This is a genomic window from Clostridium sp. LS3, from assembly GCF_055330225.1.
In genome coordinates this window covers 809,901-867,571 of record NZ_CM143921.1, presented here as the reverse complement: position 1 = coordinate 867,571, position 57,671 = coordinate 809,901, and the positions used below count along the sequence as shown (strand labels likewise).

Below are 57,671 nucleotides of genomic sequence, written 5' to 3'. Positions count from 1 at the left end.
AATTAGAGATACAGTGTATAAGGGGGTGCTTTTTTTGCTGCAAGTTTAAACTCTCGTCTAATGCCCTTATACCAATTTGCATTTCGTATCCTCTCTTACATCCTGAACTTAAATTTTAAAGATGTAATTATATTTATACTACATCTCTATATGTTATTCGACTTTATTTTTATATGTTACATATTTATTTCTATATAAATAGTTTTATTATATATATTTTTTAGTATATAATTAAATTTAATATGTATTAATATACTTAATCTATATATAGTTTTATTATTCTAATATTTATACAACATATAGTTATATATCAATAACTACTTATACATTCTAATTAGAATATACATTAAACTTAATTTATAATTTTAAGGAGTAACTTATGAATTGGATAAAAGAAATCAAAGAATATACGCCATACAATGATCAAGAAGCTACTGATAAAGAGGCTATTCTATATTCTATAGATAATTTTAATAATCTTTTAACTAGAGAAAATCCATTAGCTCATATAACTAGCTCTGGATATATAGTAAATAAAGATAAAACTAAAGTCCTTATGATTTATCATAATATATATAATTCCTGGTCATGGACAGGTGGACATGCAGACGGTGATGATGATTTACTTTATGTAGCTATTAAAGAAGCAAAAGAGGAAACTGGAGTAAAGAATATAAAAGCATTAGATTCTAAAATTTTCTCATTAGATGTATTGCCTGTACCAGCTCACATAAAAAGAGGAAAATTTGTATCCTCACATTTACATTTGTCAGTTGCATATTTACTAGAAGCTGATGAAAATGATGAGCTTATAATAAAGGAAGATGAAAATAGCGGTGTAAAGTGGATTTCAATAGATGAAGTTGGAATTTACTCAACAGAGCCAGATATGATAAAACTTTATGAGAAATTTAATCAAAAAATAAAAGAAATTTATAATTTTTAAATTTACTATAGAGTAAAAAGTGGACATATGTAAATTTACTTATTCCGTTGCTCCGCTCTAAGTCAACGCAAACTTACATATGTCCAATTACAAACTGACGGTAAGGAAAATCTTTTTTTATAATTTGCTATACTTCAAAAATCCATCTTCTAAAATTATTTCTATTTTTTTAGTCTCATTTAAATACTCTATATATGATTTTAACATTCTTTCAATAACAATGTATTTTCTAATATTCCTTATTCCCATTTTCCATTCTTTAACTATTTTCTTGATTACATCTTCTTTTGTCATAGGCATATCTATTAATTCACATATCTTATTTGCTCTATCCTTATAAAAGTTTATATTATCTTCTATAAGTTCTGTTATATTATCATATATTCCTTTATGAGCTACTATGTATTTTATGCCCTTTAAACTATGCAATTTTTCTTTACTTTTTAAATCTTCCTTTAAAATAAAAGCATATGGCATTTTTGCTCCTTTCATAACTTCATAACTAATAAGGGTGTCACCAAGATATGAAACATCATCAGGAGTTGTAATACATATATGTGCTGCACTATGACCTGGCGTATGAAGAATTTTAAAATTACTTCCAGCTATATTTACAATATAATCATTTTCTTTTATTACAATATCTACTTTACAAACCATATGGCCAAAATACTCTTCTATTTCATCTAAGCTTTGATCACAATAATACATCTTAAGATTAATTATACTACTACAAATAAAAGCTTCTGTTTCAGACATAGCAACTTGACATTTATACTTTTCTTTAAAATAAGATGCATTACCTATATGATCTATATGAGCATGGCTACATATAATTCCAACTATATTAAATGAATTTTCTTCTAATAATCTATCTAATTTCCCTCTTTCACCTTTAGCCAAACCGGTATCAATCATTACTATATTATTTTCACTAACCCTATAAAAAGGTATATATGTCATTCCTGTATCAATGCAAAATGTATTTTCTCTTACTTGTATAATCTGCATTTAATTCCTCCTATATAAATGAACTTATAATGTGTTTTAAACTATATAACTCTTCGCCATCCAATGTTTATATAAATACATTTCTTATTATACTATTAATTTAAAATTAATAGTATAATTGCACATAAATTTAGAGGGTGACTTTACTCACCCTCTAAATAATAGTTTACTATATTTTAAATTCTATAGTTTTATAGTATTTCCACTTTCATTCATAAGCTCTATTATTTGATACATATTGCCTATTTCTCCAACCTTAAGATCCTCTTTTAAATTATAGAAATCAAGACAAGCCCCGCAACTTATTATGTTAACACCTTTTTCCCTCATTGAATTTAAACTATCTAAAACATCAGAGCCTGTACAAGTTAATTTCACTCCTCCATTTATAAACATTAAGTTTTCTGGAAGCATTTCTGCTTCTGCTAAAGTATTTATATATACTTTCATCAAAGTCTCACCTAGCTTATCATCTCCCCCTCCAAGCAAGTTTGATGAAACTAAAATCGTTGGTGCCTTTTTATAAGTTAATTCACTTTTTATTTTACTTGCTTCATTAGAATCTAACCCCTCACCAATTTCTGTAACTTCAGATCTTGATAATTGTATTTTGTATATTCCGTTTTCCTCTATAAAGCTGCTATATAATTTTAACCCTTTTGCTAATCTTAAAATATTATTTTTAGCTACCTCATTGTCTACAATTACTAATGTTTCTTTTGAATTTTCTAAATCAAAATATTTTTTTGTTTTTATAACAGGCATAGGGCATGCTAGTCCTTTGCAATCTATAGTATTCATAATAACACTCCTCTATTTTTGCTTATACTATTTTCTACTTATTTGATTCATATTTTTTTCTACACAGTGTTTATTATAAGGCTTATTATATATTAAAACTTTTAACATATTTTCTAAATCTTCATCATATATGCCTTCTCTAATTAATTTCTTTATACTAACTGGAGAATTAAAAAACAGACACTGCTTTATAATTCCATCTGCTGTTATTTTAATCCTATTACAATCTTTGCAATCTAAATGATTAAATGGACTAGTGAATCCTATTTTTCCAGTTGAATTTTCACTTGTTTTAATAAAATTCATTATATCATTATATTCCTTTAAATTTATAGAATTTATTTTTACTTCTATCCCCTTTTCTAGAGCCTTATTAATTCCTTTAAGTACACCTGTTAAATTGCAATTTCTTATTTCATTACAGGTATTACATTTTAACGTCTCTAGTTTTATGTTAATTCCATCTAATCCTACTTCTGCTAAAGAATCTAATTTTTCATAAAGGAAAGCACCCTTGGTATTTATACAAACTTGTTTAATATCTTTAACATTCTTTATTCTGTATATTAAGTCTTCAATTTCTTCTACTAAAAGTGGTTCTTCTCCTGTAATTCCTATCTTAGTAATTCCCAAATTCGAAGATATTTGAACAATTTTAACTATTTCATCTACAGTTAATAGTTCATCTTTTTTTGTATAACTTATATCTTCCTTTGGAACGCAATGTATACAATTTAGATTACATCTATCATTTATGGATATTTTTAAATAATCTATATTTCTTCCCCATTTATCAAGCATTGTACTCACCTCCAAAGATTTTATGAACTAAACCTTATACTCTTTTGAATTATAATATCCTATTTTAACTTAATATATATTATTTGCGTATTCATTAGTAATGCATAAGCCTCCATGGCTATAAGCTACTATATCACTCTTAGTAAGCTTTTCTCCTGCCAATATCCTTGGTAAAAGAACATCAAAAGTAGTGCTCTTTGAGAATATAACACCTCCAGGAAGACCTAGTATTGGCATATCTCCTTTGTAAGAAATCAAGAACATAGCCCCTGGGAAAATAGGAGTTCCGTAAGATATAATTTCAGCTCCTACTTCTTTAATTGCTTTAGGAGTTAAATCATCAGCATCTACAGACATACCACCTGTACACAAAATCATTTCCGCTCCATTGTTAATCCAATATTCAATAGATTCTTTTATCTTTTCTGTGTCATCTGGCAATATAGATTGTCCAATAATCTCACAATTGTATGGATATAGTTTTTTCTCAATAACTTCTTTAAAAGCATCCTTTATTCTTCCATAATAAACTTCATTTCCTGTGGTCACTATTGCAACTTTCTTAGATTTTATTGGATAAATATTTATTATTTTTTCCTTTATTAAATTTGCTGCTTCAATTAATTTTTCTTTCTTTATTGCTAATGGAATAACCTTAGTTGCGGCAATTTTATCTCCTTTTTTAACAACTTTGTTATTATTTATAGTAGACAATATAATTTCATCTATAGAATTTAATTTTATAAGTGAATCTAAGTCTATTTTTAGTAACCCATCTATATCTGCAAAAAATTCTATCTTTCCTTCTTTAACTTCTGAAAAGCTTAGTCCACATCCTGCTGATATTTCCTTAAGAATTTCTGCTGCCTCATTTTCATGAACCAAGTCTTCTTCATCATTCCATATATAGATATGATCCTTTCCTACTGATAAAAGTTCTTCTATATCCTCTTCTTTAATTATGTGACCTTTTTTAAACAATCTTCCTTTAAATTCACCTGGAACTATTTTTGTAATATCATGACATAATTTTTGACCAACAGCATCTCTTACATTTATAACCCTCATATGTTCCTCCTTGTCTTATAGAATACGTATTTCCTCTATAAGTACTATAATAACCCTACGTCTAAACTTTATTTTTACTTAATCCCAAATTTTTTTTGTATCATTTTTATGATTTAATGAGCCTTTATTTTTTATAAGAATTATCTCACTTAATATCCCTAAAGCAATTTCTTCTGGTAAACTTGATGCTATGTCTAATCCAGTTGGAGCATATACCTCTTTAAGTCTTTTTTCAGGAATACCTTCATCTATAAGCTCATTCATTATATGCTTAATCTTTTTTACACTTCCTATCATTCCTATATAAGCAGCATCTCTTGTAACAACACTTTTTAAAGCCTCTTTATCAGTTTGATGTCCTCTTGTAACTATAACAACATAATCCTCTTTGTTTATATTGTAGCATCCTAATGATTCTTCTATGTTTCCAGTTATTATTTCATCTGCTTCTTTAAGTCTTTCATCATTTTTATACTCTTCTCTATCATCAAAAACTACTGTATAAAAATTCAAAATCTTAGCTATGCTATTAAGTTTTTCTCCTATATGTCCTCCACCAACTATTATAAGTCTTTTTTTAGGCATAAATACTTTTATATATCCTTTAACGCTTCCGCCACATTGCATTCCTAAGTCACTTTCATTTAAACTATATTGAAAGCTTGTACTTTCTCCTTTCTCTATAGCTTCTTTAGCCTTATTAATTATAGCAAGTTCAACTTTTCCACCACCTACAGATCCCAAAGTTTCTCCATTACTAAACACTGCCATTGAAGATCCATGTTTTCTAGGTGATGAACCTATATCTTCCGTTAATATCGCTAATGCAACACTTTCGCCCTTTTTAAGTCTTCCATAAATCTCAATCAATAGTTCTTCATCCATAATTAACCCTCCTATAAACCTTTTATTTTTTTTGTTATTAGTATGGCCTCTAGCACTCCCCCCCCAATATTTCTTGCTTTATCAGATATTGTGGTATAATTTTCTACCTCTTTTAATCTTGGATCTATATCCCCTATTTTTAGTCCTAAATGAACGTTAGTACCATCTTTAATTAGACCTCTAAGTAAACCATCTATAGGTGCTAATACTTCCTTTTCATTTATTGTTGCTAATACTTCACCTTTTTTTACTATGTCACCTATAAACTTCAAATTTCTTATAATACCCTCACATTCACTATATATTACTCTTTCTTTAGAATATCCACCAATTTCTCCCGGGATTCCAGTATTCTCTTTAGCATACCCTTCAAAGATTAATCTTCCTAAATTATGTCCTCTCATTGTTTCAATTACTATGTCTACATCTACACCTGCATTAAAGCCTGGTCCTAATGCTATTGTTATTGGTGCCATATTTTTATTAGTTCCAATATTTTTTTTAGCTAATATTGCATCAACAACTGCTAATGGCTTAATTTTTTCTATAAATTCTCCTTTGCTATCTACTATTATAGGAATAATATTATTTTTAAATGCTTCATTTACTTCATCTAAATTCTTAACACGTATAGCTCTTATCCCTTCAACTATAGTTTCTCCATTATAAATAGCATCACTAAATGAAACATTTCTCCTTATAGCTGTTGGTTTTTCTGTTTCTAAAACTAATACTTTAAACCCACTCCTATAAAGTTTTTGTATAGCTCCAGAAGCTATATCGCCTCCACCTCTTACTACTATTTTCCCTAATTCCATAGTTTAAAAACCTCATCTTTCTTATATTTCGCTTTAGAACTCAATATATCTATAGAGCTCATTTTTCAAACTTCCAAATATTATTTTATCCAAAAGCTTGTACTTATTATTATTTTTCTTAATCTCCTCAAGGAGATCTTTAAGAATATCTGTATCAACTCCTTCTTCTATTCTATTTAAGAATAGTACTTTTTCCCCCTTAGAATTTTTAAATAACCCATTTTCTCCGAATATAACTCGTATAAAATGCCTTATACCTATTATTTCTCCTAAATAGCTATCTGTAAGTTTATTAAATTCAGTTACTCTATGAACGTTCTCATCATTTATTATCATTCCTAGTGATTTAAAGCTCATTATACCTATAGTTATATCAGTTTTATCACAAATTACTGGTTCTTTTTCATTCCATCCTTTTATGGATTTTTTCTTAGATCCATCAGCTTCTACTATTATATATGGAAAATCATTTATGCATATATTTAAATCTTCTTTGCTTATGCCTATAAGCTTATTTTCATCATTTATGCATGTTCCATATGCATATATTCCATTAGAATTTAACTCCTTAATATTATTATAATTATCTTTTCCTATAGCCATATAATCTACTTCTTCTTTATTTGGAGCATATATCCTTGTTGTAGTTGAAACTAATACTTTATTATTTGATTTAAGTTCATTTGCTAACAAATACATTAATGTAGTTTTACCACCAGAACCTACTATTGAAACTAAAGAATTTCTTTTTAAATTTAAAATTTCACTTAAGTTCAATTGATTCTATCTCCTTTATATTTAAGTTAATAACTAGATATTTTATATAGCTTTTCTTCTTACATATTCTACATAATATAATTATATAATAAATAGTATATTTGTTATATAATTCATATGTAAATATTTACTTAAGATTTACTGAAGATACTTAAAAATTAAAATAAGTGAAGCTATACAACTTCACCTGCTCTAATTATGATATAGTAATTATATTTTTATTAGTTTCTTTTTTAACCACTTTTCCTATTATTTTAGCTTTTATCTCACTTCTATCATTTATATTTTTTAATAATTCTCCAGCCTTGCTTTCTTCAACTGAAATTAATAATCCCCCTGATGTTTGAGGATCAAAAAGAGATAACCTTACTTGCTCTGAAATCTCATCATGGAAGTCCACCCATTTTTCAAAATATTTTTCATTAGAATATGCTCCACTTGGAAGGCAATATTCCTTTATTAAATCTATTACTTTATTCATTACTGGAACTTCTTTGCTATCTATCTCTAACTGAACATCACTACCATTTGCCATTTCGTAAGCATGTCCAATAAACCCAAAACCTGTTATGTCTGTACAGGAATGAACTCCTATCTTTTGCATTTCTTCTGAAGCTATCTTATTCAGTGTTGACATTACTTTTGCAGCTTCTAAAAATTCTTCATCAGTAATAAATTCTATTTTTAAAGCTGTAGTTAAGACCCCTGACCCTATTGGCTTAGTTAATATAAGCACATCTCCATCTTTAGCCCCTGAATTTGTTATTACTTTTTTTGGGTCAACTATTCCTGTAACTGATACTCCATATTTTATTTCTTCATCTGTAATAGTATGGCCTCCTGCTATAGTTGCTCCTGCTTCTCTTATTTTGTCTGCTCCACCCTTTAATATTTCAGCTAATATTTCTGGTCCTATAGTTGCTGAAAAGCAAGCTAAGTTTAATGCAGTTAATGGCTTTCCGCCCATTGCATAAACATCACTTAAAGCATTAGTTGCAGCAATTTGCCCAAAGGTATAAGGATCATTTGCAACTGGTGTAAAAAAATCTACTGTTTGTACTAACGCTAAATCTTCTGATAATTTATAGACACCAGCATCATCTGATTTATCAAATCCAACGATTAAATTTGGATCCCTATCTTCTTCCTTTGCTTCTATATGACACAAAACCTTTGCTAATCCATCTGGGGTAAATTTACCTCCACATCCGCATCGTGTTGATAATTGTGTAAGTTTTTTATCATTTATTTCCATATAAACACCTCATATATATTATTTAAAAGTACCATTTTTAATTATAATTTACTTAATAATTAAATTATAACACTAAATTTATATAAAAAAGTGGACATATGTAAATTTACTTATTCCGTCGCTCCGCTCCAAATCAACGCAAACTTACATATGTCCACTTAGATGCTGAAGGTAAGAAAAGAATAGATAGGATTTCCTATCTATTTTCCACGTTCTTCTTCAGTTATATTTCTTATTGATTCTAATTCTGTACACTCTGTCTCACAATTTGAACCTCTATGCTCAAGTCCATTTCCAAAATTAAATGTAACAAACATTAATTCGACTTCTTTGTCTCGAAGTATCTTCAATATTTTAATATTTATCTCTTCTTTAAGTTTTTCATAACAAGTGTAGTTTAATTCATTTGTATAAAAATAAACAAAAATCCCAAAACCATAAGTAGATAATTCATTAAAGCTCACTATAATTAAATCCTTATCTATTTTTTCATGTTCTTTAAGCAAATTTTCTATTTCATTTATAATGCCTTCAATTTTTTCTACTTCTGTATCAAATTTTATTGTGAATTTAAAATGTATTCTTCTTAATTTTCTTTGTGTCCAATTTATAATATTTTCATTTGCTAATTTAGAATTAGGTACAGTTGCAACTGCCATAGAAAATGTTCTAATTTTTGTACTTCTAAAGGTTATATCTTCTACTATTCCTTCAACTTGAGAGGTTTGTATCCAATCACCTATTGCAAAAGGTCTATCTAATACTATTATCATTCCTCCAAATAAATTAGAAAAAGCGTCTTGTGCCATTAAAGCAAAGGCTATACCGCTAATTCCAAGCCCTGCTATAAATCCTGTAAATCCAAATTCTCTAGCTATGCAGCTTATTCCAATAACAACGATAATTAATCTTATTATTATAGAAATAAAAGGGAAGACTATAGTATTTCCTCCATCACCTCTATGCATTCTTGTATATAAAAGCGAATTTTCTAATGTTAAGTTATATAAAAAATAACAGGCAACTATAACTACAAATACCATTTTTAATCTATCACTTGTAACTGTATTTACATTTAATCCATCAAAATCTATAATTCTCAAAGATAAATATAAAGAATATAGTATTATATATAGTTTAGTTGGCTTTTCTAAAGCCCTAACAAGGCTATCATCAGCAAAATTTTTAGTCTTTTTTGCTAGTCTAATAATATGGGTAAATATATTATCTACTATATATTTATTTATAGTTATTGCTAAAACTATAACTATAACTGCAATTAAATATTTGCTTATACTTATTTGAAATAATACTTTAATAATATCTTCTAATTCTTTCATAGTTCCTCCTAAAAGGATTTCTACAAAATGTTAACTATAAACTTAATAACACCTGTATTTTATTTGATATCAAGTATTATTTTTACCTATATATTTTGTTCTTATCCAATTAATTTAGAAGTGGACTATTTTAATTCATTATCTGCAAATAATTTTTAACGATAAAAAGATAGAGAAAGTATAAGTTTCTCTATCTTTTTATTAATTCTTTTATAATGAATTATTTTATTCATTATCTAATTTCAATTCTAAATTATCAAGTTTAATTACTATCTTAATTCAAAAGAATTGCAATCTGTGCATTGTACTTGAGTCGGATTCTTTTCATGTGTTCCAACTTCAATCATTGTTAATGTACAATAACTTTCATTTGTATTATTGTACTTACATTGTCCTACTGTGCACTTTATGTTTGGATTCTTATCCATTTAAATCACCACCTTACAAAGTTATTATTTACTTTTAAATTTATACTATTCATAGCTTGAATATAATTTATGGTGATGATTTTAATTTATATTATTTAATCTTAATATTTCTTATTAATTCTAAAATTCTTTTGCTATTTCTTTTGCTTCTGAAATTGTATCTGAAAGTATCTTTTCAACATCCATTCCATATACATCAAGACTTTCAGCAGCAAGGCTCTTAATATCTTTTATTCCAAAGAAAGCTAAAATTGTTCTTAAATATCTTTCTCCCATTTCAAATTGTGAAGTTACTGAATTTGTATAATCTCCACCTCTTCCTGAAACTATAAGAGCCTTATCAGCCTTACATATTCCAACTGGACCTTCTGCAGTGTATTTAAAAGTTATTCCTGTTACACTTACATAATCAAAATAAGCTTTAACTATAGCTGGTGCTCCTAAATTCCACATAGGAGCTGCTATAATAACTTTGTCAGCCTCAGCCATTTGATATGCATATTTTAATATTGGATGATTTTTGCTTTCTTCAGTTTTTTCTCCAAATACTGCTTGTAAATCTTCTGGTCTTAAGAAATCAATTTTTTCCTTATATAAATCTAATACTGTAATTTCATCATTTGGATTATTTTTTTTATATTCCTCAATAAAACTATCTGAAACTTTAAATGTTCTTGATTCACCTTCTGGTTTTATATTTGCTTTTATATATAGTATTTTACTCATTTTTTTCCTCCTATTATAATTACCATTTGTAATATATATCTTTTTTGTTATAATATAAATATTAGATTATATGATATATTTTTTCAAGTAGGTACTTTTTTTATATATAGTATATAAAAAGATACTATATATTAATATTCAATGTATTTATTATGTTTCAATTTTAATAAATATATGTTATAAGTAAGGAGACATTTTATGGAAAAGTTTTCAATAAATCATACAGACTGTTATGTAAATGAAAATACAAATTCTCACGAAATATGCCCAATGATTTTAGTTCACAAACTAATTTCAGGAAAATGGAAAATACTAATACTTTGGTATTTATGTAATGGCTCACTTAGATTTAGTGATATTAAAAGAAAACTTCCTAACGTTACTCAAAAAATGTTAACAAACCAGCTTAGAAGTTTAGAAGAAGATAATTTGATTTATAGAAAGGTTTATCCTGTGGTTCCTCCTAAGGTTGAATATGGATTAACTGAGATTGGTACAAAAATTATACCTGTTTTAAAATCTATGCATAACTATGGAAAAGAATATATAGATATGCTTAATGGTGAAATTTTATAAATTGCCAATATAAAGGCTACGATAAATAGATATGTTCCATAAACATATTCTATTTATCTTCGCCAACTTATATTTCTCCACTTAAAATTATTAGATGAATATTTAACCTCATTAAAGTATAAAACAAGTTTAATTATTTTCTCCAAAAGCCTTTTTCTTTAAGGCTAATCCAGCTTTTGTTATAGCCACTCCTCCAAGTCCTGTTTCCCTTAATGATGAAGGTAAACTTCGTCCTACCTTATACATTGCAGATAAAGCATCATCAAAAGGTATTTTAGATTCTACACCTGCCATAACTAAATCTGCTGTGCATAAAGCACTTATTGCTCCAGAAGAATTTCTTTTAGCACAAGGTATTTCCACTAAACCTGCAACTGGATCGCAAACTAATCCTAATATATTTTTAAACACTATCGCAGCTGAATCTAATGACATTTTAGGTGTTCCACCCATCATTTCTACAACTGCTGCTGATGCCATTGCTGCTGCTGAGCCACATTCAGCTTGACACCCACCTTCTGCTCCTGCAAATGTTGCATTTCTTCCAATAATCATTCCAACTGCTGCTGATGCAAATAAAGCCTTCATAAGCTCTTCATCATTTTTACCAAGTTTTTCTCCAGCTGTTAGTATTACTGCTGGCAGAATTCCACAAGATCCAGCTGTTGGACAAGCAACTATTTTCCCCATAGAAGCATTAACTTCTGAAGATGAAAGAGCCATAGCCATAGCCAATATCATTGTATCTCCTGTTAATGATTTTCCCTTTTTTAAATATTCTTGTAACTTATAGGCATCTCCACCAATTAATCCACTAACAGAATATATCTCTTTTTCTCTAGCTTCAGCTGCTCCAACTCTCATAACCTCTAAAGTTTTTTTCATTTTTAAGAAAACTTCTTCTCTTGAAATATCTCTATCTTCCATTTCTCTTATAATTGCATATTCACTTAATGAAATTGAATTTTCTTCGCATATATGTACAAGTTCTTCTCCAGACTTTGCTATATCCAAACTATTCACCCTCCTCAACTTTATTAATAAGGATTACTTTTTCTATTCCTTCAACTTTTTTAATTTCTTCTATTAATTCACTTGGAATTTTACTATCAACTTCAAATGTCATAGTAGCATTTTTACCTCTTTGGTTTCTACCTAAATTTAAAAATGCAATATTAACTTTATTATCATATAAAATATTTGTAACCTTTGCTACAGTTCCAGGTATATCTCTATGTGAAGTTATTATAGTTGCATAAGCACCTGTAAATTTAACTTTATTTCCGTTTATTTCAACAATTTCAATATTTCCTCCGCCTATTGAACTGCCTATGACATCACATTCCTTGCCATTTTTACATTTCATTAAAAATCTAACAGTGTTAGGATGATAATCTCCTAAATCTTCATCCTTAAATGCTATTTTTATTTCCTTTTCTTTTGCAATTTCAAGAGAATCTCTAAGCCTTTCATCTGATGGATCCATTCCCATTATTCCAGCTACTAAGGCTCTATCTGTTCCATGTCCCTTGTAGGTTTTTCCAAAGGATCCATGTAATAAAAAAGTAACCTCAACTACTTCATCTCCAGCTATTGTACGAGCAACCTTTCCAAGCCTTGCTGCTCCTGCTGTATGTGATGAAGATGGCCCTACCATTATAGGTCCTAATATATCAAAAACACCCATGCCACTCATGCTTTTTTCTCCTTTAGTTATAAATTTAATTTAACTATTTATTATTATATATATGAACCTAATAATTATCTATAATTTATTAATTTAAATCTCAATAATTATTAGTCACTATTATACATTGGTAAAACTCATTTATTATATAGTTTTTTACAATCTACATTTTCTCTAATAAACATTTTATACTTGCTCTTTTTATAAACAATTTCTACTATGCTACCCAAATTAATTTCTTTAATCTTTATATATTCTACATCTTTTCTTTTTATTTTAATAACTTTATCATTTTTTAATACTTCAAATTCTTCCTTGTCTAAATTATAAAATGTACCTACATATTTCTTTTTCTCTATTATATATGTACATATAAGTACTGATAAAATTATAATCCAGGTTAAACATATATAACTATTACTATATCGTGGTATAAAAAATAGCAGCCAATATAGTCCAGTATTTCCTATATACCTCTTATCAATATTAAAAAGCATATTTTCTTTATTTAATTCACTATATAGGTACTCTAACTTCTTTCTTTCACTAAATAAAAGAGAATTCATATTTAGTGAATGTACTTTGCCATTATAACAAAGTATAGCTAAGATATTCTCATCATAATATAAACTTCTAATATCACATTTTTTTATAACACGTTTTTTATATATAATCTCTTCTTCATTTACCTCTAAAATTACCCTACCATAGTCACTTAATAATACCAATAAAATTCCCCCCAAAAATAGTATAAAATAACAGACAATTAATCATATGTTAACTGTCTATTATTTTTCACTAGAAAAATCCCTTATTAATATTTATAAAAAACACTTCCACCAATGAATTCTCTTAAAATACTATTTGTAGGAACATAATCCTTATCTATTTCTTTAAAGAAACCTAGAAATGATTTTAATCTACTTACTTCTAAATAAACTGGACTATCCTGGCCTATTTTATTTAACTCCTCTAAAGCATATTTCTTTAAAACACATAGTTCATAAACTAAAGTAGAATTAAACATCACATCTGCTTCTTCTTGGAATACAAAAATATTCTTTTCTTCCCCTCTTCTAATAGATGGCCACATCTTCAACGTTTGCTCTGCTCCATAACCCCTTGATAAATAATCTCTAACTATTCTTCTAACTCTTCTTATATCTGTTGTTGCTATTCTATTATGATTATCTAAATTAAGTTGTGTTAGTGCTGATATATATACTTTAAATTTATGCTTATCAGAAATAGAAGCTGTAAGCATTGGATTTAATCCATGAATCCCTTCAATCAAAAGTATTCCATTACTTGGAAGGATCAATTTATGACCTATCCATTCTCTTTCACCCTTTTTAAAGTTAAAACTTGGAATTTCAACTTCTTCTCCTTTTAATAAACTACCTAAATGAGAGTTAAATAAATCTAAATCTAAAGAATATATACTTTCAAAATCATATTCTCCATTTTCATCCTTTGGAGTATGATCTCTATCAACAAAATAATCATCCAAAGATATAGGCATCGGAACATATCCATTTACTCTAAGTTGAACTCCTAATCTATTTGCAAATGTAGTTTTACCAGATGAGCTGGGTCCTGCTATTAATACTACCTTTGTTTCCTTTCTTTCACTAATCATATCAGCTATTTGGGCTATTTTTTTTTCATGAAGAGCTTCAGAAACCATAATTAAATCTCTTAACTCCTTATTTTCTACTTTATCATTTAGAGATCCTACTTCTCCAATACCTAGTATATTTAACCATCTTTCTGTTTCTATAAAAATTTGAGATAATTTTCTATTTTCCTTAAACTCTGCTACTATATTTAAATCATCTTTCTTTGGATATTTTAGCACAAAGCCTGGATCATAATACATTAAATCAAATGCTTTTATTATTCCTGTTGAATATGCCATTTGTCCATAGAAGTAATCATATCTTCCATCTAACTCATATAAATTTACATTTTCAAAGGTTACATGATTTAATAAAGAAACCTTATCTTCCATTCCATAACTCTTGAAAATTTCAATTGCTTTTTCCCTTTTCACCTTTATTTTATTTATTGGTAAGTCTTTATCTATAAGTTCCTTCATTCTTACCTTTATCTTTTCAATATCACTTTCATTTAAAGCCTCTTCTTTATGAAGTTCACCAAAGACTCCTTCTCCAAGACTATGCTCAATTGTTATTATTGAATTATCATAGAGGTCTAAAGCAGCTTTTATAAATATAAATTGTAATGTTCTAGTGTAAATTTTATATCCTATTGGAGTATTAAACTTTACTAGTTCTAAAACTCCCTCTCTATCTATCTTATGAAACAACTCTTTATACTCTCTATCTAGTCTGCATAAAGCAACCTTATTTGAATCAATATTCAGATAATTATCTATAAACGCTTTATAAGTAGTATCCATATTTACTAAGTAGTCTTTATTATTGTATTTTATATTTAAATTATTCATTAAATTCCCTCCTAATACCTACTTACTATTCTCTAATCTCTATTCTCTATTTTATAAGAATCTTCCATATGTATATTATATACTTGAATCTAAAAAAATCTATAAAAATGTATTGTTACCTATTTAAATTATAGGAATAAAGTTATAGTTTTATACAAATAATATCTCATGCGAGGTGTTTGAACATGTTTATAGTATTAATAAGAACTATCTTTCTTTACGCTTTAGTTATATTAGTAATTAGATTAATGGGAAAAAGACAAATAGGAGAATTACAACCCTATGAGTTTGTAATTACAATAATGATTTCAGACTTGGCAGCCTTACCTATGCAAGATACTAGGCTTCCTTTGATTCTAGGGGTAATACCTATAATCACTTTATTATTTATAAAAACTATTTTATCTATAATTCAATTAAAGAGCCAAAAGGCTAGACAAATTTTAGAAGGTGAACCTTCTATTTTAATTTCTAGAGGTAAAATTAATTTTGAGTCTTTAAAAAGACAACAAATAAATTTAGATGAACTTATGGAGGAAATTAGATTAGCTGGGTATTTTGATTTAAGTGAAATTGAATACGGCATACTAGAGAACAATGGTCAAATGTCTTTTTTAACTTCTGATAGTAGTAACTCTAAAAATAATAATTCTACTAAGCCTCTATTACCAGTTATATATGTATTGGATGGAAAAGTAAACAAAAATGCTCTAACATCTAGTAGTAAAAATTATGAGTGGATTAAAAAGCAATTAAAGAATCATAAAATAAACTCTATAGATGATGTTTTAATTGCAATGACAGATACAAAAGGAAAATTTATTTATCAACTACATAAGGACAAGGAGGATTATTAATGAGAAATAGTATTATCTCTGTAGTTCTTTTTATAGCTTTGATCTCAGGCTTATTATTTCTTGATAACAAATTTGTATCACTTTGTGATGATGTAATGTTTAAATGTCAAGAAATTGAAGATTTATTAGAGGCAAATGAAAATTATATAGCCTATGAAAAGTCAGTTGAATTATTAGAATTCATTGAAGAAAGAGCTGATATTCCAGCTATATATTTAAATCATGTTGATTATGATTCTTTAATGAATGAATCCCTAAAGCTTTCCCTATATATTAAAAGTGATGAAAAAGGAGATTCATTAGCAACTCTTCATGTATTAAGATATGCTGCAGAACATTTAAAAGAACTTCAAAAACCTAACCTTAATAACTTATTTTAATGTTACCTTAAAATCTTAAAAATTCATATTAAAAAGACATTAAATAAATTTGTTTTATACAAATCTATTTAATGTCTTTTCGATATAAGTTCTTATCTATTATTTATATTTATAATAAAACTTATTTTAAGTTTTATTAAGCTTATCCTTAATTATAGCACTAGTATATATAATGTTATATATTACATTATATTACATTTTTCTTGCTAAGATCTAATATTTATTGTAGGATAATACATATCATTATAGTCTTATATGACTATTTACATATCAATTATTGTAGCATTGTTTAATTGGAGGTGTATATTTTGACAAGAAGAGCTTTATTCTCTGCATGCATGACTTTTTTATTTTTACTTAATAATAGTTATATTGCATTTGCAGAGCCTAACCCTACTGAAGGCCAAACTATCCAGGAAAATAAGATTAAATATGAACAATTAGATAGCGAAACAATGGAATTAGATACTAAGATTAGTAAATTAAATAGTGAAATTAATAATCTTAACGAAAAGTTATCTAAAAACAATTCTGAAATTGAAGATACTAACAACGAAATAAAAACTATTAATTATAAAATTGAAGAAGCAAAGCTAGAAATTGATAAAACTCAAAAAACCCTTGATGGACGTCTACGTTCAATGTATAAAAGTAATATGACAACAGGTATGTTAGTTTATTTAATAACTTCTGAAAATATTTTTGATATGCTCAACAGGGTACAAGCTATGAGCAAAATTGTTTCTATTGATAAAGAAATGATTTCAGAAATAAATAAAAAAAAGGATTCTCTCAACAAAAATGCAACAGAAATAGAAGAAAAGAAAAATGAATTAGAAAAGCTTAAAGAATCGATTCAAAGTGACTTAGCGGAAGTAAACTCTAAAAAAGAAGAAGAAGAAAACCTTTTGGAAAGTTTAAATTCTAGAAAAGATGAAATTATGTCTGTAATAGAGGCTAATGAAGAGAATTTAATTTCTCACCCTCTTTCTATAATCAACTCTGATTCTTCATCAATTTCTGAATTACAAAATGCTGTTAATACATTGCAAGCTATGTTACCTCAACTTAATAGTGATTATTCTATAGGATTAGCTAAAGATGCAATTAATTTAGGTAATGATAAAATTGCTCTAGCTAATGAAAAGTCTTCTGAAGCAGAATCTAAACCGACTACTTCCAATTCTGTGGAAGATGTCAGTGGACAAGTATCTACACATACTATGAACGCAACTGCATATACTGGACATGGTCTTACTGCAACAGGTCTTAAGCCTATAAGAGATCCTAATGGAATTAGTACAGTTGCTGTTGACCCTAATGTTATACCATTAGGATCAAAGGTTTATGTAGAAGGATATGGGTATGCTATAGCTTCTGATACTGGTGGAGCTATTAAAGGAAATAAAATTGATTTATATATGAATTCAGATGCTGAATGCTATGCTTTTGGTAGACGAACTGTTACTGTAAATGTAATTGCTTATCCTGGGCAATGGTAGTTAAATTAATAAAAAAGTTCACCTATGTAAATTTTGCTTATTCCGTCGCTTTGCTCCAAGTCATCGCAAAATTACATAGGTGAACTTCAAAACTGAAGGATGGAAATTATAAAAAGTTATTCACGGGGTAAGCTTTTTATAATTTCCTCTAAAGAGTTAAAAAGCTATATAATTGGATGTAGGGGAATCCAATTATATAGCTCTTTATTTATATAAGGTCATTTAATGAGAAATAGCTAATTTAAAACTTCTAAAGTTTCTTTTGCAATCATTAACTCTTCATTTGTCGGTATAACATATACTTTTACATTAGAATTATCAGATGAAATTTCTGCTATTTTTCCTCTCACATTATTCTTTTTATCATCAATTTCAATACCTAAAAACTCTAATCCTTCTAAACACGATTTTCTTGTGGTAATAGAATTTTCTCCTATTCCTGCTGTAAATATAATAGCATCTACTCCACCCATATGAGCGGCATAAGCAGCTATTTGTCCTCTTATTCTATAATGAAAGATATCTAATGCAAGTTGTGCTCTATCATTACCTTCTTCTGTTGCTTTTTCTAAGTCTCTAAAATCTGAGCTTACACCTGATATTCCTAATACTCCAGATTTCTTATTTAAAGATTCATTTGCTTCTTCAACAGTATACCCACATTCCTCTATTAGAAATGTAGCTATTGATGGATCTATATTACCTGATCTAGTTCCCATTGCAACTCCTGCAAGAGGAGTAAATCCCATTGAAGTATCTATTGATTTTCCATTTTTAATTGCAGACAAGCTTGCTCCATTACCTAAATGGCAACTTACTATCTTTAAAGTTTTTATATCCTTATCTAGTATTTCTCCAATCTTTTGGGATACATATTTATGAGAGGTTCCATGAAATCCATATTTTCTAATTTTATGATTTTCATATAAACTATATTCAATTGGATAAATATATGCAACTTCAGGCATAGTTTGATGAAATGCAGTATCAAAAACTGCTACCATTGGAGTTAAAGGCATTAATTCCATGCAAGCCTTTATTCCAATAACATTTGGTGGGTTATGAATTGGCGCTAGCTTTATACATTCCTCTAGATAACTTAAAACATTATTATCTATTACAACTGATTCAGAATACCTTTCCCCTCCATGAACAACCCTATGACCTACAGCAAATATTTCATTAAGATCCCTTATTGCTCCTATTTCCTTATCTAATAAAGTTTCTAAAACTAAATTTATAGCTTCTTTGTGATTTTTAATTTCTCTTTTATTTACATGCTTTATATCCATATTTGTCTTATGTGTTAATATGGAACCCTCTATTCCAATCCTTTCAACTAACCCTTGACATATAACTTCTTCGTTTTTCATCTCTATTAATTGATATTTTAATGATGAACTTCCACAATTAATAACAAGTATATTCATTTATCTTCACCTCTATTATCTTGTAGCTTGTGCTTGTACAGCAGTAAGAACTACTACATTTACTATATCATCAGCTGAACATCCTCTAGATAAGTCATTTATCGGCTTATCAAATCCTTGACAAATTGGACCTATTGCTTCAGCATTTGCAAATCTTTGTACAAGCTTATATCCTATGTTACCTGATTGTAAATCTGGGAATACTAAAACATTTGCTCTACCAGCTACATTACTATTTGGTGCTTTTTGCTTTGCAACCTTTTCAACTATCGCTGCATCTAATTGCAGTTCTCCATCTATTAATAAGTCTGGCCTTAACTCCTTAGCAAGTTCTGTAGCTTTCCTTACTTTTTCTACAGTTTCATGATCTGCAGAACCCATAGTTGAAAAGCTAAGCATTGCGACTCTTGGTTCAATTTTACATACATTCTTAGCAGTATCTGCTGTTGCTATAGCTATAGCTGCTAATTGTTCATAAGTCGGATTTGGATTAACTGCGCAGTCTGCAAATAATAACATTCCTTCTTCACCATAAGAAGAATTTGGAACACCCATTATAAAAAAGCTAGAAACCACTGATACACCTTTTGATGTTTTTATTATCTGAAGACCAGGTCTTAATAAATCTCCTGTTGTATGAATAGCTCCAGATACCATTCCATCTGCATCATTACATTTTACCATCATAGTTCCAAAATATAATGGATCTTTAACTATTCTTTCAGCTTTTTCTAAGGTTACTCCTTTACTTTTTCTTAAGTCATAAAATCTATTTATATAATCTTCAAGCTTATTTGAAGTCTCTGGATCTATTACTTCAACTGCACTTATGTCTTCCTTTAATTCCTTTGATTTATTTAATATAACATCAAAGTTTCCAATTAGTATTGGATGTGCTAAACCTAATTTTTTAATTTTAATAGCTGCTAATATATTTCTTTCTTCTTCACCCTCTGGAAGTACAATCCTTTTAATATCATTTTTAGATAATTCCCAGAGTTTATCTAATAGCTCCATTTTTCTCCCCCTGATTAAATCAATTAATTTATCTAGGTGGCATTACTACTGCCTTTCCCTTTACAACAACGTCTCCTTTTTGATTAGTACAAATAGTTTCTAATGTTATTCTATTTTTATCTTCTAACTTCTCTATAACTTCTACAGTAGCTGTTATTGTATCTCCAAATCTTACTGGTGCAGTAAATTTTAACTCTTGTGATAAATATATTGTTCCTGGTCCTGGTAATTGCATACCTAAAACAGTAGATATATATCCAGCTGATAACATTCCATGAGCTATTCTTCCTTTAAACATAGTATCCTTAGAATATTCCTCATTAAAATGTGCTGGATTTAAATCACCGCTTACTCCACCAAATAAAACAACGTCAGCTTCCGATATAGTTCTACTGTAGCTTGATTTATCCCCTATACTTATTTCGTTTATAGTTCTTCCCTTCATAATATCCTCTCTCCCTTTTATTCTTTTTATTATTTTTATTCTTTTTATTCCTTTATTATTCTCTTTCAACTAATACTGCTGTTCCCATTCCTCCACCTATACAAAGTGTAGCTAATCCTTTTTTAGAATCTCTTCTCTTCATTTCGTGAAGTAATGTAACAACTATTCTAGCTCCTGAACATCCAATAGGATGACCTAAAGCAATTGCTCCACCATTTACATTTACCTTTTCTGTATCTAATCCTAAATCCTTAACAACTGAAATTGATTGAGCTGCAAAAGCTTCATTTGCTTCTATTAAATCTAAGTCTTCCACAGTCCAATTTGCTTTCTTCAAAGCATTTCTTGTCGCTGGTACAGGTCCATAACCCATTATTGCTGGGTCAACACCTGCTGAACCATAACCTTTAATTGTCGCTAATGGTTTCAATCCTAAACTATCAGCTTTTTCTTTGCTCATTACTACAAGCATAGCTGCACCATCATTAATTCCAGATGCGTTTCCTGCTGTTACAGTACCATCTTTTTTAAAGGCTGGTCTTAAGCTGTTTAACTTGTCTAAATTCATTCCTGCTTTTATATACTCATCCTTATCAAATATAATAGGATTTCCTTTTCTTTGAGGAATTTCAACTGCTATTATTTCTTCGTCAAATTTGCCTAGTCTTTGAGCTTCCTCTGCTTTATTTTGACTCTTTACTGCAAATTCATCTTGCTCTTCTCTTGATATATTCCAATTTTCTGCTATATTTTCTGCAGTAATTCCCATATGATATTTGTTAAAAGCATCAGTTAAACCATCTTCTATCATACTGTCTATAAGCCTTCCGTCTCCCATTCTTTGTCCAAATCTAGCTGAATTAAGAATGTATGGCACATTACTCATGCTTTCTGTTCCACCACATAAAATTACATCAGCATCTCCAAGCATTATTTCTTGAGCTGCTAAAGTAATAGCCCTTAGTCCTGATCCACACAATTTGTTTAATGTCATACTTGGAACCTCTACTGGTACCCCTGCTTTTACTGCTATTTGTCTAGATACATTTTGACCAAGTCCGCTACTTAAAACATTTCCTATTAAAACTTCATTTATATCTTCTGGCTTTATTCCAGCTCTTTTAATAGCTTCTTTTGCTGCAATTACTCCTAAATCCACTGCTGTAAATTTTGATAAACTTCCTCCAAAGCTTCCTACAGGAGTTCTCACTGCTGATAAAATAACTACATCTCTCATTTAAATTCCTCCTATAATCTTATTCCACCATTTACTGATAAGTTATGCCCTGTTACATATGAAGATTCATCACTAGCTAAGAATAAAACAGCATTTGCAATTTCTTCAGCTTCTCCTAGTCTTCCAAGCATTGTTTTAGATCTAATATTTTCTAATACTTTCTCTGGAACAGTTTTCATCATATCTGTATTTATATATCCTGGTGCAACTGAGTTTACTCTTACGTTAGCGCCTTTTCTTGCAAACTCCTTAGCCCATGTTTTTGTCATACCTATCACACCAGCCTTTGTAGCTGCATAATTAGTTTGTCCAACATTTCCAAATTCACCTACAACTGATGCTATATTAATAATTGAACCTTTACCAGTTTCCATCATATGAGGTCCTATAAGTTGTGCAATATTAAATAATCCTTTTAAGTTAACATCTATAACTAAATCCCACATTTCCTCTGTCATTTTTTGTATTAATGCATCTCTTGTTATTCCAGCATTATTTACTAAAATATCAACCTTACCGAATCTTTCTATTACTGAATTAAAGAATATTTTTATACCTTCTCTATCAGTAACGTTTACTTCATATCCGTGTATATTCTCTACTTCATAAGGTAGCTTATTCATATCAACAGCTATTACAGTAGCTCCTTCTCTTGCAAAAGTTTCAGCTATTGCTCTTCCTATTCCTTGTGATGCTCCTGTAACCATAGCAACTTTATTTTCTAATCTTAACATTTTAACTCCTCCTAAAATCATTCTACGTAAGCACTTACTTACATAATGTTTTAAAAAAATTAATCTTTCCCTATCGAATAAGATTAATTATTTTTAATATTTTATTAAATCTTGTATAAAGACACAAATTGTCTTGTATGTTCCTTAACTAAATCTTCCCATGATATTTCTGTTATTGTATCATCGCTTAATAATTCAACTGTAAATGCTCCTAAAAGGCTATTTATAAGGGTAATAGCCATTATTTCTGGCTCTCCTTTTATTACATCTTCTTCATTTAACTTTTCAAAATAATCTTTGAGAACACTTATTAACTTTCTTGAAAGCTTAAGTTTAATAAATTCTTTCTCATTGTCTGCTAACTTCATTTGAACCTTATAAAGCTTTGTATTTTGAATAAATAGATTATAAATTCTATTTGAAATCATCAACATAGCATCTTCAAAAGTCAATTCCTCTGTATCATTTAATATATAGTCAACATGTGAGTCAATTACATAGTGTTCTGTAGTTACTTGAAATAAATTGCTTTTAGATCCAAAATGTCTAAAAATAGTCAATTCATTAACACTAGCTTCCTCTGCAATCTGCTTTGTAGTTGTAGAGTAATATCCTTGTTCAGAAAATAATTTTAAAGCTACTTTCATTATCTTTTCACTTGTTTCATTGTTATATCTCATTATTTTTTCTCCTTTTTTTAGCAGTTTCAGAGTAAGTGATTCCTTACATTTATCTCTATTAATATATTATACTATTTTTATTTCTTTCTCAATAGCAAGAAATCCTGTTAATATATTAATAAATTCATTAGGCTTTTCATACATAGATGCATGACCACAATTTCTAATTAATACATATTTAGCTAAAGAAATATTATCACAAATGTATTCTTGATCAGGTATTGGTGTTATAAAATCAAACTCACTACTAACAACTAAGGTGTTAGCCTTTATTTCATTTAATCGCTCTCTAACATCATATCCCTCTGCACTCTCTATAAGCCTTACCATTCCATTTAAAAAGTCTTCTTTAAATACCCCATATAGAAGCTCTCTTCTTTTATTCATCCAATCTATATTTTTTGTATAAAATATTGGTGAATATACAATAGGTATAGTTATATTATAAAAAATTTCTGGATCCTTTGTAAGTGCTGCTTTAAGCCATCCTCTTCCAATATCATGTAACCATGGGTTAGTATAACTTGTAGTGTTAAATAGCATAAGCTTATTTACTAAATTATTATATTTTAATGCAAATTGTAATGCTACTTCCCCACCATAAGAAATCCCAAATATGTTCACTTCCCCTAGACCCAATTCATCTATTACAGTCTTAACCACTTCAACCTGTAAATCTTGCTTATAGCTTTTATCCATTTTATCTGACTTACCTTGATCAAAAAAATCTAAAAGTATAACTTTATTATCTTTTGTTAATTGAGGTAAGAATGCTGACCAACTCATATGTGACATCATAATCCCATTAAGAATTATAAGTGGATTACCTTCACCATGAACTTCATAGTAAATATTCTTATTGTTATATTTTATAAATGGCATATTTGCTCCTCCATTAACTTTATATTAATAAATTAAGCCCATTTCTTTTGCCTTATTTAAAAGTTCTTCTCTAAATTTGGGATGTGAAATTTCAATTAGCCTATTAACTCTTTCACTAATAGTCGTTCCTCTTAACTCTGCAATACCATATTCAGTAACAACTAAGTCAACGTCATTCCTTGATAAACTTACTGCTGCTCCTGGTTTTAAGAACGGAACTATCTTTGATATCTCTTCCCTTTCCCCTGTTTCTTTATTTTTAACCATTGCTGTTGAATATAAAGCTATAAAAGAACGTCCATTCTTAGATCTTTGTGCTCCTATAGCTGTATCAGCTTGTCCACCTGTTCCGCTAAATTGAACTGCTCCTATTGATTCCGATGCACATTGTCCAGTTAAATCTATTTCTATTGTTGTATTTATAGAAACTTGATTATCATTTAATCCTATTGTATATGGATCATTAGTCCAATACCCATCCATTATTAGTACAGATGGATTATCATTTATAAAATCATAAAGTTCTTTAGTTCCAAGAGCAAATGCTGCTATATGTTTTCCTTTATATATATTTTTATTTTTTCCTGTAACTACCCCAGCTCTTATAAGCTTCATCATCCCAGTTGTAAACATCTCTGTGTGAATTCCTAAATCTTTTTTATCCATTAATGATGCCGCTACTGCATTAGGTATTCCTCCTATTCCTAGTTGAATACAATCTCCATCATTAATTCTATCAGCTATAAATTTTCCTATTTTTAAATCTTTTTCATTTGGCTCTACCTCTAGAAGCTCTGGTACTTCATAATCAGTTTTTATCATATAATCTATATCATTTACATGAACTTCTACATCTCCAAAAGTCCTTGGATAATTCTCATTTATTTCTAGTATTACTAGGTCAGCAGCCTCCAGCATTCTTTTCTCATACACATTGCTTAAAGATAAAGAAACATATCCATGTTTATCTGGCAAAGTTGCAGTTCCCATATATATATTAGGCTCTTTATGAGCTAATCTTTTTACTGCTGCTAAGTGTAAATGGTTTGGTATAAATGAAATATTTCCATTTTTATGAGCTTTTCTCATTGCAGCTGTATAAAACCATCCATCCATTCTAAAGGAATCTTTATATTGTGGATTAAAAAAATACTCTGCCATTTCCATCGGTAAACATGTAGTAACTGTAACATCTTCTACTTTATCACTTATAGTATGAAGATTTCTTAATATTTCTCTTGGCTCTGCAGCTGCAAGACCTGAAACAATTATATCACCTGTTTTTATCTTTGTTAAAGCCTCTTCAACTGTTATATATTTATCTTCAATTACGTCTTTTGATTTAATTGTTTGTAACATATTAAACCCTCCCATAAGTTTTGTAAACTATCAGCCAAATCAGCTTGGCTGATAGTTATAAATTCTTATTATTTTCCTAATATATCATTTATGCTCTTAAATCCAACATATGGTGCCCAACCTGTTGGACTTGTTAAATCCATCTTTGCTAGAGACATTTCTTGTGTACCAAGTCTCTTACCACCTGAAAAATCTATTGATCCTCCAAATGGATTCTTTATAGGTTCTTTTTCCATAGCTTTTATATAATTTTCCCAAGTTAGTTCACCTTCGACTTTTTCTAAACCTCTTACAAAGAAATCAGCTGCTATCCATCCAGTCATTGCATATGCATTTCCTGAAAAATCTTGAGTTGAAGTCTCCTTAACCCATTTTTGGAACTCAGCCATAGCTGGTGTAGTTACATCAACCCAAGCATTTCCATAAATATCAAACTTACCTGCTACGTCTGCTTTTACAGCCTCAACCATAGTTTTATCTACGTTTACATAAGTAGTTATAGCTGGTTTAGTGTTTCCTTGCTTTGCAAGCTCCTTAGCTATTTGTGGGAATGTACCTTGAATACCAGCAATTATTACAGTATCTACATTTGCATTCTTTATTTTTGTTACTGCTGATGATACATCTTCAGCACCTGGAGCTACTTGCTCACTTATAACTTCAATTCCACCCATATTCTTAGCTTCTGTCTCAACACCCTTAACTAAATCTTTACCAGCATCATCATTAGTGTATATTACACCTATTTTATCTGCTTTAAATTCACCCTTTGCCCAAGCAGCCATTATACGGCCTTCCATTGGATATACAGGTTGTACTGGGAATATATTATCTCCTTGTCCCTTTGTAGCATTTTCGTTATATAATATACCTGTTCCTGTTGCAAAGTAAACTGATGGAATACCTATTTCTTTAAGGTCATCTAATGTTGCTCCTACAACTGGAGTTCCAAAATGTCCAACTATAGAGAATACTTTCTCATCATTTACAAGCTTATCTAATATAGCTTTACCTTTTTCTGGATTAAATTCATCATCTTGATGCACATACTCTATTTTTCTTCCCTTAACTCCCCCACCTTCATTTACCATTTTAAAGTAAGCTTCTATACCTGCTTTAAATGGCACTCCTACTGGAGCAAAAGCACCTGAAGTTGCTATACTATTTCCTACCTTTATCGATGTTTCAGTAACACCTTGCGCTGCCTCTTCTTTTTTACCACAACCAGCAAAAGCCATCGTTAGTGTAAGTGAAGCTAAAAGTAATGCAATTTTTTTTCTCATAAAAATTCCCTCCACATATTTTATTTAAATATATTTTACTTATATTAAGGATTTCTCCCTAAAAACTTTATTCCCCTCCAAGATATGCTTCCAATAACCTCTTATCTTGGATTAATTCACTAGCCTTACCTTTCATACTTATCTCTCCAACTTCTAGTACATATGCATAATCTGCTATCTTTAAAGTTTGAAGAGCATTTTGTTCTATTATTAGAACTGTTGTACCTTCTGAATTTATTTCCTTTACAATTTCAAATATATTTTTTACTATAAGAGGTGCTAACCCTAAAGATGGCTCATCTAGAAGCAATACCTTTGGACTTGCCATTAAAGCTCTTGCAATTGCAAGCATTTGTTGCTCTCCTCCACTTAATGTTCCTGCTAATTGTTTTTTTCTTTCTTGTAATATTGGGAAATATTTATAAACTCTATCAAAATTTTTAGCTATTTCCTTCTTACTCTTTACTGTAAAGGCTCCTATTCTTAAATTTTCTTCAACTGTTATATCAGGGAAAATTTGTCTTCCTTCTGGCGATTGGACCATTCTTAATGATGTTATTTTTTCTGGAGATAGCTTAGTTATATCTTTTCCATAAAAATTTATACTTCCACTTTCAGAACTAACAATTCCTGATAAAGTTTTTAAAGTAGTAGTTTTACCTGCTCCATTTGCTCCGAGTAAAGCAACTATTTTTCCTTCTGGAACTTCTATATCTATTCCCTTAAGTGCCTTTATACTTCCATAAGAAACAGTAAGATTATTTATCTTTAATGCTAAATTTTCCATCTTACTCATCCTTTCCTAAATAAGCTTCTTGTACATCTTTATTAGACTGTATTTCTTTTGGAGTTCCCTCTGCTAGTTTTTTCCCAAAAGATATTGCACATATACGATCACAAATATCCATAACTAATCTCATATCATGCTCAACTAATAAAATGTTACACTTATACTCATCTCTTATATCTTTAATCAATTTTGCTAATTCTAATGTTTCAGTATCATTTAATCCAGCTGCTGGCTCATCTAAAATTATTAATTTTGGATTACTCATAAGAGTTCTTCCAAGCTCTATCTTTTTTAATATTCCATAAGGTTGTCCACCAGCAAGTTCATTTTTTTTGCTTTCTATTCCTAAAAAATTCAAAATCTTTTCTGCCTTTTCTATATTTTCTTTTTCTTCCCTTTTAGATTTTCTAGTTCTAAGAGCATTTGAAAATAATCCTGATTTATATGAAATATGCGCACCTATAAGTAAGTTTTCAAGTAGGCTTAAGTCTTGAATTAATTCAACATTTTGAAAGGTTCTAACTAATCCAAGCCTAATAATGTCATGTGTATTTTTTTCTACTAAATTTACATCCTCATTTTTTATTGATTTAAATATAACCTTTCCATTATTAGGTTTATAAAATTGTGTTATACAGTTAAATACTGTTGTTTTACCAGCTCCATTTGGACCAATTAATCCATATATTTCTCCTTCATTAATATGAAAGCTTAAGTCATCAACGGCTTTTAATCCTCCGAAAGCTATAGATAAGTTTTCAACCTTAAGTGTTTGCGTTAAGCTCATTTACTTTCACCTTCTTCTTATTAATATATTTTTTAATATCTTTTCCTATATAGATTAATCCATTTGGATAGAACAGTATTACAACTATTATCAGTATTCCAGTAAATATATAAGCTAGTCCATCTATACTACCTATTACAGGTAATTGCTTTAGTATTAATTCTGGAATTCCAAAAACTATTATCGATCCTATTATAGGTCCACTTATAGTTCTTACTCCTCCAATAACTATTACAGCTAATATTTGTAATGATAAAAGTAAGTTCCATGTAGCAGGATAAGAGAATCTTATAAAGTGAACATATAACACTCCACCTAATGAAGCATAAACTGTTGCTATTGCAAATGCTGTAAGTTTATACTTTAAAAGGTTAATTCCCATTGCTTGTGCTGCTGCTTCACTAACTCTCATAGTTAAAAGAGCTCTCCCTGTTGCTGAATGTATAAAGTTATCTGTAAGTATCATAACTATAACTAGCAACACTACAATTAATATAAAAGTAGTATCTCTATCTAATGTTATTCCAAAAAGGTTTGGATATCCTGCCCTCTTACCTGAAAAACCACCTGTTATATTGTCAAATTCAATAAATATCTTTTTAAATATTTCTGCTACCGCTAATGTTGCTATAGCTAGATACATTCCAGAAATTCTTAAAGATACAAGTCCTATTAAAAGTCCTATTAAAAGTGGAACTACTATAGATATTATTAAAGATACTAAAAATGGAAGCTTTAAATCATCAGTTAGATATGCTGATAAATATGCTCCAAGTCCCATAAACCCTGCAGTACCTAATGATATTAATCCTGAATATCCCAAAAGAACATTAAGCCCTATAGCTACTATTGCATAAAACAGTATTGTTCCAAATATAGTTACAGTTGAACTTTTTATAATTCCAATTTGTTGAAGTAATGGCAATAAAGCTAATACAACTCCAAATAAAATATATTTGATATATCTATTTTCTAAGAGTTTCTTCATTTCTTTTTTCCTCCTATACCTTCTTTATTATTTTCTTTCCTATTATTCCGTTTGGTCTTAAAACTATGAATAATAAGATTAATGTAAATAGTATAGGTTCACCCCAAGTTGATGAAACATAATATATTAATACATTTCTTCCAAGTCCAATTATATAAGCTCCTATTACAGGCCCATAGAAAGTTTGGAATCCACCTAATACACAAGCTATAAGTGCATTAGTTTGAACATTATCCATCATAGAAACATTTACTGTAATTGCTGGTGCAAGCATTAGTGCTGCTAAAGTTCCTAAAGCTGCTGCTATTGCCCAAGCTCCCATTGTTACTAATGATGTTGGAACCCCCATAAGTCTTGCTGTTTGTTCATTTGATGCTGTTACTCTTACTGCTAGTCCCCATTTTGTATTTTGTAAGAAATAGAATAGTACACCCATTATTACTAATCCAACTATTATATTTAATAAAGCATTATAAGAAATTGATGCTCCAAATATATCTATAGCTCCACTTTCTATAAACTTTGGAAAATTCAAAGGTGTTGAACCAAATATCATAGGTGCTACTCCTAAGAAAAGCATTATTACTCCAAAAGTTATGATTTGCTTTGCTACTGGTGATGTTTTTTTAGCTTTTCTTATAATTACTACATCTACTAATACCCCTGATACAAAAGCTGCTATCATACCAACTATTGCAGCTGCCCATGTTGGTAATCCAAAATGTATAAAAGCAAATGTTGCAACAAAAGCATTAAACATACCTATGGAACCTTGAGCAAAGTTAGTAGTTCTACTTGTTCTAAAAATTATTATTATACCTAATGCTGCTAAGGCATATACACTTCCAGTTTCTAAACTACTAAATAATATTTGAAAAAATGTATCCATGCTTTAACACTCTCCCCATTTTATTACGTTGGCAGACCATACATATCCTATACCAGCAGCTATCATTAAAACTACTGATCCATCTTTTACCTTTCCTTCTTCTATTCCAAGCTTTAATGAAAGTATTTGATCTACTTGTCCCATGTGTCCATAATTTGATAGATAAATTGATTGATCTTCTCTTAAACCTAAATCTTTTAGCATTACATCATGCATTGATTTCTTAAAGTGGAGAATCGCACAATAATCTATATCCTCTCTTGTTAAACCTGATTTTTCTAAAGCCTTATCAATACATTCATACCAATTTGGCATTGAAATAGCATTTAAACCATCTTTCATATGCTTTGCATCCATTAATCTTAAAGACTTGTAGCCTTCTTCAACATTATTTGAAGTAAATGGCTTTGCTATTCCTCCAATTTCTACTCCAGCATCCCTTGAAAATGTTCCATCTGCTTTTATATGTGATCCTAATACAAGGTTTTTCCCAGCATTTCTCTTTAATATTATAGCTCCACCACCTGCTGATAGGTTGTACATCATAGACATATTTGGATCAGAATAATCAACAAAATCTCCATTTCTATATCCACCAACTACCATTATTGTATTTATATTCTCGTCTGCAACTAGCATATCCTTAGCTATTTTCAAAGCAGATACAGTAGTACAACATCTATTTTGAACATCTATTCCCCAAGCATTAACAGCACCTATTTTACCTTGTATATAAAGTGCTGATGTTGTAAGTGGGTATTCTTTCCATTCTTCACCCATACATAAAATTACGTCTATCTCTTCTGGAGTCATATTTGCATCTTTTAATGCGTCTAAAGCTGCTCTAACACCCATTTCTTGAGTCCCATCATTTTCTCCTGGTATAGTTTTTTCAATTATACCTAATTTTTTAATTACAGCATCTTCACTCCAAATACCATTTGTAGCCTCTGAAATTTCCTTTGCTATCATTTTTGTTTCTGGTATATACAATCCTAATCCTACTATTCCTACATTAATCATATTAATCCCCCATTCCAATAACCTTATAGTATGTAAGTATTTACTTTCATACTAATTGTAAACCTTTTCCGGTTTTCTTGTCAATATAACTTTCCTAATTTTCTAAATATTCTCAATGAAATATTTTTACTACATTCTTTTTGATAATTTGCTAAAATATTCTATAATACTTTCACAACTTACCATTTTGGTTATATATATAACAATCTTTTTCTATAGTTAATAAAGCAGAATGATATTATTATCATTCTGCTTTATTTTTATTTCTTTATATAAATTTATTTATTTCTTTTAGCAAGTTATCCATACAGTCTATCATTGGTGAATGTCCAGAATTATTAAGTATAACTATCTTTGAATTTTTAATGTGCTTATTTGTATCTTCTGCCATATACATAGGTACTACAAAATCTCTATCTCCTTGTAATATTAAAACAGGTGCCTTAACTAGTTTACATCTATCAGTACCTTCATTTACTCCATTACTTTCATTAGTCATATTAAAATGCGCCAGTGAATAATCTACATCTACTAAGTTTCTTTGAGTCATCATATCTTCTAAATACTCATCATATAACTCATCATTAGGTTTGTTATGAGTGTAAATCACCATATTCCAAAGCATTCTATAATATTCCTTATTTCTACTTGCTAGTGCATCTAATACAGGTTTAACCTGTATAGGATCTTCTGCTATTTCTTCCTTAGTTTTTAATAACTCACTTGTAGGATTTCCATCTTTATCTTTTTTATATATAGGATATCCTTTAACCCCTACTGACTCTATTAGCACTACTTTTTCAATCTTATCTGGACAATTAGCTGCTAGCTCTAATGAAACCCCTCCACCAGTTGACCATCCAATAGCAGAACATGATTCAATATTCATTATATTTAAAAATTCTTCTATATCTTTAGCAAAATCATTTAATGAATTAATTGGATTTTTATAGCTTGACTCTCCAAAACCCCTCATATCTACCGCAAATATTTTGTACTTATCTTTTATCTCATCAATAAAAATATCCCAATGCTTAGAAGATGACATATTTCCATGAATAAGAAGTAAAGTTTTATTTCCTAATCCAGCCTCTCTATATGCTATAGTTTCACCATTTGACAAATTCACCTTTTTTAATTCAACAGTATTAACCATGAAGAACCCCTCCCACTCCACGTAAGTAATCGCTTACATATGATAACTCTATTTTATTATATTAATTTACAACTTACAATAGTAAATTTATATATTTGCTAAAAATACTATATTTTAGTAAATTATAAGGCTATATAATAATTAAAATCATTATATAGCCTTTATTGTTAAATATAGTTTTACTTTTCTAAATAATTTATAACATGCTTTATTATCATATTTATACTTCCATCACCATTTCGTTGTATCTCGAACCTACTAGCATCATTGTATGCTTCTTCATTTATGTATAAGTCTATGTCTTTATCAATTTTTAATCTTACCCTTTTTAACTTTTTCTCAACCCATTGCTTATCTATAGATACCTCATCCTCTAATCCATGGCTTTTAATAAAATTAGAAAAATCATTTTTTATTTGTGGTTCTTCTTTAAATAACTCATGAGAAATTTCATCTATATTTATTGTATCTTCTTCTTTCAATTTTGCTTTAACAGTAGTTCTTATTCTCTCAGCCTTGTCTGCATCTTCTACTATATTACTTCTAGTCCAGTTTTCTGTAGCCTTCAAAAAAGTTTTAGTCATATCTCTTTCATTATTTATTATTGAACATCCTAAAAAATTGCTTATAAAATAGTTTGCTCCATATGCTTCCTCTTCTTTACTCTTTTTTTGTTTATCTATTACCATAAGATTATATGCTTGATTTTCTCTTATAGGTTTTATAAAGGCTGCTTTTTGTATTCTTTGGCTACTTGCTGGAAGTCCTGCTGATTGTGGTACTATACCTATTCCTATTTTATTCTCTATAAACTCTACTTGATGAGTAAAATTCTTAACATAATCCATCTTAAGTATACCAATCATAGGTCCTTGATCTGTTATTAATGATATTACTATCAAATCACAAGAAGGAATATTAACATTTGCTTTCATTATTATAAATAACTGCCTTGCTAATTCTTGCGATAAATTAATTAAATTATCATCTATTCCATTTAAATAATCTTGAACAAGCTCCTTTACTATATTTCTTTCTGGATTAAAAATAGCATATTTTAGTTCCTCATCCTTAAAACATTTTTCTATATGCCTATGAAGAAATTTATAAATATCTTCATTTAGTTCAAGGCTATACTCATTTAAAATAGGCTCATCTGCATTTGAATCTACTATATGAATAACTGCTTCTTGTATATTTATATCATTTATATATTCCATTATTAATCTTTAGTAGAAGGCTAATTTATAACGCATTCTACTAAACTTCACCACCTTTTCTCTTATGCACATATTATTATCTATAATTTATTTTAAGTTTTCAATTACATTTACTACTTCTTCTAAATTATCTAGCTTTTTGAAGGCTAGCTTTTCTATTTCCTTACTAGGTTCTTTTAAATCAGGTATAATTATTGGAATCATCATAGCTTTGTTTGCTGCAATGGTCCCTGCTTCAGAATCTTCTAAAACAATACATTTACTTGTATGTACATTTAGCTTATTTGCAACAGTTAAAAAAACTTCTGGATCTGGCTTTGATTTTTTAACTTCATCACCACATAATATATAGTCATAATAATCATAAATCTTTGCTTCTTTCAATAATTTATAAGCAACTTCCCTATTAGATGATGTAGCAACAGCTTTTTTAATTCCTTTACTAGTTAAATACTCTAATAACTCTTCTATTCCCTTCTTTTTCTCTACTTCTCCATTTAATATTTTAGACAAATAAATTTTATTTCTTTCCATTATATAATCATCTACATTTATTTTATTTGCAAACTCCTTATTTAAAGTATTTCTAACACTTTCATGATTAGTTCCAAGTAACTTATATAATAAATTTAAATCAAAATTTATGTTAAACTTATTAGCAGCTTCTCTCCATGACTCATAAGAAAGTCTTTCTGTATCAAATATTAATCCATCCATATCAAATATTACTAGTTTTACATTTTCCATTGCAATTTTCCCCCAGTCATTTCTTCATTATATATTTTATAATAAAACTTACTAATTTTTAACCTTTTATTTAATCTATATTTTATTAGCAACTTAAATCTATTTATAAAAAAGGATTTATACCTCTTTGAGCTTTAATCTCTAAAAGAATATAAATCCTAATTTTTGTTTTAAATTTGTTTTTTATCTATTGTTGTACTTTCCTTTTTCTGATTATATATACACCTATTGCTATTATTAATATTCCAATACTACCTAATACTATAGGTGAGTTTCCTCCTGTACTTGGTAAATTAGAATTACCTTTGCCAACATCACTATTATTACCATTATTTTTATTACTGCTATTTGTGTTATTATTATTTGTTGTTGTATCCTCTTGTTCTTTGTTATCATCTTCATTTCCTGAGTTTCCAGAACCATTACCATTAGATGAATCTTTTAATACAAGTGATTCTATTGAATTATTTAAATTATTTGTTGCATTATTTACAACAGCTTGATTATCTATTGATATATTTTTATCTTCCATAATTGTTTTAGCTTCATTTAAAGCTTTATTAAATCTTTCCAAGCTCTCACTTGTGTACTTATTAACATCAATACCTACTGCTTTATCAATTATATTTTTAAGCTCGCTCTTATCAGCTACTTTTATAAGTGCTTCTAAAGCCTTATTTAAATTTTCTACTACAACATTAACTTCTTCTTGAGTAACTTCTTCATTATCTTTTACACTATTTGCTACTTCTAATACTTCTAAAAGACTTGTTTTACTATTTTCAGTATATTCATTTAAATTAACTTTTTCTGCAGATATAATTGTGTTATAAAGACTAGACTTATCTGCCTTTAACTCTAATTTCATCATAGAATTATATAGAGTTTTGTAAGCTTCATATATTTCAAATTCTGATACTTCTTCTAACTCTAAAATAACTTTTGCATTAGCTAAAGCATTTTTAAATTCATCCTGGCCTTTGCTTAGATATCTATCTAACTTAATAGCTTCAGCCAGTTTTACTATATCATCAAGAGTGTTTTTATCTCCAATTGGAAGACCTATCTTTCTATATTCTTCTAAAATATTATTATATCCTTGTGCAACTTCTTGTATACTTGAATCCTTATTCTCATATATAGCTAATGCTTCTTTTATAGCTTTATTAAATGAATTCTTAAATTCTTCATCTACGTTATCTAATTTTCCCTCTTTAATCTTAGATCTAGCATCTTCAATTGCTTTATTAAGATTAGTTTTATCTATTTTAACTAATTCATCTTTTGCTAGATTTAATTCATTATAAGCATTAACAAGTTCATCTTTCTTAGCTTCATTTCCCATACTAGATACTTTCACAGCATTTTCATAAGCTTGAACAAACTTATTCCAAGTAGTAGTTTGATAATGAATGTGATCTGCTATATCTTGTCCCTTATCAATTATAACTTTTGAATCTTTAATAGCATTATTTAATTGTTCTATTTCAGCACTATAATTTGGAAGTTCTACTGGTGTACCACCAAGAGCTACGATTCTTTCATTAAATTTAATTATTTGTTGTCTATCATTTTCAATGTCTAATTTAGAAACTGCTTCTTCAGCATAAGCTAAATTTGCAGCAGTTTTTCTTTGCTCTGCTCTTGTAATAACAGTATCAACCTTAGAATAAACAGATTTTAATACAGCTTTACCTAAATAGCTTTTAGAATCATATAGCTTTAAATTTTCAGCTACCATTTGAGCAATATTTGCATCTACTGCATCATCATTGTTATGAATAATAGATTCATAAACAAGTGTTGGTATTGTACCAAGAGTTGCTGTAGTGAATTTATTTCCAATAAAAGTATTTGCATTTATAGTATTATCTATAACTGGTGAGTTAATTTTATTTGTTAATAAAACAACTACTAAATTACTTTCAGGATCTATAACAGTTAAGGTACCCGTCCATCCTTGATGTCCAAAAGTATTACTAGATGATTGTGTACCAAAATACCATAATCTACCGTTATCTCCTTCTCTCCACCAACCTAATCCCCAAACTGGACTAGACGCCTTTCTCTTTGTAAATTCTTCTATAGTATTTTTAGAGAAGAATTTATTATTTCCATATCCACCATCGTTAAGCATAACTTGAGCTAATTTAGCTAAATCTTCAGCATTTGCAAATAATCCTGCATGTCCTGAAACTCCATCCATTGAATAATAAGCTTTTTCATCATGAACTTCGCCTTGAAGTGTATAGTCACGAATATTTTCAAAACTTATAGCTCCATCTCTTGTATTTCCATTAAGTTCAGTTGCTGCTATATTATCCTTTTCAAATCCCTTTTGTAATGGATTATATACTATATTATTTAATCCTAATGGCTTATAGAATGTATTCTCTACATACTCATCTAGAGCCACTCCTGTAACCTTCTCAACAATAAGTCCTAAAAGCATATAATCTACATCAGAATATACAGTCTTTGTTCCTGGTTCGTATTGTAGAGGTGTCTTTAATACCATTTGCAAAGTAGTAGCTTTATCTTGTGAATATAAAGGATTATCTACATTTTTATCAGGCTTTTGAGTTGCTTGATTAAATTTATTATTATGATATTGTGGATCTGCTGGAAATCCCCCCTGATGTTCTAAAAGATTTTGTATAGTAAGATTATCCTTACCCTTTATTGGATCATTAGCTCCATCTGCAAATTTGGGAAAATACTTAATTATCTTATCTGTAATATTTATTCTTCCGTCACTAACAAGCTTTTGAATAGCATAGTTTGTTGCATACATCTTTGTATTTGATGCTAAATCATAAAGAGTTTCAGTTGTAACCTTTGCTGAATCTGTTTTTGGTGTTCCATCTTGGTTATAAGAGTTTACATTACCGTAAGCACTATTTTTAACCATAACACCATCTTTAATAACTGCTAATTGAGCACTTGTGAATCCATACTTAACATCATTATTAATCATAGTATCAATTAAATCTAAGGTACTTTGATTCATTCCGACTGATTCGGTATTGCATTCTATAACCTCTGGATATGGTATTTTTACTGATATACCATTTTTTATAGCAGTATTTTTAGGCTCTATATTTGTAACTTGTATGGTATTTCTTCCATTCTTGGCTACTTGAGAATAATCAACCTCAAAAGTTGTTCCTGAGTTAATAAAAATTTCAGTTGTATCCATTTCAACGCCATTTATAAATATTCTTGCAGATGTAACTCCTTGTGAAGCTTTGATATATACCCTTCCTTGATTTTGATATCCATTGAATGTATATAAGTTATTTACTATTAATGTATCATCAACATATCCTAAGCAATCTGGGAAAGCAATATCTGCTTGCCAATCTGCATTTGGAACTTCTGATAATTTAGATGAAGAAATCTTAGATAAATCCCTTTCTGCTTCATCACCAACTGTTATATTATCTACTCTAGCCTTTAGTTCATTAATAATAGTTTTATTTGTATCTACTTTGTTTATTTCTTCTATTGCAGCATAGGCATACTCAATAGTAGATTGAGCCTTACGTTCTTCTGCTCTTGTTACCATTGTATCAACTACAGAATATGCAGATTTTAAAACTGCTTCTCCTTGATAATTTGAAGGGTTATATAATTTTAATTTTTCTGTTACCATAGTTGCAAGGTTAGCATCTATTGCTTCTTTATTACCATGCTCTATTGATTCATAAACAAGTGTTGGTACTGTACCAAGAGTTGCTGTAGTGAATTTATTTCCAATGAAAGTATTTGCATTTATAGTATTATCGATAACTGGTGAGTTAATTTTATTTGTTAATAAAACAACTACTAAATTACTTTCAGGATCTATAACAGTTAGGGTACCTGTCCATCCTTGATGTCCAAAAGTATTACTAGATGATTGTGTACCGAAATACCATAATCTACCGTTATCTCCTTCTCTCCACCAACCTAATCCCCAAACTGGACTAGAAGCCTTTCTCTTTGTAAATTCTTCTATAGTATTTTTAGAGAAGAACTTACTATTTCCATATCCACCATCGTTAAGCATAACTTGAGCTAATTTAGCTAAATCTTCAGCATTTGCAAATAATCCTGCATGTCCTGAAACTCCATCCATAGAATAATAAGCTTTTTCATCATGAACTTCACCTTGTAGTGTATAGTCACGAATATTTTCAAAACTTATAGCTCCATCTCTTGTATTTCCATTAAGTTCTGTTGCTGCTATATTATCCTTTTCAAATCCTTTTTGTAATGGGTTATATAATATATTATTTAATCCTAATGGCTTATAGAAAGTTTCTTCTACATATTTATCTAAGTCCATTCCAGTTATTTTTTCAACTATGAAACCTAAAAGCATATAGTCAACATCTGAATATACAGTTTTACTACCTGGCTCATATTGAAGTGGTGTCTTTAATATCATTTCTAAAGTGGTAGCCTTATCTTGTGAATATAAAGGATTATCTACATTTTTATCTGGCTTTTGAGTTGCTTGATTAAATTTATTATTATGATATTGTGGATCTGCAGGGAATCCCCCTTGGTGTTCTAATAAATTCTGTATTGTTAAATTAGCTTTTCCTTTTATTGAATCATTAGCTCCATCTACAAAGTTGGGAAAATACTTAGTTATCTTATCTGCAATATTTATTTTTCCATCACTAACAAGCTTTTGAATAGCATAGTTTGTTGCATACATCTTTGTATTTGATGCTAGATCATAAAGGGTTTCAGTTGTAACCTTTTCTGAATCTGTCTTTGGTGTTCCATCTTGGTTATAAGAGTTTACATTACCATAAGCACTATTTTTAACCATAACACCATCTTTAATAACTGCTAATTGAGCACTTGTAAATCCATATTTAATATCATTATTGATTATAGTATCGATTAAATCTAAAGTATTTTGATTCATTCCAACTGATTCTGCATTGCCTTCTATAACTTCAGGGTATGGTATTTTTATATTAACTTTACCTGTCTCAGGTACAAAATTTGTAACTTGTATAGTATTTCTATCGTTTACTGAAACATCTGAAAAATCTATTTCATAAGTTGCTCCATTATTTTTGCAAGCTTCGGTAACATCAATTTCTTTACCATTTATAAATACTCTTATGCTTTGCAATCCATCAGTACATGTAATATATAATTTTCCTTGTCCTTTATATCCCTTAAAAGTGTACATATTATTGACTATTAAAGTATCATCTACATAATTTAAGTAATCAGGAAAAGTTATATTAGCTTGTAATCCTGAATCATTAATAGAGCCATCTGACACACTAACATTTCCATAATTAATTTCATTTGCTTTAACTTTTAATGTAGGTGCAGATATCATAGATGACATGAATGTTAAAGCTATAGCAATGCTGAATAAATTTTTATTACATTTCAAATTTACCACCTTACCTTCCAATCTATCTCATTTTATGTTATATACTACTTTAATTAATAGTTATCTATATAAATTATGCATTTCTAACATCAGATTCCTTTATAACAAAATAAGTTATGATAAAACCTGCAACTCTTCATCTTCTTTATAATTAATTTATTCTACCTCCCTTCTCTAAAGCCTTAGTCCAAACTTCTATTACATCTGCAATTTGTGTCAAAGCATTTCTTACTGATTGAATTACCTTTTCACCTCCTCAAGATAACGTTTACTTAATATGTATATTTATTTTTTATATGTATTCTATTAAATTGCTTAATATTAGAATCATAATGTTCATTTACAAAGGCAATGTATAAAATATCTATTAAATTTAATTGTGCTATTCTAGAAGAACTTACACCTTTTCTAAATATTAATTCTGTTATAGCTACCTACAAATTATAATCTGCTATTTTACCTATAGGAGAACTATCTGATCTAGTAATTGCAATAATAGGAGCATCAATTTTCTTTATGCCCGTTGCACATTTAATCACTTCTTCTATAAGCTCCGAATAACTGATAAATATTACAGTCTACTACAGACTCTGGATTCTTTAATAGATAATTTATTATTTCCCTCTCAGTTTCACTTGACTTATTTATATATTCTTATAATTCTACAATTACGCTTTTCATAAGGTAATCTCCATCTTCAAATAAATCCTAGCATCTAAAAATTATCTCTTTAATATAATACCATATTATGGAAATTTTATTTCAAAATTTGATTAGTTTTATCATTTTGCTATTTATTTGATGATATTTTCCTTCAAATAATAAATTTAATAAAACTATGATTGAAATTTGTAAAAATAATATTCAAATTTATTTATACATAAAAATTTTACCTAAATAGTTATAATATTTATGTACTAGAAATTAAATTCTAATTTTTTTGTTTCAATTAAATTTATTTTGAGTTATAATACTATTGACAAGAATAAATATGTAAAGTATATGTTCTTACTAAATTTTAGCTTTACAGCTTAATTATAATAAAATTTAAAGTTATGGAGGTTTATACCATGTTAGTTTCAGCAAAAGAAATGTTAAACAAGGCTAAAGCGGGAAAATACGCTGTTGGTCAATTCAATATCAACAACTTAGAATGGACTAAAGCTATTTTATTAACTGCTCAAGAAAATAATTCACCTGTTATTTTAGGAGTTTCAGAAGGAGCTGCTAAATACATGTGTGGTTTCAAAACTATAGTTTCAATGGTAAACGGAATGATGGAAGAGTTAAAAATCACTGTTCCTGTTGCAATACACCTAGACCATGGTAGCTATGATGGAGCTTTAAAAGCTATGGAAGCTGGATTCTCATCAATAATGTTTGATGGATCTCACTATCCAATAGATGAAAATATAGCTAAAACAACTGAAATGGTTAAATTAACTACTGAAAAAGGAATTTCTTTAGAAGCAGAAGTTGGTTCAATCGGTGGAGAAGAAGACGGAGTTGTAGGTGCTGGTGAAATAGCTGATGCTGCTGAATGTAAGGCAATTGCTGACTTAGGAGTTACTATGTTAGCTGCTGGTATCGGTAATATCCACGGACAATATCCTGAAAACTGGAAGGGATTAAGCTTTGATGCATTAGAAGCTATAAGCAATTCTACTAACAATGTTCCTCTAGTATTACACGGTGGTACTGGAATTCCAGAAGATATGATTAAGAAAGCTATCTCTTTAGGAGTTGCAAAAATCAATGTTAACACTGAGTGTCAATTAGCATTTGCAGAAGGCACTAGAAAATATATTGAAGCTGGAAAAGACCTACAAGGAAAAGGCTTTGACCCAAGAAAGCTTTTAGGTCCAGGATTTGAAGCTATAAAAGCTACAGTTAAAGAAAAAATGGAATTATTCGGATCAGTTAACCAAGCTTAATTCCATAAAATATAAAGGTAGAAACACATTGTTTCTACCTTTTAGTTTATCTAATTTTAAATAACCTTATAGATAAATTTGTATTAACCTTTAATTAAAAATATTAATTTATGTTATCCTAGAGCCACATCTAATACCATCATAACTATAAATCCTAATATTAATCCTAGTGTTGTTAACTTTTTATTTTCCATTGATGCTTCGGGTAATAATTCAGCTCCTACTACAGCAATCATTGCTCCTGCTGAAAATGATAATAGAAATGGTAGAATACTTCTTACTGATAAAGCTGCTATTACTCCTATAACACCAGCTATTGGTTCAACTAGGCCTGATGCTTGACCATATAAAAAACTTTTGTTTCTTGATATTCCTTCTCTTCTTAATGGTAGAGATACCGCTGCTCCTTCTGGAAAATTTTGAAGCCCTATTCCTAATGCTAAAGTCATTGCTGCAATCAAAGATGTACCTGGAATACCAACTGCAACTCCTCCAAATGCAACTCCTACCGCAAGTCCTTCTGGAATATTATGAAGTGTTACAGCTAAAACTAGCAATATACTTTTTTTATACTTTGTTGTTTTTGGCAAGCTTTTCTCATCTTTATTTGCTACTACACCATAAGAATAAGTATCCATTAATTTATCAGCAAATATTAAAAATAACCCGCCTAAGAAAAATCCTACTGCTGGAATCACAAAACCACTATATCCAAGTTCATTACAAAGTTCAATAGCAGGATTTAATAAAGACCAAAAACTAGCTGCAATCATTACTCCAGCTCCAAAGCCTAACATAGTATTTAGTATTTTTTTATCTACTTTTTTAAAGAAAAATACCAGTGATGCTCCCAAAGCTGTAATAAACCAAGTAAATAAAGTTGCAACTAATCCTTGTAAAACAGGGCTAAGTCCACTAAACCAATCCACGTCCTATCCTCCTTAGCATTTAAATTCCTTAATTACAATTTACTAAAGAGGATATCTTTTTGTTACAAATAAATACAAAATATTACATTTATAATTTAAAGGCCTTTCCCATCACCTAAACTCAGTCCCTTTTCTTCTAATATTTCATATATAGTTTTTGATGTGGTGTCGTCTATTGTATAACCAATTAAATCTAATATTTCTTTTAAGCTTTCCTCAGAAGATGTTTCAATCTCTAAATATGGAAATGGACAGAAACTTTCGTCATTTATATCTATTTCAATTAAAGAACCTTTTATCTCATAACTTTCTCTATACTTTTTAATTGACTGCCTAAGTTGCAATCCTAAAGATAAAAGAATTTTATTTGCTACTTCTTTATCTTCAACTATTGTTTCATTTTCTTCCATAACTTTAAAAGTATCTTGACTTAACATTTTTTTTGTTGTCATATATATAATTTCTTTATTTGTAATTTTATCATCTGTTATTCTTATTCTTGCATATCCTTTATTATTAAGAAGCCTATTATCTTCAAAATCATATATATTATTTATTTGATATTCTTCCTTTACCTTAGATGCTCCAAGCTCTCTAAGTTTTTTTCTAATTTCATCAACATTTATATCAATTATTCTAGTTTCTAATTCTTTCATGAAAATCTACTCCTTTCAAAAATTATATAAGATATTATACCATAGTAAAATTAAAAGCAGATAAGCTTTTATTCTTCCCTACCTTTAATTAAATTATATTAATCTATAGTTTTGTATTATTTAGTTTAATATTTATTATTGTATATTCTTTATAGGCACTACACAAAAAAATAGATATTACCATGTCTATTATTACAAATTTAACCTTATAGTATAAAATTTTTCATTTACTGTCCGAGATTAAATATGTAAGCAATAATTTACATTAATTCTATTAAATTGTATAATTATAGCAATTACATTTATAAAAATTTATTCTGTGAGGTTAAATTAATGAATTTTAAAAAAAAGACTCTAAATATTAGGGATTTAAAAGAAGGTATGGTTACAGCTGATGAAATATTGTCTAATGGTAAAGTTCTTGTAGGAAAAGATAAAGTTCTTACTGAGCATATGTTAAATAAATTAAATTCTCTTTGTACCTTTGATGATATTGAAATATACACCAATGAAAAAGATAATTCTGAGGAAATTGTAGCTTTAAAGGCTGCTGATAAAACCCTTAATAATATATCCATAGATGTTAAACTTATATTTGATAACGTTAAAACCCTTCAATCATATAACACAAATGAAATAAACAAATATGCAAAAAAATTAATGAAAGAACTTAAATTAAATAATAAAATATTAAAAAGTGTAGTATTGCATGGTAGCGGAGATGATTGTATATATAGACATTCTGTTAATGTTGCATCTTTAAGCTATTTATTTGGAAAGTGGCACGGATTAAATGACGCTCAATTACATAATCTTATATATGCTTCTTTGCTTCATGACTTTGGAAAAACTAAAATTGATAAAAAAATATTAAATAAAAAAGGAAAACTTAACAAAGAAGAATTTGAAACAATAAAAACTCATACAACTGTTGGATACAATGAAATAAAAAATATTCCTTTTATAAGTAAATCTGTGATTTATTCAATTTTAATGCACCATGAAAGATGTGATGGTTCTGGATATCCTCTTGGACTTAAAGGTAATCAAATTCATGAATTTGCTAAAATTATAGCTATTTCAGATACATTTGATGCGATAAATTCTAATAGATGTTATAAGAAAAAAAGTAAACCTTTGGAAGCACTTAGGATAATTCAAGAAGAAAGCTTAAATAAACTAGATTATACTCTATGTTGTACATTTCTAAAAGGTATGGCAAATTTCTATACTGGTCAAGAGGTATTATTAAACAATGATTCAAAAGCTAAAATAATACAAATTGATTTAAATAATATTTCTTCACCACTTATATTATGTGAAGATGAATTTATAGACTTAACTAAAACTGATGATTTATACATTGTAGAAATTTTATAAATTACGAATATAAAGGCTACGATAAATAGATATGTTTCATAAGCATATTCTATTTATCGTAGCCAACTTATATTTCTCCACTTAAAATTATTAAATGAAGAATTCTCCTCATTAATACATGTCATTAAATTTAATTCACAATTTATTACTTTAGGATATAACTTTAATAACTAAATATCTTACAATAGTTATTCATAATAAATATAAAAATATAATTTCCTAAAGAGTTTTTATTTTTTTGTCTTCTATTTCTGCTAGTATCTTAACTTTATCCATTAAGTTTTTAAATGATTCTGGCTTAATTGATTGTTGTCCATCACTTAAAGCACATTGTGGATTGTTATGTACTTCTATCATAAGACCATCTGCCCCTGCACTTATAGCAGCTTTTGCTAATGGTTCTACAAGATACCAATATCCAGCTGCATGGCTTGGATCTACTATTACTGGTAAATGTGATTTTTTCTTTACCATAGGAACTGCACTTAAATCTAATGTATTTCTTGTGTAATTTTCAAATGTTCTTATCCCTCTCTCACAGAGAATTACATTTTCATTACCTTCTGCCATTATGTACTCAGCGGACATTAACCATTCTTCTATAGTAGCTGAAAGCCCTCTTTTTAATAAAACTGGTTTATTAGTCCTTCCTATTTGCTTTAACAAATCAAAGTTTTGCATATTTCTAGCACCAATTTGAATTATATCAACATCTCTAACAAATATATCTATATAATCAGTTGACATTATTTCCGTTACTATTGGTAATCCAGTTGCTTCTCTAGCCTTTTTTAATAATTCTAACCCTTCTAATTCTAGGCCTTGGAAACTATATGGAGATGTTCTTGGCTTAAATGCTCCTCCTCTTAAAAAAGTTGCACCTGATTCCTTAACACTTTTAGCTATTTCAATTATTTGTTCTTCACTTTCAACAGAGCAAGGTCCTGCCATAACAGCTAGGTTATTTCCTCCAATTAAACTTCCCTTTACATCAATTACAGTATTCTCAGGTTTAAATAATCTATTAGCCTTCTTGTATGGTTCTTCAACATTAAGGACCTTATTAACTCCTGGAAATCTTAAAAGTTTATCTGAATCTATTGCCCTAGTTTCTCCAACTACTGCCAATATACAAAATGTAGCCCCTTGTGATAAGTGAACTTCTAACCCTCTACTCTCTAATTCTCTCTTAACCTTCCATACTTCATCTTTATTACAATTTGGATTCATTATAATAATCATCGCTGTCCTCCATGCTACAAAACAATTTAAACTGTAAAATTTAAAATTATTTCTTATTCTTTAATGCTTCCATCGCCATTACATAACCATATTCTTTAAAGCCACAGATTTGACCTATACATGCTGGTGCTATAACTGACTTATGCCTGAATTCTTCTCTTGCATGTATATTTGATAAGTGTACTTCTATAGTATTTATATTTACTGCTTTTATTGCATCAAATATAGCATAACTATAATGGGTATATGCTCCTGGATTTATTATTATTCCATCATAAATTTCATAATATGCTTTATGAATTGTATTGATTATTTCACCTTCAATATTGCTTTGAAAAAGTGTTATATCGATATTTCTTTTTTGCCCCTCTTCTTTTATATAATTGCATATATCTTCAAAATCTCTAGTTCCATAAATGCCTTTCTCTCTTATTCCAAGCATATTTAAATTAGGACCATTTATAACTAGTATTCTCATAAAATCGCTCCTTTATATTAAGCTTATAGCTATAAATATATATGATTCTAATTCACTATTAAACTTACTTTTTGAATTTTAACTACTGCTTTCAATTTAAATATAGATAATGTAGAATATTAATTAGAGCATATATATATTACTTTTAATTTTATATACAATATCATTTATTGTTCCATCATTAACTATCTTAAAATCACAATATTTATTATATAAATTATATCTTTCTAAATATAAGTTGTAAAGTTTAGACTTACCTTCTGCTAATAACGGTCTTGAATTGATATCAATATCATTAGCTATATCTTCTATTTGTCTGTCAATAAATATAATTATACTATTTCCCTTAAATAACTCTATATTCTTCTTTCTTTTAATTACCCCTCCACCAGTTGATATAACAGCTTTATTCTTATTGCTTAATTCTGCACAAGCCCTTGTTTCATAATCTCTAAAATGCTCTTCATTTATATTGAATAATTCTTTTATAGTTTTATTGGAAATTTCCTCTATATAATTGTCCATATCATAAAAATCATAGTTTATATCCTTAGCTAGCTCTTTTCCAATAGTTGTTTTTCCACATCCTGGCATACCAATTAGTAAAATTATATCTTTATTCATTTTTGTTCTCCTTTAAACTAAATGAATTTCAATTTTATTTTCTCATATATCTTTTTTATTACTTCTTCTTCTATTTTTTTCTCTTGCCATATCTCTTGACTTTTAACTGCCTGCCCTATAAGCATATAAAGTCCTCCAATGTTTTTCTTTCCTAATGACTTTCCGATACTTAAAAACATAGTTTCAGTTGGATTATATATTAAGTCTAATAAAACATCAAAATTTTTTATTACATATTCACAAACTGGAGTTTTATCTATATTTGGATACATACCAACAGGAGTTGAGTTTATAATTATATCTCCCCTTAAGTCTTCTAATTGGTCGTAACTTATAACTTTAACATTTTCTAAATTAAATTCTCTTTTATCTGGATTTCTACTTACTATATAAACATTACTTATACCATTATCTAAAAGATAATATAAAACTGCCTTACAAGCTCCTCCATTCCCTAATATAACTGCTCTTTTCCCCTCTACATTAATATCATTAGCTTTTAACATATATCCAAAACCATAATAATCAGTATTATGTCCATATAACTTATTATTCTTTAACCATATGGTATTTATAGCCCCTATTCTCTCTGCCTCTTTGGATATACTGTCTATATGTTTAATTATTTCTTCTTTATATGGTATTGTAACGTTTGCTCCTTTTATTTTTAATATTTTTAAAGCCTTTGTGAACTCTTGAAGGTTTTTCTCATTAACCTCAAATAACTTATAAGCTCCTTCTCTATCTATTAATTTTAATATTTCACTATGAATTTGAGGCGATAAGCTATGTGAAAGCTTTTCTCCTAATAATCCATAAAACTCCATAATTATGTCTCCTTAAACTATTATTTTAATTTTTATTATAGCATAATCAATTTATTATTTCTTTATAAATAATTAGAGTGATGAACCTGACTAATTTAAGTTAGTTTCACCACTCTTCTATTATTGCAAATTTGAATTTTTTATAAATTTAAAATCATTATCTAATGTAAACCCTTGTCTTTTATAAAATTTAACTTCTTCTTCATTACAGTTTTTATTCGAAGATATAATATAATTTGCCCCTTTACTTTTTTCACTTTTTTCTAGTTCTAACATCAATTGATGTCCTACACCAAGCCCCCTATACTTTTCGTCTACAATTATATCTTCAATTCCAACTACCTTATTAGCTTTTATATCCTCATTTAAATTACTACTAATATAGCCTATAACATCATCATTTAATTGAGCTACAATCATTAAATGATTTCTATCTTCTAAAATAGATTTTACCTTGGAATAATCTATCTTAGAATTAAGCTTATTAATATCATTATAATCATTTAACTCCATCTCTCTAACATCAAAACCCACCATAGAAATTCCTCCCCAGCCTTAGTAAACCTTTTCAAAATATAGTTTTTTAAAAAGATTGTTATTTTTATACCCTTTTAATTTTTCTGAAAATTCTAATAATTATTGGTATACTAATTATACATCTAAAACTTCCTAATTTCTACTATTTTTTTATGCTCTTCTAATAAAAGCTTTCAAAAGAGAACGTGGACATATGTAAATTTACTTATTCCAACGCCAACTTACATACGTCCACGTACAAACTAAAATTAAGGAAAGTATAAAGAAAAAATCTAATTTCCCTAATTTAATTGCTAGAATTCTTATCTTCTTTAATTATATTTTCTTGAAGAATCCTACTTAATTCCATTATATTTTTAAAAAAGCTCTGTGCAAAATTAGAATAATTCTTATTCTTAAGCTTCATTATATTTTTTTCTATAACTTCCTCTTCTCTTTTTCCATTAAAAATTGGTAAACTGTTTTTCTTTTTATAGTCTCCAACTTCAGCTGAAATATCCATCCTTTTCTCAAATAGTGCTATTAGTTCTTTATCAATGGTATCAATTTCTTTTCTATAGTTATCTAACTCATTCATTCCTATTCTATCCCCTTTATTAAATCAAGTAAACCTATTGCTGTCACGGCTTCAATAACTGGTACTGCTCTTTGAACTATACAAGGATCGTGTCTTCCTTCTACTTTTAATTTTACATTTTCTTTAGTTTTTATATCTATTGTATTTTGTTCTTTTATAATAGAGGCTGTAGGCTTTATAGCAACCTTAAATACTATTGGCATTCCATTAGTTATTCCACCTAATATTCCACCATTGTTATTAGTTTTTGTCTTAACCTTATCTTTATCATAATAATATTCATCATTGCACTCTGAACCAAACATATTAGTCATTTCAAAGCCCTTACCAAACTCTATTCCCTTTACAGCTGGTACTGAAAATATTAAATGGGCTAATGTAGACTCTACTGAATCAAAAAATGGATTTCCTATCCCTGGATTTATTCCTATAACAGCACACTCTATACTTCCACCAACAGAGTCTCCTTCATATTTTGCTTGTAGTATCGTGTTTTTTATTTTCTCTTTTAGGGAATTATCTATTAATGGTAATTCCTTGTTTCTTAATTCTAATAATTCTTCTTTGGATATATTTATACTATTAAATTCTTTATCAACTACATTCTTTATTGAAGAAATGTGGGCTCCAATAAATATTCCTTTTTCCTCTAATATCTGTTTGCATATAGCTCCAGCAAATACTAGTGGAGCAGTTATTCTTCCTGAAAAGTGCCCTCCCCCTCTATAATCATTGAAACCAGAATATCTTGAATTTCCTGTAAAATCAGCATGACCTGGTCTCATATAATCTTTTGTTTTACTATAATCTTTTGATCTAGTATCACCATTTCTTATTATTGCACAAAGAGGGGTTCCTGTAGTTCTTCCTTGGAAATAACCACTTAATATTTCAGGAAGATCCCTTTCTTTTCTTGCTGTTGATATTTGATTTTTACCTGGAGCTCTTCTTGACATTTCCAAAAGAATTTTTTCCATATCAATTTCAAAGCCTGATGGTAACCCATCTATATTTATTCCTATAGCATTTCCATGGGATTCTCCAAATATAGAAACCTTTATGCTATTCCCCCATATCCCACTCATCTACACTGCCTCCTAGCATTTTAAAATCCTCAAAGAAATTTGGATATGATTTCGCAACACAATCACAATCCTTTATTATTATAGGCTCTTTACACCTAGTTGAGGCTATAGCTAAGCTCATTGCTATTCTATGATCTTTCCAGCTCCAAACTTCAACTCCACCTTCAAATTCATCTACTCCCTCTATTATAAGCCCATCTTCTTTTTCTTCTACTTTAGCACCAATCTTATTAAGCTCAGTTGCTATCGCTTTTAGCCTATCGCATTCTTTAATTCTAAGCCTTCCTCCATTTATAATTTCAGTTCTCCCTTTTGCTAAAGCTGCAACTGTTGACAATACTGGAATTATATCAGGACATTGAGATGCATCTATAACAGTTGATATTAATTCATTATCTATAGTGCAATTAATGCTATTTTCATTAACGTGAAATTTAGCACCCATTCTTTCTAATATCTCTATTACCTCCTTATCTCCCTGTAGTGATTTTATATTTAAGTCATCAATTACAACACTTGATCCTAAGGCATCTGCTGAAAGATAAAATGCTGCTTGAGAGTAATCTCCCTCAACTCTATAGTTTCTAGATATATATCTTTGGTTACCTTTAATTATAAACTCTTTATAATTATTATTTTCTATTTCTATTCCAAAATCCTTCATACAAGAAAGAGTTAAATCTATATAACCTTTTGATTCTATATCAGTAGTTATAATTATTTTAGAGTCACCATCTAGTAAAGGAAGAGAAAATAATAACCCAGTTATAAACTGTGAGCTTATATTCCCTGGCAAAGTAAACTCTCCTGATTTTAGAACACCTTTAACTATCATATTTAATTCGTTCTCAACATAATTATATTTAATTCCCTGTTCTTTAAATATATCAAAATATGTATCTAAAGGTCTTTTTCCTAAGTTACCTTTGCCCACAAATTTAGTAATTCCATCAAATAAAAGAGAAATAGGTATTATAAATCTTAAAGTAGAACCTGATTCATTACAGTCAATAACCCTAACATTACTTTTTATTGAATCTTCTCTATACATTCCACTAACAATCACTTTATCTTCTTCTTTAATAATTGTTGCTCCTAAAGCAATCATTGCATCTATAGTTGCATTAATATCATCTGAGTAATCTATATTCTCTATAGTAGATGTTCCCACTCCAAGAGCTGCACAAATAATAGCTCTGTGTGACATACTCTTTGAGGGAGGCACCTTAACAATTCCATCTAATTTAGATCTTCTTATTTTTAATGTCTTCATAAAACACCACCCTTATTAATGATTATGGTAATAAAATAACTTTCACTAACTTTATTATATTGTTCTCTTAATTTCTTATTTTCAGATTCTCTTATTCTATAAATATTTTGCTAGTAGTTGTATATATAAAGCTATTCCCTATTTCTTTTAGAAATATTAAATTAAGATTTGCCCCTAAATTCTTCTTATCTAATTCTACTGTCTTAATTATTTCATTAATATTAATATTTAATTCATATGGTAATTGGTATTTAATTAATATCCTCTTTATTCTATCTGCTGTACCACCTTTAGTATACTTCAACGTTTCGCTTAATTTAGTTATTTCATACATTCCTATTGCAATAGCTTCTCCATGTGTATACTTACTATATTTAAAGTATTGTTCTATTGCATGCCCTATTGTATGACCAAAATTTAAAAGCATTCTTTCTCCAGTATCCTTTTCATCTTTTTCCACAATTTCTGCTTTAATTTTGCAACAATTGTGAATAATGTATTCTATATTGTTTATAACTTCTTTTTTATCTCTATAATTAAATAGCCTTTCAAAAAAATCTTTATCCTCTATACAACCATATTTAATAACTTCAGCCATACCATCATTAAAAACTCTTTCACTTAAAGTTTCTAAAACTATAGGATCTATAATAACCTTCTTTGGATGATAAAAACTACCTACTAAATTTTTTCCCTTATCTAAATCTACTCCTACTTTTCCTCCTACACTGCTATCTACTTGAGCAAGTAAAGTAGTTGGACATTGTACAAATGGTACACCCCTTAAATAAGTAGATGCAACAAATCCTCCTAGATCTCCAATAACTCCACCACCTAAGGTTATAATTAAATCACTTCTAGTAAATTTAAAATTTAAAAGTTCATCATATATTAAAGGTAAAGTAAAAAAGACTTTTGTTTCTTCCCCTGGATCCAACACTAACTTTTTACATTCATATCCTTCTTGAGTTAAGCTATTTAAAATATTGCTACCATAATGCTTATCAACATTTTTATCAGTTAAAATAAAAACTTTATTTCCTTTAAAAGTCCCCTTTATTTCATAAGCAATTTTATTTAATAAGCCTTTTTCTATAATAATATCATAGTTACTATGATTTAAATTTACAGATAATTTCAAAACATCACCTCTTACAATTAAACTAATTAGAGAATTAAGACTACTATTAAAAACTCTTTAACACTACAATATAGGAGCAATTAACATAATTAAAGCTTCTTTAATTCTTATCCATTTCCCTCTATTGTTATATTCATCCATCGTAACAAGATTACAAACTTCTATATCTTTATAAAAAACTTCCTCTTGTGCTTTAGCAAAATCATCTTCAAATATAAATGCATTTATTTCAAAGTTCAATTGAAAACTTCTTATATCTAAATTAGCTGTCCCTATACTACATACTTTCCCATCTGCTACGATAGTTTTCGCGTGAATAAATCCTTTTTGGTATCTATATATCTTTACACCACATTCTATAAGTTCACCCATATTGGCGCTAAGTATCCACTCCATAAAGAAATGATCTGGCTTTCCTGGAACCATTATTCTTACATCTACTCCTGATAAAGCTGCTATTTTTAAAGCTTCTTTCATTGGCTCATCTGGGACTAAGTATGGGGTTTGAATATACACATTTTTCTTCGCATTATTAATTATTTTCATATATGCATTTTTTATATACTCTTCTTTATGATCTGGACCTGATGATATTATTTGCATCCCTACTTCCCCGTAGATTTCTTGCTTAGTGAAATATTTTTCATAGCTTTTAAGTTCTCCTTCTGATGCATAATCCCAATCTAGTATAAATCTCTTATTTAGTTCATTTACAGCTTCACCTTGAACTCTTATGTGCGTATCTCTCCAAAAATCAAACTGTTTTCCCTTATTTATATATTCATCACCTACATTGAATCCACCTACATATCCTATCTTGCCATCTATAACAACAATTTTTCTATGATTTCTATAGTTTAAACGTATATTTATATAAGGTAATATTCCTGGGAAAAAAACTTTGAATTTTATTCCTAAGCTCCTTATATATCTAATATCCTTTCCTCTTATACTCTTAGATCCCATAGCATCAACTAAGAGTCTAACTTCAACTCCATCATCTACTTTTTTCTTTAACTCATTTATAATTTTCTTTCCTAATCCATCTAGTCTAAATATATAATACTCAATATGTATAAAATCTTTAGCAGATTTTATGTCTTCAACTAAATCATTAAATTTTTCTTCTCCGTTTATATAGCTTTTAATGCTATTTCCTGTTGTATAAAGAGCTCCTGAATGGTTATAATTCATCATTATAAGATCCATATACTCATCAGATATTCTCTGCGCTCTTTTTTCTTCCTTAAATTCTTCTAATAATTTTCTGGATTTCTTTTCATCTGTAACTTTCTTTTCTCTAAATATTTTTTGTCTACTTAAATTTTGACCAAATATCAAATATATTATAAATCCTACCCCTGGAAGAACTAATAATATCAATAACCATGCCCAAGTAGTAGTTGGCTCTTTTCTCTCTATAAATATTAGAGATATTGCAGATAAAATACTAATAGCATAAGCTACTATTAATAAAATAGATGCATTCATTTTATATCACCTCTATCTGAACTTATTTTATTCTATTATCTTATTATATACATTTTTATAATATTATGAAAGAAATAAGAATTTATATTGCAATTTCCAATTCGTTTTTATTATAAATTGTTGAGCTCTGAAACTCTTATATAAAAATATAAAAAGAAGTTATATCTCTAATGACTTTATTAATCATTAGAGAATAACTCCTTTTCTGAGAATCTATATACTTATAATTAGTTTTGTCCGAAATATCTGTCTAATAATCCCTTGAATGCTTGACCATGTCTAGCTTCATCTTTACACATTTCATGAACTGTGTCATGAACTGCATCTAAGTTTAATTGCTTAGCTAATGTTGCTAAATCTTTCTTTCCTTGGCAAGCTCCGTGCTCTGCATTTACTCTAGCTTGTAAGTTAGCCTTTGTATCTGCTACTACTACTTCTCCAATTAATTCTGCAAATTTAGCTGCATGTTCTGCTTCTTCAAATGCTATTCTCTTATATGCTTCTGCTACTTCTGGGAATCCTTCTCTGTCCGCTTGTCTTGACATTGCTAAGTACATTCCTACTTCTGTACATTCTCCTACAAAGTTAGCTTGTAATCCTTCCATTACTCTTGGATCTACATCTTTTGCTACTCCAACTCTGTGCTCATCTGCCCATGCTAAGTCTCCTGATTGTTCTACGAACTTATCTGCTCCAACCTTACATACTGGACATTGTGCTGGTGCCATATCCCCTTCATGAACGTATCCACATACTGTACAAACAAATTTCTTCATAATTTAAAATCCTCCTCATTTATATCTTAATTTAATTATAATCTTTTTTAATTTTGTAATTCCTGTTTACATTTATTATTATATAATAATAATTATTAGTTGTAAAGAGTTTTTTATAAAATTTTATAATAAATAAAAGTAAGACACTTTTATGATTTAAAAGTATCCTACTTTTATAAATAAACTTAAATTTTCTTAACTTAACGTATTTTTATATAAAGAGATATTTGATGACTAATTATAGAATTTTACTTAAGTGAGTTTTCTATTTCTGTAAGCATTACATCTGTTGACATTAATCCGCTACCACCTATATACCATGCTTGTGGATTTAAATAAACAATGTTGCCTTCTTTATATGCGTCTGTTGTTTTTACTAATTCATTTTCTATAACTTCTTTCGCTGGTTTTTGATTTCCGCCTACTACAGCTCCTCTATCTATAACAAATAAATATCCTGGGTTTTTAGCTTTTAAATATTCATATGAAACATCTTGTCCATGTCCTGACACCTCAATTTTATCATCAGCAGGAGCGAATCCAAACTTATCATATATCATTCTGAATCTTGATTCTTGTCCAAAGACACTTATCTTACTATCACTAACCATTGAAACTAAGGCAGTTTTATTTAATTCTTTAACTTTTTTGTTTACTGCTTCAACTCTAGTATTTATATCTTTTAATTTATTATCAGCTACATCCTTTTTATCAAATATAGTTCCTAAAACATCTATATTTGTCTCTAATGATCCAAAATGATCTCCATCCTTTGTTCCTAAGAATACTACTGGTGCTATTTTAGCTAGCTCGTCATAAAAAGATTCTTGTCTTCCTTCTATTATAATTAAATCTGGTTTTAATTCATTTATTTTTTCCATATTAAATTCTTTTAAAGCACCTAAATCAGCATATTTACTATCTTTATACTTTTCTAAATATGATGGTAATGAATTTTTAGGCAACCCAACTGGTTCTACCCCTAATTCAGTCATTATATCTAATGAACCTAAATCTAATACAACTACTCTTTCTGGCTTTAATGGAACTTCTTTTTCTCCCTTTCTATCTACAATTTTAACTGTCTTTTCGACTTGTGTTTGTTTTGTAGATTCGCCCTTAAATTTATATACTCCAAAGCCAGCAAGCATTAATACTATTATAATACCTATAATTATTCCTATTTTTTTATTCATTTTAAAATTCCTCCATTTTATAAAAATTTATATTAATTATGTTAAAAATATATACATATTCTTTGATTATTAACTTCTCTTATATTAAAGTTCATCTCATAAAGTTTACTTAAGCTATCCTCTGTAATAATATTTTCCCAGTTGCCATTTTCAACTAATTTCCCATCCTTTAAAGCAACTATATTATCTGAATAGCATGATGCAAAGTTTATGTCATGAATAACTATTATAATTGTTTTACCTAAATCATTAACCATTTTTCTAAGTAGCTTCATCATTTCTGCTGAATGCTTCATATCTAAATTATTTAATGGTTCATCTAAAAGTATATAATCTGTATCTTGAGCTACTATCATAGCTATATAAGCTCTTTGCTTTTGCCCACCACTAAGCTCATCTAAATATTTATCTTGTATATCCGTAAGCTTCATATATTCTAAAGCCTTGTCTACTAAAATTTCATCTTCTTCTTTTAACTTTCCTTCACAATATGGGAACCTTCCAAAGGATACTAATTCTCTAATTGTTAATCTTATATTTATATTGTTACTTTGCTTAAGTATAGATAATTTTTTTGAAAGTTCTTTTGTATCCCATGATTTAAGCTCTTTACCATCTATAAATACCGCTCCTTCATCCATATCCATAAGTCTTGATATTATAGATAGAACTGTGCTTTTTCCTGCACCATTAGGACCTATAAAAGATGTTATTTTTCCTTTTTCTATATTAAAAGAAACATTTTCTAAAACTTTTTTACTTCCATAACTTTTACTTATATTTTTAACTTCTATCATGCTCTACTCTCCCTTAACAGTAAATTTATAAAATAAACTCCTCCTATGAAGTTAATTATTATTCCCACTGTTGTATTAAAATTAAATACTCTTTCTACTAAAAATTGTCCTCCTACCAAAGCTATAACACTAATCAATATACCTACTATAATTAATTCAGTATGCTTATGGCTTCTTATAATTTCATAAGTTAAATTTACTACTATAATTCCTAAGAAAGTTATTGGTCCAACCAAGGCTGTTGATAAAGATACCAATATTGCTACTATTACTAATATCTTTTTACTAAATTTATCGTAATCTATACCTAAATTTATTGCTTG

General features: G+C 28.7%; 57 protein-coding genes (2 of these 57 cut by a window edge). 7 read left to right on the top strand and 50 right to left on the bottom strand.

The annotated features are described in order from the left end of the window. On the bottom strand, positions 1-82 hold the beginning of the coding sequence (locus ACZJV1_RS04015; RefSeq protein ID WP_460286293.1) for a hydroxyethylthiazole kinase. Its footprint begins 764 nt before the window's first position; 82 of the gene's 846 nt are visible here — the first part of the coding sequence; its start codon is at positions 80-82; its stop codon lies off the left edge, out of view. Positions 83-379: 297 nt separating this feature from the next. Here ACZJV1_RS04015 and ACZJV1_RS04010 point away from each other — a divergent pair, with 297 nt between their 5' ends. Further along, entirely contained in the window at positions 380-946 is a 567-nt protein-coding gene (locus ACZJV1_RS04010) for an NUDIX hydrolase (RefSeq protein ID WP_460286292.1), read from the top strand. A gap of 117 nt (positions 947-1,063) precedes the next feature. Here the strand turns inward: ACZJV1_RS04010 and ACZJV1_RS04005 are convergent, their stop codons facing one another. The 11 genes from ACZJV1_RS04005 to ACZJV1_RS03955 all read right to left on the bottom strand — a co-directional run bounded on the left by ACZJV1_RS04005 (position 1,064) and on the right by ACZJV1_RS03955 (position 10,856). Then, positions 1,064-1,957, bottom strand: a complete 894-nt coding sequence (locus ACZJV1_RS04005) for an MBL fold metallo-hydrolase (RefSeq protein WP_463651516.1) — start codon at positions 1,955-1,957, stop codon at positions 1,064-1,066. Positions 1,958-2,140: 183 nt separating this feature from the next. Next, entirely contained in the window at positions 2,141-2,758 is a 618-nt protein-coding gene (yedF, locus tag ACZJV1_RS04000) for a sulfurtransferase-like selenium metabolism protein YedF (protein WP_460286290.1), read from the bottom strand. A 27-nt stretch (positions 2,759-2,785) separates the two neighbouring features. After that, on the bottom strand, positions 2,786-3,559 hold the full coding sequence (locus tag ACZJV1_RS03995; RefSeq protein ID WP_460286289.1) for a radical SAM protein: 774 nt from the start codon (positions 3,557-3,559) through the stop codon (positions 2,786-2,788). 69 nt (positions 3,560-3,628) lie between these two features. After that, the gene (locus ACZJV1_RS03990) at positions 3,629-4,627 is read right to left on the bottom strand and encodes a molybdopterin-binding protein (RefSeq protein WP_460286288.1); all 999 of its coding nucleotides are present in this window, start codon (positions 4,625-4,627) and stop codon (positions 3,629-3,631) included. 78 nt (positions 4,628-4,705) lie between these two features. Then, positions 4,706-5,512 carry an XdhC family protein gene (locus tag ACZJV1_RS03985; RefSeq protein WP_463651515.1) on the bottom strand — a complete coding sequence of 269 codons (807 nt, stop codon included), beginning with the start codon at positions 5,510-5,512 and terminating at the stop codon, positions 4,706-4,708. Positions 5,513-5,523: 11 nt separating this feature from the next. After that, on the bottom strand, positions 5,524-6,330 hold the full coding sequence (yqeB, locus tag ACZJV1_RS03980; RefSeq protein ID WP_463651514.1) for a selenium-dependent molybdenum cofactor biosynthesis protein YqeB: 807 nt from the start codon (positions 6,328-6,330) through the stop codon (positions 5,524-5,526). A 33-nt stretch (positions 6,331-6,363) separates the two neighbouring features. After that, complete coding sequence (gene yqeC, locus ACZJV1_RS03975; protein ID WP_460286285.1) at positions 6,364-7,107, bottom strand: selenium cofactor biosynthesis protein YqeC; 744 nt, start codon at positions 7,105-7,107, stop codon at positions 6,364-6,366. 196 nt (positions 7,108-7,303) lie between these two features. Next, complete coding sequence (selD, locus tag ACZJV1_RS03970) at positions 7,304-8,362, bottom strand: selenide, water dikinase SelD (protein WP_460286284.1); 1,059 nt, start codon at positions 8,360-8,362, stop codon at positions 7,304-7,306. Positions 8,363-8,562: 200 nt separating this feature from the next. Next, entirely contained in the window at positions 8,563-9,702 is a 1,140-nt protein-coding gene (locus ACZJV1_RS03965) for a mechanosensitive ion channel family protein (RefSeq protein ID WP_460286283.1), read from the bottom strand. A gap of 269 nt (positions 9,703-9,971) precedes the next feature. Further along, a complete protein-coding gene (locus tag ACZJV1_RS03960; protein ID WP_460286282.1) occupies positions 9,972-10,130 on the bottom strand; it encodes a DUF1540 domain-containing protein in 159 nt (52 codons plus the stop codon). A gap of 120 nt (positions 10,131-10,250) precedes the next feature. Beyond that, the gene (locus ACZJV1_RS03955) at positions 10,251-10,856 is read right to left on the bottom strand and encodes an FMN-dependent NADH-azoreductase (RefSeq protein ID WP_460286281.1); all 606 of its coding nucleotides are present in this window, start codon (positions 10,854-10,856) and stop codon (positions 10,251-10,253) included. Between the two features lie 198 nt (positions 10,857-11,054). Between ACZJV1_RS03955 and ACZJV1_RS03950 the strand changes: the two genes are divergently transcribed. After that, positions 11,055-11,432 (top strand): winged helix-turn-helix transcriptional regulator, encoded by a 378-nt coding sequence (locus ACZJV1_RS03950; protein WP_411169958.1) that lies wholly within the window; start codon positions 11,055-11,057, stop codon positions 11,430-11,432. A gap of 129 nt (positions 11,433-11,561) precedes the next feature. On the opposite strand, the gene sdaAA is transcribed toward ACZJV1_RS03950, so the two are convergent. The 4 genes from sdaAA to ACZJV1_RS03930 all read right to left on the bottom strand — a co-directional run bounded on the left by sdaAA (position 11,562) and on the right by ACZJV1_RS03930 (position 15,589). Then, the gene (gene sdaAA / locus ACZJV1_RS03945) at positions 11,562-12,446 is read right to left on the bottom strand and encodes an L-serine ammonia-lyase, iron-sulfur-dependent, subunit alpha (RefSeq protein WP_460286280.1); all 885 of its coding nucleotides are present in this window, start codon (positions 12,444-12,446) and stop codon (positions 11,562-11,564) included. 1 nt (position 12,447) lies between these two features. Beyond that, positions 12,448-13,128, bottom strand: coding sequence for an L-serine ammonia-lyase, iron-sulfur-dependent subunit beta (sdaAB, locus tag ACZJV1_RS03940; protein ID WP_411169956.1), 681 nt, complete (start codon positions 13,126-13,128; stop codon positions 12,448-12,450). 128 nt (positions 13,129-13,256) lie between these two features. Continuing rightward, positions 13,257-13,847: a hypothetical protein gene (locus tag ACZJV1_RS03935; RefSeq protein ID WP_460286279.1), complete on the bottom strand. Its 591-nt coding sequence runs from the start codon at positions 13,845-13,847 to the stop codon at positions 13,257-13,259. Between the two features lie 86 nt (positions 13,848-13,933). Continuing rightward, a complete protein-coding gene (locus tag ACZJV1_RS03930) occupies positions 13,934-15,589 on the bottom strand; it encodes a nucleoside kinase (protein WP_463651513.1) in 1,656 nt (551 codons plus the stop codon). A 185-nt stretch (positions 15,590-15,774) separates the two neighbouring features. On the opposite strand from ACZJV1_RS03930, the gene ACZJV1_RS03925 reads away from it, so the two are divergent. The 3 genes from ACZJV1_RS03925 to ACZJV1_RS03915 all read left to right on the top strand — a co-directional run bounded on the left by ACZJV1_RS03925 (position 15,775) and on the right by ACZJV1_RS03915 (position 18,328). After that, positions 15,775-16,446, top strand: a complete 672-nt coding sequence (locus ACZJV1_RS03925; RefSeq protein WP_463651512.1) for a DUF421 domain-containing protein — start codon at positions 15,775-15,777, stop codon at positions 16,444-16,446. Further along, complete coding sequence (locus tag ACZJV1_RS03920; protein ID WP_411169952.1) at positions 16,446-16,826, top strand: DUF4363 family protein; 381 nt, start codon at positions 16,446-16,448, stop codon at positions 16,824-16,826. The genes ACZJV1_RS03925 and ACZJV1_RS03920 overlap by 1 nt, the downstream gene beginning before the upstream one ends. Before the next feature lie 308 nt (positions 16,827-17,134). Continuing rightward, positions 17,135-18,328 (top strand): 3D domain-containing protein, encoded by a 1,194-nt coding sequence (locus tag ACZJV1_RS03915; RefSeq protein ID WP_411169951.1) that lies wholly within the window; start codon positions 17,135-17,137, stop codon positions 18,326-18,328. 236 nt (positions 18,329-18,564) lie between these two features. Here ACZJV1_RS03915 and ACZJV1_RS03910 read toward each other — a convergent pair whose 3' ends face one another. From ACZJV1_RS03910 to pbp4b, 18 genes are all read right to left on the bottom strand, one after another. Further along, a complete protein-coding gene (locus ACZJV1_RS03910) occupies positions 18,565-19,758 on the bottom strand; it encodes an acetate kinase (protein WP_460286276.1) in 1,194 nt (397 codons plus the stop codon). Positions 19,759-19,773: 15 nt separating this feature from the next. Next, positions 19,774-20,775, bottom strand: coding sequence for a phosphate acetyltransferase (pta, locus tag ACZJV1_RS03905; RefSeq protein ID WP_460286275.1), 1,002 nt, complete (start codon positions 20,773-20,775; stop codon positions 19,774-19,776). Between the two features lie 28 nt (positions 20,776-20,803). Next, entirely contained in the window at positions 20,804-21,220 is a 417-nt protein-coding gene (locus tag ACZJV1_RS03900; protein WP_460286274.1) for a MaoC family dehydratase, read from the bottom strand. 55 nt (positions 21,221-21,275) lie between these two features. After that, complete coding sequence (locus ACZJV1_RS03895) at positions 21,276-22,457, bottom strand: acetyl-CoA C-acetyltransferase (protein ID WP_463651511.1); 1,182 nt, start codon at positions 22,455-22,457, stop codon at positions 21,276-21,278. A gap of 11 nt (positions 22,458-22,468) precedes the next feature. Continuing rightward, positions 22,469-23,191, bottom strand: a complete 723-nt coding sequence (locus ACZJV1_RS03890; protein ID WP_460286272.1) for a beta-ketoacyl-ACP reductase — start codon at positions 23,189-23,191, stop codon at positions 22,469-22,471. Between the two features lie 104 nt (positions 23,192-23,295). Continuing rightward, positions 23,296-23,871 (bottom strand): TetR/AcrR family transcriptional regulator, encoded by a 576-nt coding sequence (locus ACZJV1_RS03885; RefSeq protein ID WP_460286271.1) that lies wholly within the window; start codon positions 23,869-23,871, stop codon positions 23,296-23,298. A gap of 66 nt (positions 23,872-23,937) precedes the next feature. Next, positions 23,938-24,753, bottom strand: coding sequence for an alpha/beta fold hydrolase (locus tag ACZJV1_RS03880; protein WP_460286270.1), 816 nt, complete (start codon positions 24,751-24,753; stop codon positions 23,938-23,940). 24 nt (positions 24,754-24,777) lie between these two features. After that, positions 24,778-26,112 carry an acetyl-CoA hydrolase/transferase family protein gene (locus ACZJV1_RS03875; RefSeq protein ID WP_460286269.1) on the bottom strand — a complete coding sequence of 445 codons (1,335 nt, stop codon included), beginning with the start codon at positions 26,110-26,112 and terminating at the stop codon, positions 24,778-24,780. 68 nt (positions 26,113-26,180) lie between these two features. Next, on the bottom strand, positions 26,181-27,395 hold the full coding sequence (locus ACZJV1_RS03870; RefSeq protein WP_460286268.1) for an ABC transporter substrate-binding protein: 1,215 nt from the start codon (positions 27,393-27,395) through the stop codon (positions 26,181-26,183). A 67-nt stretch (positions 27,396-27,462) separates the two neighbouring features. Then, positions 27,463-28,182 carry an ABC transporter ATP-binding protein gene (locus ACZJV1_RS03865; protein WP_460286267.1) on the bottom strand — a complete coding sequence of 240 codons (720 nt, stop codon included), beginning with the start codon at positions 28,180-28,182 and terminating at the stop codon, positions 27,463-27,465. A gap of 1 nt (position 28,183) precedes the next feature. Beyond that, positions 28,184-28,972 (bottom strand): ABC transporter ATP-binding protein, encoded by a 789-nt coding sequence (locus tag ACZJV1_RS03860; RefSeq protein WP_411169940.1) that lies wholly within the window; start codon positions 28,970-28,972, stop codon positions 28,184-28,186. Beyond that, positions 28,950-29,960, bottom strand: a complete 1,011-nt coding sequence (locus tag ACZJV1_RS03855; protein ID WP_463651510.1) for a branched-chain amino acid ABC transporter permease — start codon at positions 29,958-29,960, stop codon at positions 28,950-28,952. The genes ACZJV1_RS03860 and ACZJV1_RS03855 overlap by 23 nt, the downstream gene beginning before the upstream one ends. Positions 29,961-29,973: 13 nt before the next feature. Continuing rightward, positions 29,974-30,849, bottom strand: a complete 876-nt coding sequence (locus ACZJV1_RS03850; protein WP_411169938.1) for a branched-chain amino acid ABC transporter permease — start codon at positions 30,847-30,849, stop codon at positions 29,974-29,976. A 3-nt stretch (positions 30,850-30,852) separates the two neighbouring features. Continuing rightward, on the bottom strand, positions 30,853-31,872 hold the full coding sequence (locus ACZJV1_RS03845) for a 3-oxoacyl-ACP synthase (RefSeq protein ID WP_463651509.1): 1,020 nt from the start codon (positions 31,870-31,872) through the stop codon (positions 30,853-30,855). A 268-nt stretch (positions 31,873-32,140) separates the two neighbouring features. After that, positions 32,141-33,028, bottom strand: coding sequence for an intracellular short-chain-length polyhydroxyalkanoate depolymerase (phaZ, locus tag ACZJV1_RS03840; RefSeq protein WP_463651508.1), 888 nt, complete (start codon positions 33,026-33,028; stop codon positions 32,141-32,143). Between the two features lie 179 nt (positions 33,029-33,207). Next, on the bottom strand, positions 33,208-34,248 hold the full coding sequence (locus ACZJV1_RS03835; protein ID WP_463651507.1) for a nucleoid-associated protein: 1,041 nt from the start codon (positions 34,246-34,248) through the stop codon (positions 33,208-33,210). Between the two features lie 87 nt (positions 34,249-34,335). Then, positions 34,336-34,995: an HAD family hydrolase gene (locus ACZJV1_RS03830; protein ID WP_463651506.1), complete on the bottom strand. Its 660-nt coding sequence runs from the start codon at positions 34,993-34,995 to the stop codon at positions 34,336-34,338. A gap of 187 nt (positions 34,996-35,182) precedes the next feature. Further along, the gene (pbp4b, locus tag ACZJV1_RS03825) at positions 35,183-40,405 is read right to left on the bottom strand and encodes a penicillin binding protein PBP4B (protein ID WP_463651505.1); all 5,223 of its coding nucleotides are present in this window, start codon (positions 40,403-40,405) and stop codon (positions 35,183-35,185) included. A gap of 1,070 nt (positions 40,406-41,475) precedes the next feature. On the opposite strand from pbp4b, the gene fba reads away from it, so the two are divergent. Further along, complete coding sequence (fba, locus tag ACZJV1_RS03820; protein WP_411169931.1) at positions 41,476-42,339, top strand: class II fructose-1,6-bisphosphate aldolase; 864 nt, start codon at positions 41,476-41,478, stop codon at positions 42,337-42,339. Positions 42,340-42,452: 113 nt separating this feature from the next. On the opposite strand, the gene ACZJV1_RS03815 is transcribed toward fba, so the two are convergent. After that, positions 42,453-43,268 (bottom strand): ZIP family metal transporter, encoded by an 816-nt coding sequence (locus tag ACZJV1_RS03815; RefSeq protein WP_463651504.1) that lies wholly within the window; start codon positions 43,266-43,268, stop codon positions 42,453-42,455. Between the two features lie 95 nt (positions 43,269-43,363). Then, on the bottom strand, positions 43,364-43,924 hold the full coding sequence (locus ACZJV1_RS03810) for a class IV adenylate cyclase (protein WP_463651503.1): 561 nt from the start codon (positions 43,922-43,924) through the stop codon (positions 43,364-43,366). Between the two features lie 333 nt (positions 43,925-44,257). Between ACZJV1_RS03810 and ACZJV1_RS03805 the strand changes: the two genes are divergently transcribed. After that, positions 44,258-45,304 carry an HD-GYP domain-containing protein gene (locus tag ACZJV1_RS03805; protein ID WP_460286258.1) on the top strand — a complete coding sequence of 349 codons (1,047 nt, stop codon included), beginning with the start codon at positions 44,258-44,260 and terminating at the stop codon, positions 45,302-45,304. Positions 45,305-45,523: 219 nt separating this feature from the next. Here the strand turns inward: ACZJV1_RS03805 and aroF are convergent, their stop codons facing one another. The 14 genes from aroF to ACZJV1_RS03735 form a co-directional block, all read right to left on the bottom strand. Next, positions 45,524-46,546 carry a 3-deoxy-7-phosphoheptulonate synthase gene (gene aroF, locus ACZJV1_RS03800; RefSeq protein ID WP_463651502.1) on the bottom strand — a complete coding sequence of 341 codons (1,023 nt, stop codon included), beginning with the start codon at positions 46,544-46,546 and terminating at the stop codon, positions 45,524-45,526. Between the two features lie 46 nt (positions 46,547-46,592). Next, positions 46,593-47,024 carry a type II 3-dehydroquinate dehydratase gene (gene aroQ / locus ACZJV1_RS03795; protein WP_463651501.1) on the bottom strand — a complete coding sequence of 144 codons (432 nt, stop codon included), beginning with the start codon at positions 47,022-47,024 and terminating at the stop codon, positions 46,593-46,595. A gap of 123 nt (positions 47,025-47,147) precedes the next feature. Next, the gene (locus ACZJV1_RS03790; protein ID WP_463651500.1) at positions 47,148-47,648 is read right to left on the bottom strand and encodes a shikimate kinase; all 501 of its coding nucleotides are present in this window, start codon (positions 47,646-47,648) and stop codon (positions 47,148-47,150) included. 17 nt (positions 47,649-47,665) lie between these two features. Beyond that, positions 47,666-48,475 (bottom strand): shikimate dehydrogenase, encoded by an 810-nt coding sequence (aroE, locus tag ACZJV1_RS03785; RefSeq protein WP_463651499.1) that lies wholly within the window; start codon positions 48,473-48,475, stop codon positions 47,666-47,668. A 120-nt stretch (positions 48,476-48,595) separates the two neighbouring features. Then, the gene (locus tag ACZJV1_RS03780; protein WP_463651498.1) at positions 48,596-49,012 is read right to left on the bottom strand and encodes a GNAT family N-acetyltransferase; all 417 of its coding nucleotides are present in this window, start codon (positions 49,010-49,012) and stop codon (positions 48,596-48,598) included. 286 nt (positions 49,013-49,298) lie between these two features. Next, positions 49,299-49,589 carry a chorismate mutase gene (locus tag ACZJV1_RS03775; protein ID WP_463651497.1) on the bottom strand — a complete coding sequence of 97 codons (291 nt, stop codon included), beginning with the start codon at positions 49,587-49,589 and terminating at the stop codon, positions 49,299-49,301. 2 nt (positions 49,590-49,591) lie between these two features. Then, complete coding sequence (aroC, locus tag ACZJV1_RS03770) at positions 49,592-50,674, bottom strand: chorismate synthase (RefSeq protein ID WP_463651496.1); 1,083 nt, start codon at positions 50,672-50,674, stop codon at positions 49,592-49,594. Next, positions 50,652-51,947 carry a 3-phosphoshikimate 1-carboxyvinyltransferase gene (gene aroA / locus ACZJV1_RS03765; RefSeq protein ID WP_463651495.1) on the bottom strand — a complete coding sequence of 432 codons (1,296 nt, stop codon included), beginning with the start codon at positions 51,945-51,947 and terminating at the stop codon, positions 50,652-50,654. The genes aroC and aroA overlap by 23 nt, the downstream gene beginning before the upstream one ends. 91 nt (positions 51,948-52,038) lie before the next feature. Beyond that, complete coding sequence (gene aroB / locus ACZJV1_RS03760; RefSeq protein ID WP_463651494.1) at positions 52,039-53,088, bottom strand: 3-dehydroquinate synthase; 1,050 nt, start codon at positions 53,086-53,088, stop codon at positions 52,039-52,041. Between the two features lie 63 nt (positions 53,089-53,151). Beyond that, entirely contained in the window at positions 53,152-54,579 is a 1,428-nt protein-coding gene (gene cls, locus ACZJV1_RS03755; protein WP_460286248.1) for a cardiolipin synthase, read from the bottom strand. Positions 54,580-54,806: 227 nt separating this feature from the next. Next, positions 54,807-55,355, bottom strand: a complete 549-nt coding sequence (locus tag ACZJV1_RS03750) for an NADH peroxidase (RefSeq protein ID WP_411168699.1) — start codon at positions 55,353-55,355, stop codon at positions 54,807-54,809. A 248-nt stretch (positions 55,356-55,603) separates the two neighbouring features. Beyond that, positions 55,604-56,551: a siderophore ABC transporter substrate-binding protein gene (locus ACZJV1_RS03745; RefSeq protein WP_463651493.1), complete on the bottom strand. Its 948-nt coding sequence runs from the start codon at positions 56,549-56,551 to the stop codon at positions 55,604-55,606. Between the two features lie 41 nt (positions 56,552-56,592). Further along, the gene (locus ACZJV1_RS03740; RefSeq protein WP_463651492.1) at positions 56,593-57,348 is read right to left on the bottom strand and encodes an iron ABC transporter ATP-binding protein; all 756 of its coding nucleotides are present in this window, start codon (positions 57,346-57,348) and stop codon (positions 56,593-56,595) included. Next, positions 57,345-57,671, bottom strand: the 3' end of a protein-coding gene (locus tag ACZJV1_RS03735) for an iron chelate uptake ABC transporter family permease subunit (protein ID WP_463651491.1). The gene runs 627 nt beyond the window's last position; 327 of the gene's 954 nt are visible here — the last part of the coding sequence; its start codon lies beyond the right edge, outside the window; its stop codon occupies positions 57,345-57,347. Before ACZJV1_RS03735 ends, ACZJV1_RS03740 begins: the two co-directional genes overlap by 4 nt.

Coding starts and splice junctions, on each gene's coding strand:
- fba (WP_411169931.1), top strand. CDS start 41,476: ATGTTAGTTTCAGCAAAAGAAATGTTAAACAAGGCTAAAGCGGGAAAA.
- ACZJV1_RS03920 (WP_411169952.1), top strand. CDS start 16,446: ATGAGAAATAGTATTATCTCTGTAGTTCTTTTTATAGCTTTGATCTCA.
- ACZJV1_RS04005 (WP_463651516.1), bottom strand. CDS start 1,957: ATGCAGATTATACAAGTAAGAGAAAATACATTTTGCATTGATACAGGA.
- ACZJV1_RS03830 (WP_463651506.1), bottom strand. CDS start 34,995: ATGGAAAATGTAAAACTAGTAATATTTGATATGGATGGATTAATATTT.
- ACZJV1_RS03835 (WP_463651507.1), bottom strand. CDS start 34,248: ATGGAATATATAAATGATATAAATATACAAGAAGCAGTTATTCATATA.
- ACZJV1_RS03740 (WP_463651492.1), bottom strand. CDS start 57,348: ATGATAGAAGTTAAAAATATAAGTAAAAGTTATGGAAGTAAAAAAGTT.
- pta (WP_460286275.1), bottom strand. CDS start 20,775: ATGGAGCTATTAGATAAACTCTGGGAATTATCTAAAAATGATATTAAA.
- aroA (WP_463651495.1), bottom strand. CDS start 51,947: ATGAAGACATTAAAAATAAGAAGATCTAAATTAGATGGAATTGTTAAG.
- ACZJV1_RS03985 (WP_463651515.1), bottom strand. CDS start 5,512: ATGGATGAAGAACTATTGATTGAGATTTATGGAAGACTTAAAAAGGGC.
- ACZJV1_RS03960 (WP_460286282.1), bottom strand. CDS start 10,130: ATGGATAAGAATCCAAACATAAAGTGCACAGTAGGACAATGTAAGTAC.
- ACZJV1_RS03870 (WP_460286268.1), bottom strand. CDS start 27,395: ATGAGAAAAAAAATTGCATTACTTTTAGCTTCACTTACACTAACGATG.
- sdaAB (WP_411169956.1), bottom strand. CDS start 13,128: ATGAGTGGCATGGGTGTTTTTGATATATTAGGACCTATAATGGTAGGG.
- selD (WP_460286284.1), bottom strand. CDS start 8,362: ATGGAAATAAATGATAAAAAACTTACACAATTATCAACACGATGCGGA.
- ACZJV1_RS03850 (WP_411169938.1), bottom strand. CDS start 30,849: ATGGATACATTTTTTCAAATATTATTTAGTAGTTTAGAAACTGGAAGT.
- ACZJV1_RS03925 (WP_463651512.1), top strand. CDS start 15,775: ATGTTTATAGTATTAATAAGAACTATCTTTCTTTACGCTTTAGTTATA.
- phaZ (WP_463651508.1), bottom strand. CDS start 33,028: ATGGTTAATACTGTTGAATTAAAAAAGGTGAATTTGTCAAATGGTGAA.
- ACZJV1_RS03745 (WP_463651493.1), bottom strand. CDS start 56,551: ATGAATAAAAAAATAGGAATAATTATAGGTATTATAATAGTATTAATG.
- ACZJV1_RS03895 (WP_463651511.1), bottom strand. CDS start 22,457: ATGAGAGATGTAGTTATTTTATCAGCAGTGAGAACTCCTGTAGGAAGC.
- cls (WP_460286248.1), bottom strand. CDS start 54,579: ATGAATGCATCTATTTTATTAATAGTAGCTTATGCTATTAGTATTTTA.
- ACZJV1_RS03990 (WP_460286288.1), bottom strand. CDS start 4,627: ATGAGGGTTATAAATGTAAGAGATGCTGTTGGTCAAAAATTATGTCAT.
- ACZJV1_RS03860 (WP_411169940.1), bottom strand. CDS start 28,972: ATGAGCTTAACGCAAACACTTAAGGTTGAAAACTTATCTATAGCTTTC.
- ACZJV1_RS03890 (WP_460286272.1), bottom strand. CDS start 23,191: ATGTTAAGATTAGAAAATAAAGTTGCTATGGTTACAGGAGCATCACAA.
- ACZJV1_RS04010 (WP_460286292.1), top strand. CDS start 380: ATGAATTGGATAAAAGAAATCAAAGAATATACGCCATACAATGATCAA.
- aroE (WP_463651499.1), bottom strand. CDS start 48,475: ATGGAGTTTTATGGATTATTAGGAGAAAAGCTTTCACATAGCTTATCG.
- ACZJV1_RS03875 (WP_460286269.1), bottom strand. CDS start 26,112: ATGTTACAAACAATTAAATCAAAAGACGTAATTGAAGATAAATATATA.
- yqeB (WP_463651514.1), bottom strand. CDS start 6,330: ATGGAATTAGGGAAAATAGTAGTAAGAGGTGGAGGCGATATAGCTTCT.
- ACZJV1_RS03900 (WP_460286274.1), bottom strand. CDS start 21,220: ATGAAGGGAAGAACTATAAACGAAATAAGTATAGGGGATAAATCAAGC.
- ACZJV1_RS03950 (WP_411169958.1), top strand. CDS start 11,055: ATGGAAAAGTTTTCAATAAATCATACAGACTGTTATGTAAATGAAAAT.
- ACZJV1_RS03750 (WP_411168699.1), bottom strand. CDS start 55,355: ATGAAGAAATTTGTTTGTACAGTATGTGGATACGTTCATGAAGGGGAT.
- ACZJV1_RS03885 (WP_460286271.1), bottom strand. CDS start 23,871: ATGAGATATAACAATGAAACAAGTGAAAAGATAATGAAAGTAGCTTTA.
- yedF (WP_460286290.1), bottom strand. CDS start 2,758: ATGAATACTATAGATTGCAAAGGACTAGCATGCCCTATGCCTGTTATA.
- ACZJV1_RS03865 (WP_460286267.1), bottom strand. CDS start 28,182: ATGGAAAATTTAGCATTAAAGATAAATAATCTTACTGTTTCTTATGGA.
- ACZJV1_RS03880 (WP_460286270.1), bottom strand. CDS start 24,753: ATGCCATTTATAAAATATAACAATAAGAATATTTACTATGAAGTTCAT.
- ACZJV1_RS03910 (WP_460286276.1), bottom strand. CDS start 19,758: ATGAATATACTTGTTATTAATTGTGGAAGTTCATCATTAAAATATCAA.
- ACZJV1_RS03775 (WP_463651497.1), bottom strand. CDS start 49,589: ATGAATGAGTTAGATAACTATAGAAAAGAAATTGATACCATTGATAAA.
- ACZJV1_RS03805 (WP_460286258.1), top strand. CDS start 44,258: ATGAATTTTAAAAAAAAGACTCTAAATATTAGGGATTTAAAAGAAGGT.
- aroQ (WP_463651501.1), bottom strand. CDS start 47,024: ATGAGAATACTAGTTATAAATGGTCCTAATTTAAATATGCTTGGAATA.
- aroF (WP_463651502.1), bottom strand. CDS start 46,546: ATGATTATTATAATGAATCCAAATTGTAATAAAGATGAAGTATGGAAG.
- ACZJV1_RS03790 (WP_463651500.1), bottom strand. CDS start 47,648: ATGAATAAAGATATAATTTTACTAATTGGTATGCCAGGATGTGGAAAA.
- ACZJV1_RS03965 (WP_460286283.1), bottom strand. CDS start 9,702: ATGAAAGAATTAGAAGATATTATTAAAGTATTATTTCAAATAAGTATA.
- ACZJV1_RS03845 (WP_463651509.1), bottom strand. CDS start 31,872: ATGATTAATGTAGGAATAGTAGGATTAGGATTGTATATACCAGAAACA.
- aroC (WP_463651496.1), bottom strand. CDS start 50,674: ATGAGTGGGATATGGGGGAATAGCATAAAGGTTTCTATATTTGGAGAA.
- ACZJV1_RS03955 (WP_460286281.1), bottom strand. CDS start 10,856: ATGAGTAAAATACTATATATAAAAGCAAATATAAAACCAGAAGGTGAA.
- ACZJV1_RS03780 (WP_463651498.1), bottom strand. CDS start 49,012: ATGGTGGGTTTTGATGTTAGAGAGATGGAGTTAAATGATTATAATGAT.
- ACZJV1_RS03995 (WP_460286289.1), bottom strand. CDS start 3,559: ATGCTTGATAAATGGGGAAGAAATATAGATTATTTAAAAATATCCATA.
- ACZJV1_RS03855 (WP_463651510.1), bottom strand. CDS start 29,960: ATGAAGAAACTCTTAGAAAATAGATATATCAAATATATTTTATTTGGA.
- ACZJV1_RS03810 (WP_463651503.1), bottom strand. CDS start 43,924: ATGAAAGAATTAGAAACTAGAATAATTGATATAAATGTTGATGAAATT.
- ACZJV1_RS03930 (WP_463651513.1), bottom strand. CDS start 15,589: ATGAATAATTTAAATATAAAATACAATAATAAAGACTACTTAGTAAAT.